Consider the following 56,041-nt stretch of genomic DNA (forward strand, 5'->3'; position numbering starts at 1 on the left):
CAAAACGGAACGCTCCTTGGCGCTGTGGATCTGGGATCCAACAGCTTTCGCCTCGAAATTGGCCGCTTCGATCACGGCCGGATTCACCGCACCGAGTACATCAAGGAGACGGTGCGCCAGGGCAATGGCCTTGACGGTAATCGCAACCTCACCCCGCAAGCCATGCAGCGCGGCTGGGACTGCCTGGCCCGCTTTGGCGAGCGTCTGGCCGGTTTCAAAAAGTCGCAGGTCCGCGCCGTAGCGACCCAAACATTGCGCGAAGCGCGCAATCGTGACGAGTTTCTGGAGCGCGCCCACAAGGTTCTTGGATTTCCCATTGACGTCATCTCCGGCCGTGAAGAAGCCCGCCTCATTTACCAGGGCGTGGCGCATATGCTGCCGCAGTCGGATGAGCGGCGTCTGGTTGTCGATATCGGGGGCGGCTCGACCGAGCTGATTCTGGGCGAGCACCTGGAGGCCCGGGCCATGGAGTCCTATCGTGTGGGCAGCGTCGCCTGGTCGATGAAGTATTTTCCCGATGGGCAATTCAGCGTGCGCGCTTTCGAGGCGGCGGAAATTGCCGCCAAGGCGGTTCTCGACGAAGCGGTCAATGCCTATCGCTCCGGCGCCTGGGAGGTCGCTTATGGCTCCTCGGGCACGATCGGTGCGATCAGCGACGTGCTGACTGCCGCGGGATGGCCTGCCGGCCTGGTGACACGCGAAGGACTCGACTGGCTGCTGGACCGCCTGCTCAAGGCCCAAAGCGCGGACCGGCTCAAAATGGACGGCATGAAAGATGACCGCCGCGCGGTCATCGGGGGCGGCGTCAGTGTTTTAAGGGCTGTTTTTGACCTGCTGGGCATCGCGCAGATGCATGCCGCCCAAGGGGCTTTGCGTCACGGCGCGCTCTACGACCTGCTGAACCGCGAGCAGGATGTGACCGATTTGCGCGCCACCGCAGTGCAACGCCTGAGCAGCAAGTTTGGAACCGACGCCGCACAGGCTGAGCGGGTTGGCAAGGTGGCGAAGGACCTTTTTCGCATGGCACGTGTCGGCACGCCCGCAACCGAGCTCGAGCGCTTCCAGCGCAAGCTCGATTGGGCGGCCCAGTTGCACGAGATTGGTTGCCAGATTTCGCACAGCGACTATCACAAGCATGGCGCCTACATCCTCGACAACGCCGATGCGCCGGGTTTTACCCTGCCGGAACTGCACCGCCTGGGCCTGCTGGTGCTGGGACACCGCGGCAAGCTGCGCAAGCTTGACGTTGATTTTGAGGACCAGGTCTTTGTTCAGCAGCTGCTGGCCCTGCGCCTGGCCGTCATCCTGTGCCACGCCCGCCGCGACCCGGACCTCAAAGGCCTGCAGCTTGAAAGCGGCCCCGCGCACAGCCACCGTTTCGTGCTGACATGCAGGTCGGGCTGGGCGCAGGCTTTTCCGCAATCCGCCCACTTGCTGCGCGAGGAAGTGATTGCCTGGCAGAAGACGCCCTGGTCGCTGGTGCTTTCGGGACTCTGAATTTGCAGTTGATTTGCCTTCAATTAACGGTATAAACTGTATATATCGTTAATCGAGAGGATCAACTTCATGGCAACTGCAAAAAAATCCACCACTTCGCCCAGTGCCAAGGCTGCTGTACCCGCTCCCTCGGCAAAAAAAACTGCCGCCAAAGCCCCGCCCGCCAAGCCACGCGCCACCCCAAAGCCGCAAGCCAAAGCGCCGCTTGCCAAGGCTGAAAAACCCGCCAAAGCCAAAAGACCCAAGCTGGTTCGGGACAGCTTCACCATTCCAAAAACCGAATATGTGGTGCTCGACGAGCTCAAACAGCGCGCGGCCAAGCTGGCCCGCCCGACCAAAAAAAGTGAAGTGCTGCGTGCCGGTATCAAAGCGCTCGCGGCCCTGTCCGATGCCGCATTTCTGACAGCGCTGGATAACGTTCCCGCGATCAAGACCGGCCGGCCCAGCCTGGCCAAGTAAGGTCCCGGGGGAAGCCCGCCGTTTCTAGTGTGGTGTTGCACGCTTGCAGGTACAAATAAAACCGATGGATTTTTGTCCAGGGCTAGGCGCAAACCACAGCCATAGTTCCACTATGGCGCGGATTTGCAACGCCGCCATGGGCAAAAAGACGCGGTTTTATGTGCCTGATAGCGTGCAACACCACACTAGCTTCAAAGCACTTCCGGCGACTGCACGGTCACCACGACAGTCTGCTCATGGCCGTCGCGGTCCCGGCTGCGCAGCCACCAGACTGCGCCCTTTTTCACCGGGCATTCGCTTTCCTGCAGGCCCAGCAGCTGAGCAATCGTTTGACCCAAAGTGGGCTGGTGTCCGATCAGGAGAACGGGGGATTTGCCCAGGGGCCATTGCGCCAGTTCCAGCACTTGGGCCGGCGATGCACCGGGCCCCAGCTCCGGCCGGATTTTGTATTTACGCCCCAGCGCCAGCGCCGTCTGTTCGCAGCGGCGCGCCGGGCTGACCAGAATGCGGGCGCCCTCGGGCAGTTGCCGGTCCAGCCAGGCTGCCATACGGGCGGCCTGTTTTTCGCCCCGGGCGGTCAGCGAACGATCCAGATCGCTGCTGACCTGGGCATCACCTTGGGGCCCATCTTCAGCCTCTGCATGACGCCACAAGATCAGGTCCATCAAAGCTCTACTTTCCCCGTGTTTCACGCCCATTCTGGCGTGCCGAGTAACGGGCCATCAGCGCCGCCTGGGCCCCATGCCTGGGGCCCTTCGCCTGCAGATCAACCCGGGTGTAGGTGCCATCCGCCTGCAAATCCCAAGCATCGCAGCTGTCATGCAGATAGGCGACCAGACACTCGTCAATGATGCGCTGGCGGATGACAGGGTCCGTGACGGGCCAGGCCAGTTCCACCCGGCGCAGCATGTTGCGGTTCATCCAGTCAGCACTGGACAGGTAAAGCGTTTCCTCATCGGCGCAGCGGAAGTAAAAGACCCGGGAATGCTCCAGAAAGCGCCCAATGATGGAGCGCACCCGGATGTTGTCCGTGACGCCCGGCACCTGCGCCGGCAACATGCAGGCACCGCGCACAATCAGGTCGATTTTCACGCCACGCTGGCCGGCCCGGATCAAGGCCAGGATCAGGGCCTCGTCGGTCAGCGCATTCATCTTGGCCACCAGACGCGTGTCCTTGCCCAGTGCGGCAGCTTCACCCAACTGGTCAATTTTTTCAATCAGCTTGCGGTGCAGTTGAAATGGCGCCAGCAGGAGGTAATGCAGCCTGGGCAGACGGCTGTGGCTGGCCAGATGCACAAAGACGCTGTCGATATCGGCCGTGAGCAGTGGGTCGCTGGTCAGGTAGCTCAGGTCGGTGTACAGGCGGGCGGTGCGCGGGTTGTAGTTGCCGGTTGACAGGTGGGCGTAGCGCTTGAGGTGGCGGCCTTCCCGGCGCGTCACCAGCAGCATCTTGGCGTGGGTCTTCAGGCCCATCACACCGTACACCACCTGCGCGCCAATGGACTCCAGCATCTCGGCCCAGTTGATGTTGGCTTCCTCGTCAAAGCGGGCCTTGAGCTCCACCACCACCGTCACCTCCTTGCCGCGCCGCACCGCTTCACGCAACAAGCCCATCAGCTCGGAATCGGCGCCGGTGCGGTAAATGGTCTGCTTGATAGCCAGCACCTGCGGGTCATGGACAGCTTCACGCAGGAAAGCCAACACCCCGTCAAAACTCTCAAACGGCTGGTGGATGGCCACATCCCCCTGCTGGAGCTGCTCAAAAAATGATTGCCCCGGCACCAGCTGGGTGGGATAACACGCCGCGTAGGCCGGAAACAGAAGCCGGGGATCGTTGACGAGGTCCACCAGCTGGGTCAGCCGCACCAGATTGACCGGGCCATGGACCCGGTACAGCGACGGCGTCGGCAGATTGAACTGCTTGAGCAAAAATCCGGAAAGGTAGTCCGAGCAGGCGGCAGATACTTCCAGACGGACGGCCTGACCGTAGTGGCGCTGCTCCAGGCCCTGGCGCAGTGCGGTACGCAGGTTTTGCACATCGTCTTCATCCACCGCCAGGTCGGAATGCCGTGTCACGCGGAACTGGGAGAATTGCGAGACTTCGCGCCCCGCAAACAGCTCCGCCAGATGCGCGCGGATCACGCTGGACAGGGACACAAACAGGCTTTTCTTGTTCGAGCCTTTGTCAGGCATGTGAATCAGCCGTGGCAGAACGCGCGGCACCTTGACAATTGCAATGTCGTTTTCACGGCCAAACGCATCGCGCCCACCCAGGCGGACAATGAAGTTCAGCGACTTGTTGGCCACCTGCGGGAAAGGGTGCGAAGGGTCCAGCCCCACCGGGATCAGCAGCGGGCGCACCTCGCGCTCAAAGTAGTCCTTGACCCAGCGCCGCTGGGCCGGGTTGCGCTCACCGTGCGACAGGATCTTGATGCCTTGCTTTTCGAACTCGGGCATCAGCTCATCGTTGTACAGCGAGTACTGGCGCGCCACCATGCCGTGCGCCGCGGCCGCAAGCGCTGTGTACGACTGCGCGGTGTACAGGCCTTTTTGCTCGTTGTTCTGAGCCGCTGTCAGATGGGGTGCGGCGCGCACTTCAAAGAACTCATCCAGGTTGGACGAGACAATGCAGAGAAAGCGCAAGCGCTCCAGCAAGGGAACATCCGGGCGCTTCGCCCAGTCCAGCACCCGCTCATTGAAGGCAAGAATACTGTGGTCGCGGTCCAGCAGCTGGATGGCTGGCATCGCCACAGCGGAGGACGGGAGCGGCTCGGCAGTCAAAAAGGACATTCGGGGCGAAAACATTTGTAATCAAAGTTACAGCCGAGTGTTCACTGGCTTCATGACAAAGGCGTGACAGTGGTTTTGGCCGATATGACAGCCGGCTGCACCTGCCTCGAAGCCGCCGCCTGACGGGCGGGCACCAGATAACTTTCAAATAACTGGGCGGCATGCTGCCAGCTGAAGTCCAGGGCGCGGGCCCGGGCCTCATGCCGGGGCACGGCCAGAGCGCCGTAGCAGGCTTGCTGCAAATCCGTGTGCATGACACCGCCGTGACAGCTGCCATCGGGTTTTCCCAGCACTTCAAGCGGGCCGTCCACGGGATAAGCGGCGACAGGTGTTCCCGTTGCCATGGCTTCCAGCATCACCAGGCCGAAAGTTTCAGATTTGCTGGGAAACACAAAAACATCTGCCGCCGCATAGACTTTGGCCAACTCGTCCCTGGGCAACACCCCCAGCCAGCGAACTTGCGGATAGCGCTCCTTCAACGAAGCTTCCAGCGGCCCGACACCGCAAACCACCTTGGTGCCGGGAATGTCCAGCCGCAGATAGGCCTCGATGTTCTTCTCGTAGGAAACGCGCCCGACAAACAGGGACATCGGGCGGACAAGCATGCCCATCCGGGCCTGCAGACGCGATGCAGGTGTAGTTTCAAATTTGAAAAGCTGCGTGTCCACGCCATGCGTCCAGCCGCGCAATTGGCGAAAGCCGCGCTGCTCCAGCATGTGCAGCACCCCGTGGGTCGGCACCATCACGCCGGACGAGGGCTTGTGAAAGTGGCGAAACAGCGCATAACCCCAGGACAGCGGGATTCTCAAAGCGGCATGAAGGATTTCCGGGAACTTGGTGTGAAACGCGGTCGTGAAGTTCAAGCCGCGCTTGAGGCAGTAGCTGCGCGCCGCCCAGCCCAGCGGCCCTTCCGTGGCGATGTGGACCGCTTCGGGCTGCAGGGCGTCGAGTTTTTCAGTCAACTGGCGCTTGGGGCGAATGGCCAGCTCAATGCCGGCATAGCCCGGACAAGGCCGGGTTTTGAACAGGCCGGGATGAAACACCTCCACCTGGTGCCCCAGGGCCTGCAGCTCACGCACCAGCTCCACCAGCGTGGTCACCACGCCGTTCACCTGCGGCTGCCAGGCGTCCGTGATCAAGGCGATTTTCATGCGGTCACCGGCGCGCTGACATGGCCGCGGCCCTGGGTTTCATGGGTCGGCGCCCAGTGCAGCAGCTCCAGCCGGCCGTCGAAGTGCTCGACCAGGGCGGTGCGGCTTTCAACCCAGTCACCGTCATTGCAGTACAGCGTGCCATTGATCTCGCGCATTTCGGCGCGGTGAATATGGCCGCACACCACCCCCTGGTAGCCCCGGCGGCGGGCTTCGCTGGCCACCGCCACTTCAAAGTCGGTCACGTAGTTCAGCGCTTTTTTGACCTTTTGCTTGAGATAGGCTGACAGCGACCAGTAAGGCAGGCCCATGCGTGCGCGCAAGCTGTTCAGATAGCGGTTGAGCTTGAGCGTGAATTCATACAGGTTGTCGCCCACATAGGCGAGCCATTTGGCACATTGCACCACCGCATCGAAGTAGTCGCCGTGGATGATCCACAGCTTGCGGCCATCGGCGGTGTTGTGGACGGCCTCGTCAATCACCTCGATGCCGCCGAACTGGTTGCCAATAAATTCACGCGCAAACTCATCATGGTTGCCCGGCACATAAATGATGCGGCAGCCTTTGCGGGCACGCCGCAGCAGCTTTTGAACCACATCGTTATGCGACTGCGGCCAGTACCATTTGCGCCGCAACTGCCAGCCATCCACGATGTCCCCCACCAGGTACAGGTAATCACTGGGATGGGCCTTCAGAAAGTCCAGCAGTGCCGAGGCCTGGCAGCCCGGGGTGCCCAGGTGCAGATCCGAAATGAAAATCGTGCGGTAGCGCTTGCGCAGCGATTCATCATCGTGCGCATCATCGGGCTGGGCAAAACCGTTGCCCAGCGTGCCCATGGCTTCAAACAGGGTTCGCATCAGGCCTGCCTTGCATGGCCGGCAGACGGGGGCTTGCCTGAAAAATGCTTCAGGTAGCGTGGTGGCAGGTCGGCAATGCGCATCATCATCGGCAAGTCGGCCGAGTTGAAATCCGGGTCCCACGCCGGGGCGCCCAACACCTTCGCACCCAGGCGCAGGTAGCCCTTGATCAGGGCCGGCGGCTCCACATCCAGTGTGTCGTCGAGCTGCTCGACCGGCAGCGCCAGCCGTGGCGTCACGTGGTATTCAATCGGCGCCATGTGCGTTTGCCGGACCTGCCGCCAGATGCTGGCCGCAATGTGGCCGCTGGAGACCCCGTCGTGCTGCATCGGAATGCTGGCGCAGCCGATCATGGTGTCGAGCTGGTTGCGCGCCATGAACTCGGCCAGCGCGCCCCACAGGGCCAGAATCACACCGCCATGCCGGTGATCGGCATGCACGCAGCTGCGGCCCAGCTCGACCATGCGATCGCGCAGGCTGCGCAGGCGGGTCAGGTCGAACTCGGTGTCGCTGTAGGTGCTGCCCACGCGCTTGGCCTGGGTCGGCGTCAGCACCCGGTAGGTGCCTATGACCTCGCTGCTGTCGGCATCGCGCACCAGCAGGTGCTCGCAGTAGTCGTCAAACAGGTCGATGTCATGGCCCGGCAAGGTGTTGGGCAGCGTCGCCCCCATCTCGCTGGCGAAGACCTGGTACCTCAGACGCTGCGCCTGCCGGACCTCATCCTGATGGCGGGCCCAGCCGACCTGGATTTTCCCCACGGCAGGTTTTTGAACAAGGGCTGGACTGACAACATGACCGCTTTGATGAAGTGACCCCCGTGGCATGGCGACTGGCGACAATGCAAAGGTGGGGTTGGGCAGTTCTTTCATGGCTAACTCCTTGTTATCTGGGTGTCTCAAAAAATGAAAACCGCTTGCTTGAAATTCGGCTGTAAAAAAGCCCCGGGAAAGGGGCTTGGGGGGCTTTGACTCTCAATCACCAGTGGCCTGCGAAACCGCGGCCCCATGTCGGCCACCCGGCAACCCGTCCAGCCAGGGCCGGGCACCCGCCTTGAAACGCAAGCCCCCGGGGCTACTGACCATGGCCTGCGCGGTGCATCGCAGGATGCGCAGACGCTGTTTGTCGAGCTCATGGATGCCGGGGTTGGAGGCCTCGCTGACGTCTCTACCCTGTTTTCCCTGCTCACCGGCCTGGTTCAACTTCAGTCTCATCGGGTGCTCCATCGTTCTGGTCATGGCGTGATTCTGAAAGCCGGGGGTGACGCGTTCGTGTCAGTTCAGTGGCAGTTGTGTGACAGCGCCCGCCGGGTCTGGGCTGCCAGACGACCAGGCGGGTCGTCGCCTTCCATGAGAGGCAACCCCACGGACGGGCCTGAAACGGCGAGCAGGGCCTGGCCAACCCGGTTGAGACTTTTCGCTATCAAATCAGGAGCTACTTGCGCACGTTTATCCGGGGCTGGAGCCTGAAAAGGCATCAAGATTTTCAGCGCCTGCCGGGAAGCTTGGGAAGCTCCACAGGAAGCGGCTCTAAGCGCCGGCCACACGCTCTCCCCGCTCGTTGATGACCTGCTCGCCATCCTCCTTGGCGAATGCGCCGCGTTGCGGCAAGGGCAGGATGTCCAGAACGGCCTCTGACGGACGGCACAAGCGCGTGCCCAGCGGCGTCACCACCACCGGCCGGTTGATCAGGATGGGTGTGCCAGCATGGCATCGATCAGTTGATCGTCGGTGAGCAAGGGGTTGTCCAGCTGCAGCTCGTCATAAGGCGTGCCCTTGCGTCTGAGCAGCTCCCTGACCGGAATCCCCATTTGGGCAAGCAGCTCGAGCAGCTTTTGTCGGCTGGGCGGCATCTTCAGGTACTCGATGACTTCAGGCTCTTCCCCGCTATTGCGGATCAGGCCGAGCACATTGCGCGACGTGCCGCAACCGGGGTTGTGATAAATCGTGATGTTGGGCATGCAGGCTGGTCCTTGTTGATGCAGGTGGGTGCGATGAAGCTTAGATGCGGGTGGGCTTATTGGCGTTGCGTTGATATTGCATCAATTCAATAATTCAATTATATTTGAAACATGGAAATAAAAACCCTCGACGAAGCTTCCGCCATCAAGGCCCTGGCCGCGCTCGCGCAAGCGCAGCGGCTGCGCGCCTTCCGGGCACTGGTGGTGGCCGGGCCGGATGGCCTGACGCCCGGCACTCTTGGCCTGCAGCTGGACGTAGCGCCCAGCGCGCTGTCGTTCCACCTGAAAGAGCTGGCTTATTCGGGCCTGGTCAGCAGTGAGCCGCGTGGCCGCCACCTGATTTACCGCGCCAATTTTGAGCAGATGAGCGCCCTTTTGAGCTACATGACCGAGCACTGCTGCCAGGGCCAGGCCTGTGAGGTCAGTGCCGAGGCGGCCTGCATCAACTGCTAACCGCTAGCTATTAACCCCAAGCCCCCAGGAGAACCCGATGAAACGCTTTCATGTACACGTTCACGTAGAAAACCTTGAGCAGAACATCGCCTTTTACTCGGCGATGTTCAACCAGAGCCCGGCGCGTCTTGAAGCCGACTACGCCAAATGGATGCTGACCGACCCGCCGGTCAACTTTGCCATCTCCACCCGCGGCGATGCACCGGGCGTGGACCACCTGGGCATCCAGGTCGAATCTGCCGAGGAACTGGCCGCGCTCAAGGACAACGCCACGAAGGCCGACATGGCCCTGCTGGACGACGGCGAGACCACCTGCTGCTACTCGCGCAGCGACAAATACTGGGTGACCGACCCGCAAGGTATTGCCTGGGAGCAGTTCCACACGCTGGACAGCATCCCGGTGTTCAGTGAAAAGAAACTTGAATCAAATCAGGCTGTAGCCCAGGCATGCTGTGCATCAGCAGCTCCTGAAAACATAGCAAAAGTGCAATTCGTCAAATCCCGCCCGGCGCCTTCAACCGCCTCGGGCCTTGCAGGCAGCGCCGGCAAAGCCTGCTGCTGATCACTCAACCTAGAAACCGCAGTTGACCGCTCATTGACCGCTGGCTGAACCTCATGAACACGTACCTACCAACTCACGTACACGTTCACCTTTTGGGTGACAGCGCTACGCACCCGATTGAGCCGCCCTGGCGCGCGCTGGCGGCGTTGCTCCTCCTTGCAGGCATCAGCCTGCTGCCTCGTCACGCCTTGCCAGCCCACCCCATGCCGACCCACTCGGGCGCGTCCAACTGCGGTTTCTAGGTTCAAGAAACCAAACAACCACAAGGAGCAAGCTGTGAGCAAGCAGCCGATCAATGTTCTTTTCCTCTGCACCCACAATTCAGCGCGCAGCATTCTGGCTGAAGCCCTGCTCAACCATATCGGGCAGGGGCGTTTCAAAGCGTACTCGGCCGGTAGCAGCCCACGCGCGAACCAGCAGCCCAACCCGCTGGGACTGAAAGTCCTGCAAGCCGCAGGCATTTCGATAGAAGGCCTGCGCAGCAAAAGCTGGGACGATTTTGCAAAACCGGACGCCCCCCAGATGGACCTGATCGTTACGGTCTGCGACAACGCCGCCGGCGAGACCTGTCCTTACTGGCCCGGCCACCCCGCCACCGTGCACTGGGGCTACGCCGATCCGTCGGCCATTGACGGCACCGAGGAACAAAAACTCGAAGCCTTTCGCCAGACGCTTCATGCGATTCATCGTCGCCTGGAGCTGCTGGTCAACCTGCCCCCCGAAAGCCTCGACAAGCTGATGCTGCAAACCAGCGCCCGCAATCTGGCCAAAACCGCCTGATCCCTGGCCCTCGCCTTCTCTTTTTCCGGCCTTCACATGAAAAAAATCCTCGCCAATGGGCTTCTGCCCGGCGCGCTGCTGGTCAGCGTGGCCACCTTTCTTTACGCGCGGCAAACCGGCGGCAACATGGAACTGGCCATTCTGCTCAGCAGCCTGGGCGCCTTGCTGCTGGCCATGCTGCTTGAGCGCCGCATGCCCCATCAACCCCAGTGGAACACCCCACGTGGCGACAGCCTTACCGACTGGCTGAGCTTCGGCCTGCTGGCCGGTGTCGTGCAGCCGCTGCTCAAATGGCTATCGCCACTCATCGTCATCGGCGTCTATGGCCTGATCGAGCCGGCTGCAGTGCTGTTTCCGGTCGATGCGCCCTTCGCCCTGCAGGTGCTACTGGTCACCCTGCTGGCGGAATTTGGCAAATACTGGGCCCATCGCTGGCACCACACCCAGCCGGCCCTGTGGTGGCTGCATGCCCTGCACCACGGCAGTGAGCGCCTTTACTCGGTCAACAACTTTCGCGTCCATCCGCTGGAATACGTCCTCAAACATGGCTTGAGCATGCTGCCGCTGATGCTGATGGGCGTGCCCGCCGATGTGTTGCTCGGCTACATCGCCCTGACCCAGCCCGTGCTGATGCTGCAGCATGTCAATCTGCCGCTGCGCCATGGCTGGCTCAACTACCTGCTCAGCACCAACGAGCTGCACCGCTGGCACCATTCAAGCCGGCAGGAAGAAGGCAACAACAACTACGGCAGCGCCCTGATGGTCTGGGATCTGGTGTTTGGCACCTTCCATTACCCGCGCCATGCTTCAGGCCCACAAGCCATCGGCCTGTATGCCGGCAGCCAATACCCGGCGCGCCAGCCCTACTGGGCCCAGGTGCTGTCCATGTTCAGCCCGGCGTGTTGCAAAGCATGAGCACCAACACTTTGCGCACACCCCCCTGGCGGGTTCTGCTCGCCGAGTTTCTGGGCACCGCCGCCCTGCTCTGCGCCGTGATCGGCTCCGGCATCATGGCCGAGCGCCTGGCGGGCGGCAACGCCGCCATTGCCTTGCTGGCCAACACGCTGGCCACGGTGTTCGCGCTGTATGTGCTGATTGAAACGCTGGGCCCCGTCAGTGGCGCGCATTTCAACCCGCTGGTCACTCTAGCCTTATGGTCAAAAGGCACTCTAGCCCATGAAAAACGGGCGCAATCAGCTATATTTTTTATAGCATCCCAGTTGCTGGGTGCTGTGGCAGGTGCCTGGCTGGCGCATGCCATGTTTGATCTGCAGCTGCTGCAGTTCAGCACCAAGGTCCGCACGGGCCCGGGCCAGTGGATCGCCGAAGCCGTGGCCACGGCCGGGCTGGTGCTGGTGATCCTGCGCGCTCCGGCCGGCAAGGCGTCTGCCTTGGTGGCCTGCTACATCGGCGCGGCCTACTGGTTCACCGCCAGCACCTCATTTGCCAACCCGGCCGCCGTACTCGGGCGCATGCTGTCCGACAGTTTTGCCGGCATTGCACCAGCGAATGCCCCGGCGTTTGTAGTGGCCCAGACTGTGGGTGCCGGCGTTGGTGTGTTACTGGACCGCTGGCTGGGTCCCCGCCATGAGCGATGCTGAGAACTGGGAAGTCGAGCTCCAGGGAATGGTAAAACCCAAGTCCGCTGTGTGCGAGCTTTTTGCGTCTGGGGCCGATACTCACAGGGACAAAAGGCCACGGGATAGATGCATGCCAAGGCCAATTCTCAGTCGCATCCCTTGAACTTGCGCCGCTGACAGTCACGCGCCATCTGCTGTGCTTGGGCGACTTGCTGCGATGACATCAGGCTTGAAACGGAGTCGCGCCTTTTCACTGCAGCTGCAAAGCCCGCCTCGGCACCAAGGCTGAACCACATGTGCGCACGAACATGGTCCTGCACGACGCCATTCCCATCGGCATACATCAGACCGAGGCTGTACTGCGCTTTCACATCCCCCTGCGCTGCGGCCAGGCGAAACCACTTGAGCGCTTCCGCGTAATCCTGCGCGACGCCTTCCTGATCGCGATACATCACACCGAGGTTGAACTGCGCCAACGCATACCCCTGCGCCGCAGCCAGTCGAAACCATTTGAGCGCTTCTGCATCATCCTGTTCGACACCTAGCCGATCGCGATACATCATGCCGAGGTTGGACTGCGCAGCCGTCTCCCCCTGCGCTGCGGCCAGCTGAAACCATTTGAGCGCTTCCGCGTAATCCTGCGCGACGCCTTGCCCTTTGAAATACATCACGCCGAGGTTGTATTGCGCATCCGCGTGCCCCTGCGCTACGGCCAGTCGAAACCATTTGAGCGCTTCCGCGTAATCCTGCGCGACACCGTGCCCTTGGAAATACATCACGCCAAGGTTGGACTGCGCTTTCGCATCCCCCTGCGCTACGGCCAGTCGAAACCATTTGAGCGCTTCTACATAATCCTGCGCAACGCCTTGCCCGTTGGCATACATCAGGCCGAGGTTGAGCTGCGCTTTCGCATCCCCCTGCGCTGCGGCCCGTCGATACCACTTGAGCGCTTCCGCGTAATCCTGCGCGACACCGTGCCCTTGGAAATACATCCCGCCGAGGTTGTACTGCCCAGTCGCATCCCCCTGCGCTGCGGCCAGCCGATACCACTTGAGCGCTTCGGCGTAATCCTGCGCGACGCCTTGCCCATTGGCATACATCGCGCCGAGGTTGGATTGCGCAATCGGATATCCCTGCTCTGCAAGGGAGCGAGTTATTTTCAGTGCCTTTGCATAATCACCGCGACCATAAGCTGCAGCCGCATCTTCAACTGGACCTGCCCACGCCGTACCAACGCCCAGCAGCAGGAGAGTCATCACCGTAAGAAGCAGTCGTTTCATGGGTCACCTCCTTGGAGTGCACGTTCCGAGCTTGGCTCCGTGCTCCGGAAAGTAAAGCCTGTCTCGGACCTTGAGTTGCACAATAAGCTGTAGATGGCAGCGGAATCTCGTTTGTCCAGGAAGGCGTTAACAGCCCTTGGCCAACGGCAATGACGACTGCCAAGTCCAAGTAATACAGGGGCTATAAAACACAGATAGTAAAGGGGTTGCGGAAGCCCGTCATCCCCTAAGTTGAGGTGAAGGCTGCGGCCGGGAGCGCCCTTGGGCGCGCCGCCGCCGGACGCAGCCTTTTACTCATAAGTCCGTAATTTGGGCGACGTTTTTGCATGGCTTCGACACGGTCAGCCAAGTCGCGCTTCCGCGCAACGCACCATGCCTGGCGCACCACAAGAAATGGGCGCCACAGGGGTGCCCATTTCCGTACCTAATTGGCTCGTCAGGCCGAACCGGTCTGAATACACCCGGTGGTTGGGCTCAGACCGGCACTCAATCCAGCCACTTGTGCTGAAACCGGGCCTGCCCCATGGCCGGGTCCAGCTGGTAGTTGGCAAAGCCCACACGCTCGTACAAGCGGATGGCGCTGGCATTGCCGGCCAGCACCTCCAGCGTGAGCTTGCAAGCCCCGCGCTCGCGGGCGATCTGCTCCACCAGCGCCAGCATCTGCTCGCCGACCCGCTGGCCGCGGTGGCTGGCCAGCACCACCACGTCGTGCACATTGACCAAGGGGCGGCAGGCAAAGGTGGAGAAACCTTCAATGCAATTGATCAGCCCCACAGGCTGGGCACCGTCGAAGGCCAGCACGCTAAAGGCCTGCGGCCGGGCGGCCAGCGCACTCGCCAGGTGGGTCTTGGCAAACTCGCTCAACGGCTCGCCGCCGCCGGCCGGGTCGCGGGCATAGGCATCGAGCAGGCTGACCAGCGCCGCCGCGTGCAGCGAATTGCCGTAGTCGGCCCGGCAGATGTGAAGTGATGGGGAGGTCGATGCGGAGACAGTTGTCATCAAATAATCCATTAAACGGGCGCCATTATGACGGCGTCTTGCCGCGCCTTGCCGACTTGGGTTTGGGCTTGGGCTTGTCCTGGCGGTGAATAACGGACAGGAAAAACCGGGACGCGTCACTGGCAGGCCGGTCCTTGCGTGTGATGGAGCCAAACGATTCCATCTTGTGCCGGATATGGCAGGGCAAGACCTTGAGCAGGCCGTGCCGGGCATAGCTGTCGGCAATCGATCGGGGCATCACCGCGATCATGTCGGTCTTGTCGATCAGATCGGTGGTGGTCAGTATGGAGGCCGTTTCGATCAGGCCCTTGGGCGCTGGCACCTGCAGCATGCGGAACTCCTGGTCCAGCACCTCGCGCATCGGGCTGCCCACCGGCTGCAAAATCCACGGGTAGCGCAGCAGGCTGGAAAAAGCCACCGAGGCCTGCCGGCATAAGGGGTGGTGCACGCCCACCACTACCGCCAGCGCTTCGTTTTCCAGCGGGGTAAAGCTGTAGTCCTGCCGGTGCTCGTCGCGGATGCGGCCAATCGCCACGTCCAGCGCGCCCTCGCGCAGCAGTTCCAGCAGGCGGTCGCTGGTGTCCATGGTGATGTCGACCGACAGCAGGGGATAGGCCTGCTTGAGCGCAATGATGGCGCTGGTCAGCAGCGTCGGCGACGGCGCCATGATGGTACCTACTGAGAGCCGCCCGGAGCTGCCCAGCTGCAATTCGGCCAGCTCGCGCGTCATCGACTCCACCGAGCCGCGCATGCCGCGAAAGTAGCCCAGCACGCTGTTGCCTGCGGCCGTCAGGCGCTGGCCGCGCCCCACCCGCTCAAACAGGCGTTGGCCGAGCGCCGATTCCAGCTCCTGGATCATCTTGGTGGCCGCCGGCTGCGTCATGCCCAGCTCGGCAGACGCCTTGCGCAAGGTGCCATGCTCCCCCACGGCCAGCATCAGGGCCACCTGCCGCATGCGCAGGCGGTTGAGCAATTGGGGGATCGGGTTGGGGGTGTTCATGGTGGAGCTCAGCGTGGGTGCGGACATTCGGTGTGTGAATTTCCGGGAATTCAAATGATAACTACTGATTATCAAACAATCATGCATTTTCAATTTACGTTAACAGTCCGGATCCTTACCATCAAGCCATTCCCGAGTTCACCCCTGAGTTCATAAAAGCTGGAGACAAACCCATGAAACTATTGCCTACCCTGATGCTGGCCGCCTGCGCGCTGGCCTGCCAGACCCATGTTGCCGCACAGGATTGGCCGGCCAAACCGGTGCGCATTCTGGTCGGCTCGGCCCCCGGCGGCGGGACCGACGCCATGGCCCGTGCCGTGGCGGACCGGCTGGGCCCCCTGCTCAAGCAGCCCGTGGTGGTGGAAAACCGTCCGGGCGTATCCAACACGCTGGCCGCCGACGTGACGGCCAAAGCCACCGACGGCCACACCATGGTGATGGGCGTTTCCACCGCGCACGCGATTGCGCCGCACCTGCTCAAGCTCGGCTACGACAACAACAAGGACCTGGTGCCGGTGGTGTTTGTCGGCGCCGTGCCCAATGTGCTGGTGGTCAACAACGCGCTGCCGGTGGATTCGGTGCAGTCCCTGATCAAGCTGGCCAAGAGCCAGCCCGGCAAGCTCAATTACGCCACCAGCGGCGCCGGCAGCACCCAGCACATCGCGGCCGAGCTGTTCAAAGACCAGGCCGGCGTGTTCATCACGCACATCCCTTACCGCGGCAGCGGCCCGGCTCTGGTCGACCTGGTCGGCGGCCAGGTGCAGCTGAGCTTTGACACCATGCCCTCGGTGATTGGCCAGATCAAAAACGGCCGCATCAAGGCATTGGCCGTGGCTGCTGCCCGCCGCAACCCCCAGTTGCCCGATGTCCCCACCATGGCCGAAGCCGGCCTCAAGGGCGTGGAAATGAGCGCCTGGTACGGCATCTACATGCCGGCTTCCACACCGAAAGCCGTGCAGGAGCGCGTTTACACCGAAGTCACCAAAGTGCTGGCCATGCCAGAGACGCAAACCCGCCTGAGCGCCATCGGCGCCGACCTCACGCCCATGACGCCGGCCCAGTTCGCGCAGTTTCACACGGCTGAAAACAAACGCTATAGCGACCTGATCGCCAAGAAAAACATCAAACTGGATTGATTCCCATGAGCAAGCAGCAGACACCAGTCATTGCCCTGACACTGGGCGACGCAGCAGGCATAGGCCCGGAGCTGATCGCCCGGTTGCTGAGCCAGCCCGGCATTACGGCCAGTGCCAACATCGTACTGGTGGGCGACCCCTGGCTCTGGCAGGACGGTCAGGCCATTGCCAAACTCACCGTGCCCACGCAGGCCGTTGCCAGCCTGGCCGAGGTGCGAAAACGCCCCGACCAGCGCCTGCCCGCCTTTCTTGCCGTGGACACTATTCGCCCGGAACAGGTGCAGCGCAGCCAGGCGCAGGCCGCTTGCGGCAGTGCGGTGCTGCAGGTGCTTGACCTGTGCATGGACGGCGCCAAGCGCGACGAGGTCGATGCCATCTGTTTTGCGCCACTGAACAAACAGGCGATGAAGCTGGGCGGCCTGAAGCACGAAGACGAGCTGCACCACTTTGCCGAATACCTGGGCGTCACCGGCTACTTCTGCGAGTTCAACACGCTTGGCGACTTGTGGACCTCGCGCGTGTCCTCGCACATTCCGCTCAAGGATGCCGCCGCCGCCCTGTCCAAAGAGCGCATCGTGGACGCGGCACGGCTGATCTACCAGTCGCTGCAGGCCAGCGGTACCGCCAGCCCCACAGTGGCGATCGCGGCCTTCAACCCGCATGGCGGTGACGGAGGCATGTGCGGGCGCGAGGAGATCGACATCATCGAGCCGGCCGTGCGCGAACTGCGCGCCAGCGGTGTTCCGGTCGATGGCCCCTTCCCTGCCGACACGATTTTCCTCAAGGCGCGAGACGGCCAGTACCAGGCCATCGTCACCATGTACCACGACCAGGGCCAGATCGCGATCAAGCTCATGGGTTTTTCCAAAGGCGTCACGGTACAGGGCGGCCTGCCACTGCCCATCACCACGCCGGCCCACGGCACGGCCTATGACATTGCCGGCCAGGGCCTGGCCGACGTCAACGCCACCCTCAACGCATTTCGCATCGCTTGCCGCATGGGTGCGGCACGCCTTCATTCTTAAAAGGACGACACCATGAAAATCAAATCAGTTCGCGCACGCGTGTTCGAGTGGAAAGGCAAGACCGTTCCACCCCAAGGCAACTTCTGCTCCAACGCCATGGACTTGCTCTACTCCAAAAAAGAGACCATGAGCACCTTTCGCTTTCACAGCTGGACGGTGGTGGAAATTGAAACCGACGACGGCATCATCGGCCTGGGCAACGTGGCGCTGGCGCCCGCCATCGCCAAAGCCATCATCGACCAGTACCTCACGCCGCTGGTGCTGGGCCAGGACCCCTGGGACTACGAATACCTGTGGCAGCGCATGTACCGCGCCACCCACGCCTGGGGCCGCAAGGGCGTGACCATGGCGGCGATCTCGGCAATTGACCTGGCGATCTGGGACATCCTGGGCAAGTCGGTGGGCAAGCCGGTGTTCAAGCTGCTGGGCGGGCGTACCAAGGAAAAGATTCCCTGCTATTACTCCAAGCTCTACCGCACCGACCTGAAGGAAATGCAGGCCGAGGCCGAGAAGTTTTTGAACCAGGGCTTCACCGCCTTCAAGATGCGCTTTGGCTACGGCCCGGCCCACCTGCAAAAGGGCGTGACGGAGAACCTGAAGTCGGTGGAGGCCATCCGCGAAGTCATCGGCTACGACAAGGACCTGATGCTCGAGTGCTACATGGGCTGGAACCTGGAATACGCCAAGCGCATTTGCCCCAAGCTGGAGAAGTTCGAACCGCGCTGGCTTGAAGAACCCGTGATCGCCGACGACATCGATGGTTACGCCGAGCTGAATCAGCTCACCAGCATCCCGATCTCGGGCGGCGAGCACGAGTTTTCGCTCTACGGTTTCAAACAGCTGCTCGATAAAAAGGCGGTGTCGGTGGTGCAGTACGACACCAACCGTGTCGGTGGCATCACGGCGGCGCACAAGATCAATGCCCTGTGCGAGGCCTACAGCGTGCCGGTGATCCCGCACGCGGGCCAGATGCACAACTACCACCTGACCATGAGCACGCTGGCCTCGCCGATGAGCGAGTACTTTCCGATGTTTGACGTGGAAGTCGGCAACGAGCTCTTCTATTACATCTTTGACGGCGAACCCGTGGCCGAAAACGGCTTTGTGCAGCTCGACGACAACAAACCCGGCCTGGGCTTGAGCCTCAAGACCGAGTTCCTCAAAGACTTCAACATCATTGAGTGAGCAGCATGGCAGCCAGGTACAAGGGCGTATTTCCGGTGGTGCCCACCACCTTCAACGACGCGGGCGAGCTCGACCTCGAAAGCCAGAAGCGCTGCGTCGATTTCATGATCGACGCGGGCTCGACCGGCCTGTGCATTCTGGCGAATTTTTCCGAGCAGTTTTTGCTGTCGGATGACGAACGCGAAACGCTTACGCAAACCATCCTGAAGCACGTGGCGGGCCGGGTGCCGGTGATCGTCACCACCACGCACTTTGGCACGCGGGTCTGCACCGAGCGCAGCCGCCGCGCACAGGATGCCGGCGCGGCCATGGTGATGGTGATGCCGCCCTACCACGGCGCCACCCTGCGAGCGAGCGAGGAGAAGATTTACGAGTTCTACGCCGCGCTGTCAAACGCCATCGACATCCCCATCATGATCCAGGATGCCCCCATGAGCGGCACGACGCTGCCTGCGGCCTTCCTGGCGCGCATGGCCAAGGAGATCAAGCAGGTTTCCTATTTCAAGATCGAAACCGCCGGTGCGGCTTCCAAGCTGCGCGAGCTGATTCGCCTGGGCGGCGACGCGATTGAAGGCCCGTGGGACGGCGAAGAAGCCATCACCCTGCTGCCCGACCTGGACGCTGGCGCCACAGGCGCCATGACCGGCGGAGGCTACCCCGACGGCATACGCCGCATCGTTGATGCCTATGCCGCAGGCCGCCGTGAAGAAGCGGTAGCGGAGTACACACGCTGGCTACCACTGATCAATTACGAAAACCGCCAGGGCGGCATCCTCACCGCCAAGGCGCTGATGAAGGAAGGAGGAATCATCGCCTGCGAAGCCCCGCGCCACCCGTTTCCCGCCATGCACCCCGAGGTGCGCAAAGGCCTGATCGAAACCGCCCAGCGGCTTGACCCCATGGTCTTGCGCTGGGGTAAATAGTTTTTTCATTAACCCTTTAAAAAATCTTGAATCTGGAGACAACTCATGAAAACCCGTTCCTTTCTCAAACTCGCTTTTTCCGCAGCAGTGCTTGCATCAGCCCTGAGCGCCAACGCCCAAACCACCAAAATCCGCTTTGCCCATGCCGGGCCGGAAACGGCGTCACAGCATCTGGCCGCGCTGGAATTTGCCAAACTCGTCAAGGACCGCAGCAAGGGGCAATTAGAGGTTCAGGTCTACCCGGGCAGCCAGCTGGGTAATGACTCGACCGTTTTGGGCGCTGTGCGCGGCGGCACCATCGACATGATGATGGCCGGCAGCGGCAACTTCTCGGGCATGGCCTCGCATTTCGAGGTGCTCGACATTCCATTTTTGTTCCGTAACCCGGCCCACGCCTATGCCACGGTGGACGGTGCTGTCGGCCAGGGCCTGATGAAAGAGCTGGAAGGCAACGGCCTGAAGCAACTGGCGTTTTGGGAAGTGGGCTTTCGCTCCATCACCACCAAGAATCGCCCGGTCAGAACGCCTGCGGACGTGAAAGGTCTGAAGATCCGCACCATGGGCAACCCGGTGCATATCCAGGCCTGGAAGCTGCTGGGCACCAACCCGATTCCCATGCCTTTGGGCGAGCTGTACCAGGCACTGGAATCTGGCGCGGTGGACGCGCAGGAGCATCCGGTGGACATCACTTATGCGGCCAAGTTCTATGAAGTGCAAAAGCACCTCACGCTGACCAAACACGCCTTTACGGCAATGCCGGTGGTCATCAACAAGGCAAAGTTTGACGGTTTCACCCCGGATCAGAAAAAGGCCTTGCTGTCCGCGGCCAGCGACTCCAAGCTTTTCCAGCGCAACCTGAATCAAAAGAACGAGGCAGGAATCATCGCGGACATGCGCAAGCAAGGCATGACGGTGATCGACACGTTTGATCCCGCGCCTTTCAAGGCACTGGTGGGCGAAGAAGTGCGCAAGTCTTACGTCGCCAAGAACGGCCCGGAGCTGCTGGTCGCGGTGGACGCCATCAAGTAAGCAGTGCGCCTGGAACCCATCATGAAACTTCATTTTCTTGAGCGCGCCATCGAGTGGTTTCTCATCTCGCTGCTGGGTGTGATGATCGTGCTGGTGTTCGGTAACGTCGTCCTGCGCTACGTTTTCAACTCAGGCATCGTTTTTTCTGAAGAGGTGTCGCGCTTTGTCTTCATGTGGCTCACGCTGATAGGCGCTCTGCTGGTCATGAAAGAGAATGCCCACCTGGGCATGTCCAGCCTGGTGGACCGCCTGGGCGAGAAGGGCCAGCGCGTTTGCCGCTTTCTGGCAGACGCGCTGACGATGGCCTGCTGCGCGCTGCTGGCCCATGGCACCTGGAAACAGGTCGTCCTTGGCATGGACAACCGTTCGCCGGTGACCGATGTGCCTTTGGGACTGGTGTACCTCTGCCTGCTGATCAGCAGTGTGGGCATGGCTTGCGTGCTGGCCTGGTCGCTGTGGCGGCAGGTCACCGGGCAGATGTCCCGCGAAGAGCTGGTGTCACAGGGCAGCAGTGCCGGCGAATAACAATCAAAGACAAATCATGACAATCGCCATATTCCTGGCTGCCCTGCTGGGCGCCATGGCCCTCGGCATGCCCATCGCATTCGCCCTGCTGGCCTGCGGTGTAGCGCTGATGCTGCATCTCAACACTTTCGACACCCAGATCCTCGCGCAGAACCTGCTCGAAGGGGTCAACAACTACCCGCTGATGGCGGTGCCTTTCTTCATGCTGGCCGGTGAGCTGATGAACGCCGGCGGCCTGTCGCGGCGCATCGTTCACGTGGCCGACTCGCTGATCGGCCACGTGCGCGGCGGCCTGGGCTATGTCGCCATCATCGCCTGCGTGGTCGTGGCCAGCATCTCCGGCTCGGCCGTGGCCGACACCGCCGCCGTGGCCGCCCTGCTGATACCGATGATGCGCAACGCGGGCTACAACGTGCCGCGCGCAGCGGGCCTGATCGCGGCCGGCGGCATCATTGCGCCGGTGGTCCCGCCGTCCATCGCGTTCGTGATATTCGGCGTCGCGGCCCAGATCTCGATCACCAAGCTGTTCCTGGCCGGAATATTTCCCGGCCTCATGATGGCGATCGCCCTGGCCGTGACCTGGGGACTATGCGCCCGCAAGGAGGCCCTGGTCACGCGCCGCAAGTTCGACCTGCGCCAGCTCCTTCGGGCGCTGGTCGATGGGGTCTGGGCCCTGGCCTTGCCGCTGGTCATCATAGGCGGGATGAAGGTCGGCGTGTTTACGCCCACCGAAGCGGCCGTGGTCGCCGTGGTTTATTCGCTGCTGGTGGGCTTGCTGGTCTACCGCGAGCTCAAGCTTTCATGGTTGCCTGAGCTGATGCTCGCCGCGGCCAAGACCTCCAGCACGGTGATGTTCCTCGTGGCCTGCGCGCTGGTGTCGGCCTGGCTCATCACCATCGCGGATATTCCGGCACAGGCCACGGCGCTGCTGACGCCCTTCATGGAGAACCCAAAGCTCTTGATGTTCATGATCATGATCCTGGTCATCGTGGTCGGCACCGCGCTGGACCTGATGCCCACCGTGCTGATCCTCACGCCCATCCTGATGCCCGTGATCCGTCAGGCCGGCATAGACCCCGTCTATTTCGGCGTGATGTTCATCATGAACAACGCGATTGGCCTGCTGACGCCGCCGGTAGGCACGGTGCTCAACGTCGTGGCCGGGGTGGCCAAAACCAACCTGGACAACGTGATCAAGGGGGTTTGGCCCTTCCTTCTGGCACAGACGGCATTGCTGTTCCTGTTTGTGCTGTTCCCGCAGCTGGTGATGGTGCCAGCGGCCTGGTTCCGCTGAAGCGCACCGGCCTCCATTCCAAGCTTACAACCCAGGAAAAACATGTCTCTTCAGGAAACACTCTTGCTGGTGCAGAAATGCGCCCACACCTTCAGCTTCTACGACCTGGCCACCGGCCAGGCTGAAAAGCACATCGTGCTGCCCAACTTTCCGCACGAGTTCACGGTAGACCCGGTGCGCCGGCGCGCCTATGTGGGCCACTACGGCATCGAGACCGCCAGCCACCTGGGCGACGCGGGCGGGCACTCCGTCTTCGTGATCGATCTGGACCGACGTGAACATGTGGCCACGCTCAACATCTGGCCTTTCTATCGCCCGCATGGCCTGACGGTGGACGCCGAAGGCCGCCTGTACGTGATGTCGGAGGCGCACAACACGCTGCTGCGTTTCTCGGACCCGGTCAACCGCCATGTGCCCGACCTGGCCGTGCCCTCAGGCGGCTACAAGACTCATTTGTTCGCATTGACGAAGGATGCGCAGACAGCCTATGCCCTCAACCTGCTGTCGAACACGGTCACCAAAATCAAACCGAATGACCCGACCTTCACACCGGTGGCCATGGTGCCGGGCCCGGTGCCTGAGGGCAATGTGCTGTCGGCGGATGAGTCGCTGCTGTATGTGGCCAACCGGGGCGACGACACCATCGTCGCCGTCGACACGACCAGCATGAAAGTCGTCGCGTCGGGCAAGACGCGGCGCGACCCGAACCGGGTCTACCGCTTCCGCAGCGCGCAGGGCCAGGACCTGCTGCTGACCACCAATTCCGGCGAGCATTCGCTGTCGGTGTTCGGCACCGATCTGCAAGAGCAGCGCTGCTTTGCCCTGCCCAGCAATCCGCTGGCGCTGTCCTTCCATCCGGTGGACCGTGCGGTCTACATCTCGTTCCAGGACGAGACGGTACGTCGCCTCAACCTCGACAGTTTCGAGTTCGAGCAAGCGATCAAGACCCTGCGCGAACCCGATTCTTCCTACGTGTGGCAACACTGAGGTTCACCCAAACCCTGCCCGAGTACCTTCAGTGAATCCTTCGCCCACCCCCCCAAATGTCCTGTCCGTGGTGGACGCGCACCATCATCTGTGGGACTTGTCGCGCGGCCGCTACCCGTGGCTGCAGCAAGCGTACAACCCGCAGGAATTCTTTCTGGGCGACTATGCTGCGTTGTGCCGGGACTTCTTGCCCGCAGACTACCGCGCGGCAAGCGCGGGTGTTCAAGTGTTGGCAACGGTACACGTCGAGGCCGAGCGTGACCGTAGCGAGCAGGTGCTTGAGACCGCCTGGCTGCATGAGATGAGCGCCTCGCATGGTTTTCCCAATGCCGTGGTGGCGCATGCCTGGTTCGACAGGCCCGATACGGAGGAGTGTCTGCTCAGCCATCTGCGCTATCCGCTGGTACGGGGTATCCGCAGCAAGCCGGTGACATCGGCAACGCCAGGGCAAACCGTGGCGGGGCAGCCAGGCAGCATGCAGGACGAGGCCTGGCTGCGCGGCTTTTCGCTGCTGCAAAAATACGGGTTGAGCTGGGACATGCGCGTACCCGCCTGGCACTTGCCCGAAGCGGCCCAGGTCGCGGCCATGTTTCCGCTGGTGCCCATGGTGCTCAACCACCACGGCTTTGCCTGGGACCGCAGTGAAGAAGGCCTCCGGCGCTGGCGTGGCTGGATGGGAACACTCGCACGCCAGCCGAATGTGCATGTGAAGCTCTCCGAATTCGGCCTGCGCGACCAACCCTGGAACTGGGAGGAGAACGCCCGCATCGTGCGCGACACGCTGGCCATCTTCGGCTGGCAGCGCTGCATGTTCGCCAGCAACTTTCCGGTGGCGCGCCTGCGTATCGGCTTTCAACCCCTGGTAGAGGCTATCTGGCGTATGCTGGATGGTCTCACCCACGATCAGCAACAGGCCGTGATGAGCGGCAATGCACTGCGCTTTTACCGCATTGATCTTCCACCCACTTCAGACGTGAATATATGACCACCTTCAACAACCTTATCAACGGCCAATGGCTGGCGGCCAGCAGCACCAGCGCCAACCTCAACCCGTCGGACCTGTCCGATGTGATTGGCCAGTATGCCCAGGCCGATGCGGCAACACTCGATGCCGCTGTACAGGCTGCGCAGGCGGCTTTTCCCGCCTGGTCCTCCGCCGGCATTCAGGCCCGTTCGGATGCACTCGACAAGATAGGCACCGAAATCCTGGCCCGCAAGGAAGAGCTGGGCACGCTGCTGTCCCGCGAAGAAGGCAAGACCAAGCCGGAAGGCATTGGCGAAGCCACCCGCGCCGGCCATATCTTCAAGTTCTTTGCCGGCGAGTGCCTGCGCCTGTCGGGCGAAACCCTGCCCTCCGTGCGCCCGAATATCGGCGTGGAAATCACCCGCGAGCCGGTAGGCGTGGTGGGCCTGATCACGCCCTGGAATTTCCCGATCGCGATTCCGGCCTGGAAGATTGCGCCGGCGCTGGCCTTTGGCAACTGCGTGGTGTTAAAGCCGGCCGATCTGGTGCCGGGCAGCGCCTGGGCCCTGGCCGAGATCATCTCGCGCTCTGGTATTCCGGCCGGCGTTTTCAACCTGGTCATGGGGCCGGGCCGGGTCATCGGTGATGCGCTGGTCAATCACCCGGGCATCAATGCCATCAGCTTCACCGGCTCGGTCGGGGTGGGTGGGCGCATTGCGCTGGCCTGCGCCAAAAACCTGAAGAAGGTGCAGCTCGAAATGGGCGGCAAAAACCCGCAAGTCATTCTGGACGATGCGGACCTGGCCCGGGCGGTGGAACTGAGCACACAAAGCGCGTTTTACTCCACCGGCCAGCGCTGCACCGCGTCCAGCCGGTTGATCGTGACCGAAGGCATCTACCCGGCCTTTGTCAAAGCCCTGCAGGAGCGCATGGCCCGCATCAAGGTCGGTGATGCGCTGACCGCCGGCACCGACATCGGCCCGGTGTCCTCACAAGCGCAACTCGAGCAGGACCTGAGCTACCTTGAAATCGGCAAGGCCGAGGGTGCGACGCTGGCCATGGGCGGCGAACGCGTCAAGTGCCACACCGGCAGCAGCGCCGAAGGCTACTTCATGGCCCCGGCGCTGTTCAGCGAGAGCACCGCCACCATGCGTATCAACCGCGAAGAAATCTTTGGCCCGGTGGCCAGCATCATCCGCGTCAAGGACTACGAAGCCGCGCTGGCCACCGCCAACGACACGCCGTTTGGCCTGTCCGCCGGCATTGCCACCACCAGCCTGAAATACGCCACACATTTCAAACGGCACAGCCAGGCCGGCATGGTCATGGTGAACCTGCCCACCGCCGGGGTCGACTACCACGTGCCATTTGGTGGGCGCAAGGGCTCCAGCTACGGACCGCGCGAACAGGGCAAGTATGCGCAGGAGTTTTTCACGACGGTCAAAACCGCCTACACGCTGGCTTGAAGGTCATGCAGTTGCGAAACCGGGTAGAGACATTTGCTATTTAATTGATAGCTTGTTGCAACCGTATCCAGACGGCTGCGGCCATAAAAGGCTATAAAAAATCAGTGTTATCCGCATCCGAAGTTTGCGGATCAATGCTCACCGTAAAAGCGGGGCCAGATCCCCGCCAATACGGCCCACGTGGCGAATTTCGCCGTCGCGCCCAGCGTCTGCCGTGGCAATGTCGATGCTGTTCTTGTGCACGTCCAAACCCACGTACAGGGTGATAGAGTTACGCATGGCTCGTCTCCTTGCAACTTCACAACGACCCCAGCGCCCATCGCTGCGGTGCATTGTTGTAGCTCGGCACGCCTCAGGCGCGCAATCTACGTTGTTGCAGGAGTCGGGCCGTCCGAATTCATGAAGCCATTTTGTCTAGACGGCATGGCTCAGCCAAACTGCGTTGAGAAGGCTCCAGATATGAACCATCCATTGCGATGCAGATGCGGAACTTTGAAAGGCTACGTCAGCCACCCGGAGAAAGTGAGCCGAGGCGTGTGCTACTGCAGAGACTGTCAAGCCTTTGCGCACTTCCTGGGCACGACCGGCGACATTCTGGACGAGATGGGAGGAACGGACGTTGTCGCAACCCTACCCAAGTACGTCACTTTCACTCAAGGCGTTGACGCCCTCGCTTGCATGTCCCTCACAGAGACCGGAATGCTGCGTTGGTATGCGAGTTGCTGCAACACGCCTATCGGCAACACCCCGCGTGACTTCAAGGTTTCTCACGTCGGCCTCATTCACACTTGCTTGGAAGATCCCCCGAGAACCTTGGAGAGTTCTTTCGGCCCCGTCCGCATGCGGGTGAACACAAAGCACGCCAAAGGCAAGCCAAAGTTAATGCCGATAAGCACAACCGCATCAGTTCTTCGGTTCATGAGTTCACTGATCCGCGCTCGCCTGGATGGCAGCTACAAGAGCACACCGTTCTTTGACCCGGATCGGGGAACCCCTTTCGTACCGCCAAAGGTGCTCACCAGCAGTGAGCGAGAGCGAGTGATGAATGCCATCTAACACGTTAGACCGCTAACACTTTTCATTTCCGCGCACGGAGATAGAACATGAAGCCCTTCACTACCATCGCAGTTGCTCTCTTCTCGCTAATCGCGTTGCTTCAGCTGCTGCGCGTTCTGCTGGGCTGGGAGGTGGTTGTCAACGGGGTGCATATTCCACTCTGGGTGAGCGGGGTCGCGTTTGCCGTCACAGCAGGGCTTGCGGCAATGGTGTGGCGGGAAAATCGCCCGTAAAACATCAACCTAAACTTACCTCTGTTCAAGCAAACTTCAGAGTCACTCCCGCGCTAAGACGCAGTGCCAGTCGAACAGGCCAAGGCAGTTCTTCGGAAGATGAACTTTGACAGGCGCTTCAAACTGGAGAATGTTTAACACTTCAGTCAAGTAGCGCCTACGGCGTCAGCTTGACCCCAACGTCAAAGAGCTCGGATATTCGAGGGCGCGCGGTACCCTTCCAATACGCTTTAATCCGGATTCAGGCAATGTTTGATGCGCATCCCGCACTCAGAAAAGGCGGATGCCTTCGGGTTGCGCTAACCGCGCGCCCTTTATTTTGCTATTAATTTAATAGCTCCTTGTGCCCGTTTTTAAAGGGCCAGAAGCCTATTTACCTCAAGAAAACGGATCAGGCACGCACGGTATCGGCCACGCGCTCGGCGCAAGCTTGGGCCTGCTGGGCGTCGCGCGCCTCAACCATCACCCGCAGCAGCGGCTCGGTGCCGCTGGCGCGGATCAGCACGCGGCCGCTGTCGCCCAACTCGGCCTCTACGGTTTTGGTCACAGCGGCCAGCTGCGCGCTGCTTTTCCAGTCTTGCCCGGGCTTGAGCCGTACATTGATCAGAGTCTGGGGAAACAGCACCACATCGCCAAGCAACTGCGCAATCGTCTTGCCGCTGCGCACGCAAGCCTGCAGCACCTGCAGCGCGCTGATCAGGCCGTCGCCGGTGGTGTGTTTGTCCAGCGCCAGCAGGTGGCCCGAACCTTCGCCGCCCAGCAGCCAGCCGCGCTTGTCGAGTTCTTCGAGCACATAGCGGTCACCCACCTTGGCGCGCACAAACTCGACGCCCTTGCGTTGTAGGGCCACCTCCACGGCCATGTTGGTCATCAACGTGCCGACCGTGCCGGGCACTTTTTCGCCGCGCGCCAGCCGCTCGCTGACCATCAGGAACAGCACCTCATCGCCGTTGAACAGGCGGCCCGTGGCGTCCACCAGCTGCAGCCGGTCGGCGTCACCGTCCAGCGCGATGCCGTAGTCGGCATGGTTGGCCTTGACGGCACGGATCAAGGCTTCGGGGTGCGTGGCGCCCACCTCGTGGTTGATGTTCATGCCGTCGGGCGCGCAGCCGATGGCGATGACTTCGGCGCCCAGTTCGTGAAAGACCTTGGGCGCAATGTGATAGGCCGCACCATGCGCGCCATCGACCACGATCTTGAGCCCCTTGAGGGTCAGGTCATTGGCAAAGGTGCTCTTGCAGAACTCGATGTAGCGGCCCGCCGCGTCATCCAGCCGGCGTGTCTTGCCCAGGGTAGCCGAGTCGGCCCATACCGGGGGTTCCTCGAGCGCAGCTTCGACGTCCCGCTCCCAGGCGTCGGACAGCTTGGTGCCCTGGGCGCTGAAAAACTTGATGCCGTTGTCCGGGTAGGCATTGTGGCTGGCGCTGATGACCACGCCCAGGCTGGCGCGCTGCGCCCGCGTGAGGTAGGCCACACCCGGTGTCGGCAGGGGCCCGAGCAGCACCACGTCGACGCCGGCCGAGTTGAAACCCGACTCCAGTGCGCTTTCCAGCATGTAGCCCGAAATGCGTGTGTCTTTGCCAATCAGGACCGTGGGGCGCGCCTCGGTTTTCTTGAGCACACGGCCCACGGCGTGCGCCAGGCGCAGCACAAAGTCAGGCGTGATGGGCGGCTGCCCCACGGTGCCCCGAATGCCATCTGTTCCGAAATACTGTCTGGTCATTGCCATCTTTTCCGCGGGGCTTGCCCGGCTTGTTATGAGCTGCTTATTTTAGAGGGCCGCGCTGCTTGCGGCCGTCCAGACCTTGAGCGCCTGCACGGTCTCGCGCACATCGTGCACGCGCACGATGCGGGCGCCGCGGTCCACCGCCAGCAAGGCCGCCGACACACTGGGCACCATCCGGTCCACGGTGTCCAGCTGGGCCACGGCCGCCAGCGAGGTGCTGCTCACCGCCGCGAGCGATGACTTGCGCGACCAGCCGGCCAGCAGGGGGTAGCCGGCGGCCAGCAAGGCCTGCTGGTGCGCCAGCAATGCAAAGTTCTGCGCCACCGTTTTACCAAAGCCTATGCCCGGGTCCAGCACGATGCGGTCTTTGCCAACACCCAGCGCCCGCAAGTCGCGCGCAGACTGCTCAAGGAAGGACAGCACCTGGGCCACCACATCGCCCTCCATGGGAGCGGCTTGCATGGTTTGAGGCTCCCGGTGCATGTGCATCAGGCAAACCCCGCAGCTGGGGTGGCGAGCCACCACTTGCCGGGCTCCCGGATGGCCCGATGGACCAGGCTGGGCAGGCTGACGCAAGGCCCAGATGTCGTTGATGATGTCGGCGCCCAGGTCCAGCACGGCCTGCATGACCTCTGGCTTGTAGGTGTCCACGGAAACCGGCACGCCGAGCTGCACCGCATGGCGCAGCACCGGCAACACGCGGGCCAGCTCTTCCTCCAGCGGCACGGGCGGCGCGCCGGGGCGCGTCGATTCCCCACCAATGTCCAGCATGTCGGCGCCATCCTTGAGCAGCTGTTCGCAATGCCCGAGCACCGCCGACAGGCTGCCGTCCTGCGTGAAATACTTGCCGCCATCCGAAAACGAGTCCGGCGTCGCATTGACAATGCCCATGACGCGCGGCTGCGACAAGTCAATCTGAAAGCGTGAGGTTTGCCAGATCACAGAATGCCCATTGAGAAAATCAAAATCTGTCTGGAAAAAAGAAAACCGGGGACCAGCCCCGGTTGTCATGGATCATGGATTCAGTAGACGGGCTGATCCGGCTCATGCCACGGTATGCGCCGGCTCGGTGCTGACAGCCGGTGTGCCGCCGCTGGGGCCGCCGCCATCCACGGAAGAACTGCGCGGCGCCCAGTCCTTGGGCGGACGCGGCTCTTTGCCGGCCATGATGTCGTCGAGCTGGTCACCGTCAATGGTTTCCCACTCCAGCAGCGCCTTGGCCATGGCGTGCATCTTGTCCTTGTTGTCTTCAATCAGCTTGCGCGCCTGGGCGTATTGCTGGTCGATGATGCGGCGCACTTCGTTGTCGACCTTTTGCAGGGTCGACTCGCTCATGTTGTTGGTCTTGGTCACCGAACGGCCCAGGAACACTTCGCCTTCGTTCTCGGCGTAGACCATGGGGCCCAGCGCATCGGTCATGCCGTAACGCGTCACCATGTCGCGAGCCAGTGCCGTGGCGCGCTCGAAGTCGTTGCTGGCGCCGGTGGTCATCTGGTGCATGAAGACTTCTTCGGCAATGCGGCCGCCAAACAGCATGCTGATCTGGCTGAGCATGTACTCGCGATCGTAGCTGTAGCGGTCTTGCGCCGGCAGGCTCATGGTCACGCCCAGGGCGCGGCCACGCGGAATGATGGTCACTTTGTGCACCGGGTCGCACTTGGGCAGCATCTTGCCGATGAGTGCGTGGCCAGACTCGTGGTAAGCCGTGTTCCTGCGCTCTTCTTCGGGCATCACCATGCTCTTGCGCTCGGGGCCCATGAGGATTTTGTCCTTGGCTTTTTCAAAGTCCTGCATCTCCACCACGCGGGCGCTGCGGCGGGCGGCCATCAAGGCGGCTTCGTTGCACAGGTTGGCCAGGTCGGCGCCTGACATGCCGGGGGTGCCGCGCGCAATCACGCTGGCATTGACGTCCTGGCCGAGCGGCACCTTGCGCATGTGCACGTTGAGAATCTGCTCGCGGCCCCGGATGTCGGGCAGCGTCACATACACCTGGCGGTCAAAACGGCCGGGGCGCAGCAAGGCGGCATCCAGGATGTCGGGCCGGTTGGTGGCAGCCACCACAATCACGCCGGCATTGGTTTCAAAGCCGTCCATCTCGACCAGCATCTGATTGAGGGTTTGTTCACGCTCGTCATTGCCGCCGCCCAGGCCCGCGCCGCGCTGGCGGCCGACCGCGTCGATTTCATCGATGAAGATGATGCAGGGGGCGTTTTTCTTGGCGTTTTCGAACATGTCGCGCACGCGGGCGGCGCCCACACCGACAAACATTTCAACGAAATCGGAACCCGAGATCGAGAAGAACGGCACCTTGGCTTCGCCGGCAATGCCTTTGGCGAGCAGGGTCTTGCCGGTGCCCGGAGGGCCTACCAGCAGCAGGCCGCGCGGAATGCGTCCGCCCAGCTTCTGGAATTTTTGCGGGTCCTTGAGGAAGTCCACGACTTCCTTGACTTCTTCCTTGGCCTCGTCGCAGCCGGCCACATCGGCAAAGGTCACGGGATTGGTGGACTCGTCGAGCATGCGCGCCTTGCTCTTGCCAAAGCTGAACGCCCCGCCCTTGCCGCCGCCCTGCATCTGGCGCATGAAGTAAATCCAGACACCGATCAGCAGCAGCATGGGACCCCAGCTGACCAGCAGGGTCATGAGGAGGGAGCCTTCTTCGCGGGGTTTGACATCAAACTTCACGTCGTTGGCAATCAGGTCGCCAACCAGGCCGCGGTCCAGGTACGTCGCCGTGGTGCGGATCTTGCGGTCATCGATGGTCACGGCTGCAATCTCGGTGCCGCCCTGGCCTTCCGAAATCGTGGCGGTCTTGATGCGCTTGCCGCGGACCTCTTCGAGAAAATCGGAATACCCCAGGTAGTTCGAGCCGGCGCCGGTGCGCGTATCGAACTGCTTGAAGACGGTGAACAGCACCATTGCAATCACCAGCCAGATTGCAATTTTTGAAAACCACTGATTGTTCAAGGACTACTCCGATGTAAGCACAAAAGGCACATACGGTTGATTTTAGGTCTTTCAAGGGCTAAAACCGCATAAATAGGCGGCACACCCCTTGCTTTAGGACGGGTTTAGGTGATTTTTGACCATTTCAAACCACCTCGGGCACCGATTTCCCATTCTTTTTAAGACCAATACCCACCAGAAAGGTTTCCGACGAGTTGGGGCGCGAGGCCTTGGGCTTGATGGGTTTGACCACCTTGAAAGTGTCCTTGAACAGCTTGACCAGCGGGCTGTAGCTGCTGCCATGAAACACCTTGACCAGCAGCGCACCATCGGCTTTCAGGTGGCTTTGGGCAAAGTCCACGGCCAGTTCCACCAGGTGGGTGATGCGCGCCGCGTCGGCGGACTCAATGCCCGACAGATTGGGCGCCATGTCTGAAATAACCACATCAACCTTGACGAAGCCCTTGTCGGAGCTCAAAGTCTGCTCCAGTTTTTGCAGCACTTGCGGCTCCCGGAAGTCGCCCTGGATGAAGACCACGCCCTCCACAGGTTCCATCGGCAAAATGTCCAGCGCCACGATACGGCCGTTGAGCTCGCCCGCGGCCGCCCCGGAAGGTGACAGCTTGCGGCGCGCGTACTGGCTCCAGGCGCCGGGCGTGCTGCCCAGATCCACCACGCAATGGCCGGGCTTGATCAGGCCCAGCGTTTCGTCAATCTCCTTGAGCTTGTAGGCCGCCCTTGCCCGATAGCCCTCTTTCTGGGCCAGCTTGACATAGGTATCGTTAACGTGGTCGTTTAACCACGCTTTATTGACCTTTTTGCTTTTAGTATTTACTTTCATGCGTCTATTGTCCTCTCACCGATAATCAGGCATGGCTCAAATACAACTTACCCCCGCCCAGCGCAAAGAACACCGTGCCAATGCACACCACCTCAATGCCGTGGTGATGATTGGTTCGGACGGCCTGACGGCTGCCGTCAAAAAGGAAACCGACGCTGCGCTGAACTCGCACGGGCTGATCAAGATCCGGGTGCTGTCCGACGACCGCGCCGGTCGGGAAACCATTTTCCAGACCCTGGCCGACGAGCTCAATGCCGCGCCCATCCAGCACATCGGCAAGCTGCTGGTGCTGTGGCGCCCCATGCCGGAAAAAGTAAAAAAGGTCAACGAAGACCGCATGCCCGGCCCGCGCGATGTGAAAGTGCTGAAAAACAGCACGCGCTACGGTCAGCGGCCCGAAGTCAAAATCCTGCGCGTGCTCGGCAACCAGCGCCTGACGCCGGGCGGCACGGTCAAGCGCGCCAAGCCCAAGCAGCGCAGCATCAAGAAAAGCGCGCAAGACTGAGGGACAGGGACTGGCCACCGGCTTGTGCCTCTTTTGTCCTCTTCTTGGTGCGCCCCGGGGTACTTTCCCATGGGTCCCCTTTAGATTCGCTCTTATAGCCCACAGCTTTCTGCCATGACCAATCCACTGCTCGACTTTTCCGACCTTCCGCTGTTTGACCGCATCCTGCCCGAGCATGTCGGCCCCGCCGTCGACGAGTTGCTGCTCAAGGCCGATGCCGCGCTGGAGCAGGTCACGGCCCCCGGTTTTCCGGCGCGCTGGACCGATATGGCCGCGGTGCTGGATGTGGCCACCGAGAACCTGGGCCGTGCCTGGGGCGCGGTGAGCCACCTCAACAGCGTGGCCGACACCCCCGAGCTGCGTGCCGCCTACAACGCCGCCCTGCCCAAAGTCACCGAGTTTTACACCCGTCTGGGTGCCGACGAGCGGCTGTACGCCAAGTACAAGGCCATTGATGTCGCCACCCTCAATGCCGAGCAGTGCCAGGCCCACAAAAATGCCATGCGCAACTTTGTGCTGTCGGGCGCCGAACTGGTGGGCGCCGCCAAGGAGCGTTTTGCCCAGATCCAGGAACGCCAGGCCGAACTGAGCCAGAAATTCAGCGAAAACGCGCTGGACGCCACCGATGCCTTTGCCTATTACGCCCGGGCCGACGAGCTGGCGGGCGTGCCCGAAGACGTGCGCCAGACGGCCCGCGCCCAGGCCGAGGCCGAAGGCAAAGACGGCTACAAGCTCACCCTGAAAATGCCCAGCTACCTGCCCGTCATGCAGTTTGCCGACAGCAGCGCGCTGCGCGAAACCCTGTACCAGGCCTACAACACCCGCGCCAGCGACCAGGCGAGCGCCGAATTCAGCCAGTACGACAACAGCGCCGTCATGCGCGAAACCCTCGCGCTGCGGCTCGAAGAAGCGCAGCTGCTCGGCTACCGCAACTTCGGTGAAGTCTCGGTGGTGGCCAAAATGGCCGAATCGCCCGAGCAGGTCATTGGCTTTTTGCGCGACCTGGCCCGCCGCGCCCGCCCCCATGCCGAACAAGACGTCGCCGACCTGCACGCCTTTGCCGCTGACGCACTGAAGCTGCAAAACCCCCAGCCCTGGGACTACGCCTACATCGGCGAAAAGCTCAAGGAAGCCCGCTACGCCTTCAGCGAGCAGGAGGTCAAGCAATACTTCACCGCGCCCAAGGTGCTGGCGGGTCTTTTCAAAATCGTGGAAACCCTGTTTGAAGTGGCCATCCGCAAAGACTCGGCACCTGTCTGGAAACCCGGCGTGGAGTTTTACCGGATCGAACGTACCGGTCAGCTCGTCGGCCAGTTTTACCTGGACCCGGCCGCCCGCACCGGCAAGCGTGGCGGCGCCTGGATGGACGACGTGCGTGCCCGCTGGCTGCGCCCCGACACCGGCAAGCTGCAAACCCCGGTGGCGCACCTGGTCTGCAACTTTGCAGAGGGCGTGGGCGGCAAACCGCCGCTGCTGACGCACGACGACGTGACCACGCTGTTTCACGAGTTCGGCCACGGCCTGCACCACATGCTCACGCAGGTCAATGAGCGCGATGTCTCGGGCATCAGCGGCGTCGAATGGGATGCCGTCGAGCTGCCCAGCCAATTCATGGAAAACTTCTGCTGGGAATGGGATGTGCTCAAGCACATGACAGCCCATGTGGACACCGGCGAGCCCCTGCCGCGCGCCCTGTTCGACAAAATGCTGGCCGCCAAAAACTTCCAGAGCGGCATGCAGACGCTGCGCCAGATCGAACTCTCGCTGTTTGACATGCTGCTGCACACGCAGCACCAGCCCGAAGAAGACCTGATGGCCCTGCTGGCCGAGGTGCGCAAAGAGGTCGCCGTGATCACGCCGCCCGCCTACAGCCGCACGGCGCATACATTCAGTCACATTTTTTCTGGCGGTTATGCGGCCGGCTATTACAGCTACAAATGGGCCGAGGTTCTCTCTGCCGACGCCTATGCCGCCTTCGAAGAATCAGCCCGGCCCGTCATCCCGGGCGCAGGTGCAGACACGGGTGACGGGCTGGCGTCCAGCACCGTTTCGGTGGAAACTGGCCGAAAATACCGCCAGGAAATTCTGGAAACCGGCGGCAGCCGCCCTGCCATGGAATCGTTCAAGGCCTTCCGGGGCCGTGAGCCTTCGATTGATGCGCTGCTGCGCCACCAGGGCATGGCTTGAAGACCGTTTGAAGACTGACTGGACCGACTGGAGAGATTGATGACATCGAACGTGATTGAATTTCTGGCCCCCAAAGCTGCCGCGCTTGCAGCCGTGGTGCTGACAGGCAGCCTGTGGGCGCCACTGACCCAGGCCCAGCAGGTCTACCGCATCGTCGGCCCGGACGGCAAGATCACTTTCTCGGACCAGCCACCACCGCCATCGAGCAATGCCAAGGTCAGCAGCGCGACGGCCAGTGCGTCGAAAGGAGTGGCCACGGCCAACCTGCCTTTTGAGTTGCGGCAGGTCGCCAACCAGTACCCGGTCACGCTTTACACCGGCGACAACTGCAGCCCCTGCGCTTCGGCGCGCACCATGCTGAGCAACCGCGGCATTCCTTTTGCCGAAAGAACCGTCAATACCCCCGAAGACGCCCAGGCCCTGCAGCGCATGAGCGGCGACACCTCACTGCCCTTTGCGACCATTGGCAGCCAGCAGCTCAAGGGGTTTTCGGACGCCGAATGGACGCAGTTCCTCGACGCGGCGGGCTACCCCAAAACCTCGGTGCTGCCCGCCAGCTACCGCCAGGCGCCGGCCACACCGCTGGTGACGGTAAGCACCGCACCTGCGGCCAATGGCAGCAATCCGGCACAAGCCAGTGCTCCCGCACGCCCGGCCCGGCCGGCCCCTGCGCCGCAACCGTCTGCCGAGAACCCCGCAGGCATCCGGTTTTAAGTACGTTGAGCCGATTGGCGTGGTGCCCGGGGCCCGCGCGGGGCCCCGGGCTTAAAACACCAGGGTCTTGACGCCGCCCGGCGCCCCCAGCAGGCACACGCTGGCCTTCTGGAAGGCAAACACCCCCACCGTCACCACGCCCGGCCACTGGTTCACCTGGGATTCAAACGCCAGCGGGTCGGCGATCTTCAGACCCGTCACGTCCAGAATGTGCTGGCCGTTGTCGGTCAGCAGGGGCACACCGTTTTTGAGCCGCAGGGTCGCGCTGCCGCCCATTGCGGCAAACTGGCGCGCAATGCGCTTGGCGGCCATGGGAATCACCTCCACGGGCAGGGGAAAATTGCCCAGCGTTTGCACCAGCTTGGACTCATCGGCAATGCAGACAAATTTGCGAGACTGCGCCGCCACGATTTTTTCGCGCGTGAGCGCCGCGCCGCCACCCTTGATCATGTAGCCGGCATGGTCGATCTCGTCGGCGCCGTCGATATAGACCGCCAGTTCATCGACCTCGGTGGCGTCGAACACCTTGATGCCCAGCGCCTGCAGGCGCTCGGTGGAGGCCACCGAGCTGGAGACGGCGCCGGCAATCTGCGCCTTCATGCCGGCCAGGGCGTCAATGAATTTGTTGACGGTGGAGCCGGTGCCCACCCCCACGATGGTGCCGGGCTGGACATAGTGCAGGGCCGCTTGGCCTACCAGTGTTTTGAGTTCGTCTTGGGTCATGTTCTGGGTCATTGCGGTGATGGGCTGGGTTTTTGCGACAATTGAAGGCTCCTGGCTTGCGGGCAACCCCCAAGCCGCACAGCCCTCTGCCTGAATTATCCAATGCCCCTGCTCCCCTACGCCCTGGCCCGCCCCTTTTTATTTGGTCTGGACCCTGAAACCGCCCACGAACTGACCATGGCCTCGCTGGCACGCATCCAGCGCACGCCGCTTGAACTGGCCTATTGCTCGGGCCGGGTGAGCGACCCGATCGAGCTGGCCGGACTGAAGTTTCCCAACCGGGTCGGCCTGGCCGCCGGGCTGGACAAAAACGCGCGCTGCATCGATGGCCTGGCCGCCATGGGTTTTGGCTTTGTCGAGGTGGGCACCGTCACGCCCAAGGCCCAGCCGGGCAACCCCAAGCCGCGCATGTTCCGCCTGCCCGAAGCCAACGCGCTGATCAACCGCCTGGGCTTCAACAACGACGGGCTGGACGCCTTCATTGCCAATGTGCAGCAATCCAGATTTCGCCAGCAGAACCCGAAAAACCCCTTGCTGCTGGGCCTGAACATCGGCAAAAACGCCGCCACCCCGATTGAGAACGCGGTCGACGACTACCTGGTCTGCCTCGACGGCGTCTACCCGCACGCCGACTACGTCACCGTCAATATCTCCAGCCCCAACACCAAAAACCTGCGGGCGCTGCAAAGCGACGAAGCCCTGGACGGTTTGCTCGGCGCCCTGGCCGAGCGCCGCGAAGCGCTGGCCCGCCTGCACGGCAAACATGTGCCCCTCTTCGTCAAGATCGCCCCCGACCTGGATGAAGCGCAGGTTGACGTGATTGCCGCGACCCTCAAACGCCATGGCATGGACGGCGTGGTCGCCACCAACACCACGCTGAACCGCGAGGCCGTCAAACACCTGCGCCACGCCGAAGAAGCCGGCGGCCTGAGCGGCGCCCCCGTGCTTGAAGCCAGCAACCGCGTGATTGCCCAGTTGCGTGCGGCCCTGGGCACGGGCTTTCCCATCATCGGCGTGGGCGGCGTGATGAGCGGTGCCGACGCGGTCTCCAAAATCCGCGCCGGCGCTGACGTGGTGCAGATCTACACCGGCCTGATCTACAAAGGCCCGGAGCTTGTCGCCGAGGCTGCCAATTCCATTAAACAGAGCAAAAACAGCCGTTAGCCCTTAAGAAGTATGCACAAGCAGCTATTGTTTTCGTAGCAAATCGCCGACATGCTCGCCAATTGCCAGCGCACTGGTCAGCCCCGGCGACTCGATGCCGAACAGGTTGACCAGCCCCGGCACGCCGTGCTCGGCCGGACCCTGGATCAAAAAGTCCTTGGCCGGCTCATGAGGGGGCCCAATCTTGGGGCGCAGGCCCGCGTAGCCGGGAATCAGGGCGCCGTCCTGCAGCACCGGCCAGTACTTGCGCACCTCGGCGTAAAACGCGTCGCCGCGCGCCGGGTCCACCACCAGATCGTCGGGGGAGTCCACCCACTGCACGTCGGGACCGAATTTGGCCTGGCCGCCCAGATCAATTGTCAGGTGTACGCCAAGCCCGGCGGCCTCGGGCACCGGGTAAATCAGGCGCTGAAATGGCGAGCGGCCTGAGAGCGTGAAGTAATTGCCTTTGGCGTAATAACTTGCCGGCACAAAGCGCGCGGACAGCCCCGCAAAACGCTGGGCCAGCGCCGGCGCGTACAGACCCGCCGCGTTGACCACGCTGCGCGCCTGCAGCTCGGTGCCGTCTTTTGCTATCAAATGAATAGCTGCTGGCGAACATTCAGCATGGGCCAGGGGCGAATTGAGCACCACCATCCCGCCGGCGTTCTCGAGGTCGCCCTGCAGCGCCAGCATCAGGGCATGGCTGTCCACAATGCCGGTGCTGGGTGACTGCACGGCGGCCACGCAGTCCAGCTGCGGCTCCAGCGCCCTCGCCTGCTCGCGCGTGAGCAGCAGCAGATCGTGCACGCCATTGGCGGCAGCCTTGGCGATGATGGTCTGCAACTGCGCCACCTGCGCCTGGCTGGTCGCCACAATCAGTTTGCCGCAGCGGCGGTGCGCAATGCCGCGCTCGCCGCAGTAGGCGTACAGCAGCGCCTTGCCCTGCACGCACAGCCTGGCCTTGAGCGAGCCTTGCGGGTAGTAAATGCCGGCGTGGATGACCTCGCTGTTGCGCGAGCTGGTGCCCGTGCCAATCGCGTCTGCCGCCTCCAGCACCATCACCTCGCGGCCCTGCAAAGCCAGCGCACGCGCCACGGCCAGCCCCACCACACCCGCACCCACCACCACGCAATCGACCTGGTCCACGCTCATATGTCTGCTCTTGCTTCCATCAAACCTGCTCGAAGCCCTCAATCACATTGACGGCGTTCACGCCCAACTCGGCCGCCGCGTAGCCGCCCTCCAGCACAAACACGGTCGACAGGCCCAGCCTGCCCAGGCGCTCGCCCAGGCGGGAAAAGTCGCCGGACTGCAGCGCAAACTTCGAGATCGGGTCATCGGCAAAGGTGTCCAGCCCCAGCGAGACCACCAGCGCCTCAGCACCGTACTGCGCGATGCGCCGGCAGGCCGTTTCAAGCGCCTCAAACCAGTGCGGCACTGTGCAGCCGGCCGGTAGCGGCAGGTTCAGGTTGAAGCCCGCGCCGGCGCCTTCACCGGTTTCGTCGGCATGCCCCAGGTAAAAAGGATATTCCGTGCGCGGGTCGCCATGCACGCTGACAAACAGCACGTCGGCGCGTTCGTAAAAAATGCTTTGCGTGCCGTTGCCGTGGTGGTAGTCCACGTCCAGCACGGCCACCCGGGCGGCGCCCGCGTCGCGCAGTGCCTGCGCGGCCACGGCCGCATTGTTCAAAAAGCAGTAGCCGCCCATGAAGTCGGCCCCGGCATGGTGGCCGGGCGGGCGGCTGCAGCAAAACACGGCGCGCTGGCCCTCGCCCAGCAGGGCCGCGGCGCTGGCAGCGGCATCGGCCCCGGCTTTGGCGGCGGCCCAGGTGCCGGCCACCATGGGCGAGCCGTTGTCCATGGAGTAAAGCCCCAGCCGGGCGATGAAGTTGGCCGGTTCGATATCGCTGCGCAAGGTGCGCACCGGCCAGACCGAGGGAAAAGGCTGGCGCTGCTCATTGCCAGGCTCCAGCGCCGCCCAGTCGCGCCAGGCCTGCTGCAGAAACGCCAGGTAGCGCGCCGTGTGGACCTTGCCCAGCACCGCACGGCTGTCCACCTGCGGCGAACGCAGCACATGGCCGCGCTCGGTCAGACGGGTCTTGACGAAATCGGCCCGGGCCGGGGTTTCAAAGCAAGGCACGCGGTCGCCGCGAAAAAATTCAAAGGCCGGGGCATGGGACTGGTGACTGTCGCTGAAGAAGGTAATCATGGTCAGAGTCGGCGTGAAGGCGCCCCCGAAACATGGGGCGATGAAGGCTACAAAACTTGAAACGTACGCGGATCGGTCTTGAGCAGGCGCTCCACCAGCGAGCGCAGGCTGGCCTTGAGCGGTTCGAACCCGGCCGTCATGGCGAAGGTCTGCTCATTCATGTACAGCTTGCGGTTGATCTCGAGCTGGATACTGTGGCGCTGTTGCGCCGGATCGCCATAACGCCTGACCAGCTCCACCCCTTTGTACGGGTGGTTGTAGGCCACGCTGTAGCCCAAACCGCTCAGATGCTCGCACATCAGACGCGACAGTGCGGTGCTGGCGGTGGTGCCTTCGCGGTCACCCACCACAAAGTCGGCATGCTCTTCGCCCGGAAACTCGGTGGCGTTACTCGACGCCACGGCCGGCATGGAGTGGCAGTTGATATGCAGGCTGTAGCCGTGCTGGCGGTGCGCCGCTTCAATGGCCTGCGCTACCGCCGCGTGGTAGGGCTGCCAGCATTGCGCAATGCGCGCCTGCACCTCGGCCACGGTCAGTTTGCGCTGGTAAATCTCCACGCCGTCGTCGGTGGTGCGCCAGATCAGGCCCTTGCCCAGGCGTACCTTGGACAGCACCTTGGGATCGGTGGCCACCGGCTCTGGCCACGGCGTATCGAACAGCGTGACATCAATCTCTGTGGTGTCGCGGTTGGCGTCCAGGTAGCTGCGCGGAAAGTGCGCCTCGATCCAGTGCACCCCCAGGGCCGGGGCAAAGTCGTAAAGCTTTTCGACATGCGTGTCTTCGGCGCTGCGCAGCGTGCTCAGGTCGCAGGCGTAGGCAAAGTCGGCGGGGTAAGTGGTTCCGCTGTGCGGAGAGTCGAGCACCAGGGGGGTGCGCCCGGGCAGATGGGTAATGAGCTGCATGACTGGACTTTAGCAGTTGGCCGGGGGCCACCCGTCGATTGAATGTGAACGGTGGTCAACGAGTTTTTGGCAAATTTACATTTGTTCTCTACACACTCCGCGTCTGCGCTGCTACCATGGTCTTTCAGAGTGCTCTAAATTAAACGTTGTTTTTGAAGAAAAAAAGAGCCATTCAATGGCGTTCTTCAAACACTCAAGGAGCTGCCGTGAACGCATTCAACCGTGCTTTTTCCGGTGTTTTTCTGGCTGTGGCGGTTCTGGCCACCGGTGTGGTCCAGGCCCAAAGCAGCTCATCCTCCACATCCAGCTCGGCAAGCGGCAGTGGCAGCCCGTCCTGGTATGCCCATAGCGGGGGCTACATCGGCTTCAATGCCGGCCGCTCCCGGTATTCCCTGAGCCCTGGCGCCGGTGGGTTCCCCGCCGAAAGCCAGGACAACATTTACAGCATTTACGGCGGCGGCTACTTCAGCGACAACTTCGGCCTGGAACTGGGTTACACCGACTTTGGCCGGATCCATCGGGCCGGCGGCACCACCAAGGCGCATGGCCTGAACCTGAGCCTGGTCGGCAGGCTGCCGCTGGCGGAGTCCTTCCAGCTGACAGGCCGCCTGGGCTCGACCTACGGCCGCACCGAAGTCACGGCCAGTTCCACGTCGGGCTTTAGCAACGGCACGAAAAGCGGCTTTGGCCTGTCTTATGGCCTGGGGGTCAGCTACGACTTCAGCACCAACTGGTCCGCCGTGCTGCAGTGGGACCGCTACAAGCTTGACTTTGCCAACACCGGGCGCGATCCCGTCACGTCCACAACCGTGGGTCTGAAATACCGCTTCTGAACCGTCAAGCCACTGAACGGTCTTTCAGGAAACCCAAAGCCAAAAAGCCCGTCATGCCTGCTGGTGTGACGGGCTTTTTGGTGATTTTTGTGGGGTCGACACCCAAATCCGCTACCAAATCAATAGCTGTTGGTGCCTATTCAGCAAGGGCTACAGGTCAAAATGGCTGAAACCTCAAGGCCCAGGCCGGTGCGGCGCCAGCATTTCTTCGAGCAGCCAGGTGCCGGCCTGCCCCAGCGGCCGCTGGCGCGACCATACGGCATCGACCGGCACGCGGCGGGGCCAGCCCCGGGCATCGAGCTCGTGCAGGGTGTCCACGGCAAAGCGTGTGACCATCCAGCGCGGTATGGCGGCCCAGCCGAAGCCGAGCACCGCCATTTCCAGCAGCATCAGGTAGCTGGGCGCTGACCAGGCGCGGCGCGATGCAGGGGCGCCAGCCTCCCCGACCCCTTCAAGGTAGGTTCCCAGCCGCAGCGCCCGAAAGTCCGCCAGCACCTCGGGCGTGATGTCGCACATGCCCGCCAGGGGATGGGTTTTGGCGACAAACAGCGTGATCTCGGACTGCTCGGCAATCGTGGCCGAGCCAATGTCGGGCGGGTACGCGCTTTGCGCGGCCACCACGCCAATCTGCGCGCGGCCGCTTTGCACCAGCGACACCAGATCGCCGTGTTCGGCAATCAGGCATTCGAACTGCAGGTCGGGAAAGCGCTGCTCAAAGGCCTTGAGCATGTCTTCAAAGTGGTCGGACTGGTAGGTGTCTGACCAGACCACGCTTAGCCTGGCCTCCAGGCCGCTACCGAGCTGGCTGGCCGAGCGGTCCAGCCGGTCGCTGGCGGCCAGGATTTCCTGCACCTTGCCCAGCATCACGCGCCCATGCCCGGTCAGCGTGGGCTTGCGGCTGCTGCGGTCAAACAGGCTCAGCCCCAGGTCAAGCTCCAGATTGGCAATCGCCGTGCTGACGCTGGACTGGCTTTTGCCCAGCTTGCGGGCCGCCGCCGAGAACGAGCCCAGCGTGGCGGCTTCCGCAAAGGCGAGCAGGGATTCCGGGGAGTGGCGCACGATATATCTATTTTTTAGATGATTACTGGTTTTTAAGTATCCACAATAACGATGAAAATTACAACCATGGCGCTTTTATCGGACCCATCCGGGCCCCAGCTGTATTTCAACGAGTAGTCCATTCATGAGCCTTCAAAAATCCGTCAAGGAACGTTTCTTCCACGCCCTCGTGTTCGAGGTGCTGGCCATTGCCTTGTGCGCCCCGCTGGGCGCCTGGCTGCTGGGTTATCCGCTGGTGCACATGGGCTTGCTGACCTTGATGATTTCACTGATTGCCATGAGCTGGAACATGGCCTTCAACGCCCTGTTTGACCGGGCGCAACAGCGCTGGGGCTTCAAGCGCAACCTGAAAGTCCGGGCGGTTCATTCGCTGCTGTTTGAACTGGGCCTGATCATGGCCGTGGTGCCGCTGGCCGCCTGGTGGCTGGGCATTGGCCTGTGGGAAGCCTTTGTGCTGGACATCGGCATCGCGCTGTTTTTTCTGCCCTATACCTTCGTCTTCAATTGGACCTACGACCACTTGCGCGCGGTGGTGATCGCCCGCAAAAACCGCTTGTCTGCAGCCTGAAGGCGGCCTGAAAACCCGTCCCGGGGCGGCGGTGCATGGCCCTTGATCAGCGCCGCGTGCCCCTTTGGCCCTTCTGTCTTCACGTCACTTCATCTGCACCGAACCGCTGACATTGACCAGCACCGTGCTTTTGCCCGCTTCCACGGAAATCGGAGCGTCCGACATCTCGGCCTTGGCCTGCATGGCCATCATGCGGGGACGGGGCGTATGGCCCTGGTCATTGGCGTTGACGGCCACTTCGCGCAGCGTGTAGCTGCCAAAGCCGAAGTTTTTGGCGATCTCCGACGCCTTGGCCTTGAAGCGCTCGATGGCCTGGGCTTGCGCCTCGCCTTCGACCTTGGCGCGCTGCTCGCGGCTCAGGGCAAAACCCACATGGCCCAGCGTCAGGGTCTGAATCTTGCCGGCCGTGCTGGTGATGCGTGCAAAATCCTTGCCTTCGAGCACCAGCTCGGTCGAGCCCTGCCAGCCGTTGATCTTGCCGTCTTTGCCATAGCGCGGGTAAAGGCTGAAGTTGCCGGTCCGCACGTCCAGCTGGCCGGGCAGCGCGGCTTTTTTGGCCTCTGCCAGCGCCGTGTCCAGCGCCTGCTTGAGCTGGGTCTGCACTGTGTTGGCATCGCTGCCGTCACGCGTGGTGTTCATGGTGATTGACAGCAGGTCCTGCTGCACTTCCACCGAGCCGCTGGCCGACAGCTGGGCCACGTTTTGCAGCGGTTCGCGCTGCATGGTCTGGGCAAAAACCCCGGTTGCCCCCGCAAACACTGCGCAGGCAGCTATTATTTTTGTAGTATTTTTCAAGTTTGACCTTTCAGGTTTTAAGAAATTTGAGGGGTTCGAAGCGCCCGCGCACCACGGCGTCAGGGTTCACACCCCACCAGTCTTTTGCCACCGTGGCGTAGATCTGGCGGAAATCGGTGCTGTAGCCGGCGTTTTGCGTGCTGTCCAGTCGCGTCAGGTCGGGCGCCTGGCCATACAGCCCGCCGCGCACCGCACCGCCGGCCACAAAATGAGGCGCCACCGTCCCATGGTCCGTGCCGTTGGAGTTGTTCTGGCGTGCGCGGCGGCCAAACTCTGAGAAGGTCATGACCAGGGTGCGGTCCCAGGCGCCCAGCTCGGTCAGCGCGCTTTTCAAGGCGGCCAGGCCTTCCGCCAGTTGCCTGAGCAGGTTGGCGTGGGTGCCCGGCTGGTTCTGGTGCGTGTCAAAGCTGCCCAGCGTGAGCGTGATCACCGGCACGCCGCCCTTGCCCTTCTGGGACGCCACCACCTGCGCGGCGGCCTTGACGCCGTTGCCAAAAGCGCCCGCCGGGAACTCGGTGCTGAAGTTGTAGGGCTCACCGCGCAAGCCCTGGGCCGCCTGGCTGATGTCGCTTTCCACCCGCAGCAAATGCTGCAGCGCCGGGTTGCGCACCGCCACGGCGCTGCTCATGTCCTGCGCAAAGCGCGACTGGTTCACAAAGGCCTCGGGGTTGTTCAGGGCCACGGCACGGGCGCCCAGCAGCGGGCCAAAGTCATTGCCGCCAATCAGAACGCCTTCGGCGGTGAAGCCCGCCCGGGCGGCGTAACCGGCCCTCATGCCGCGCGTGGCCCAGCCCTCTTCCAGGTACTCGTCGGACCTGGACGCAGTTTCCCAGATCTCGATCGAACGAAAGTGCGACAGATTGGGCTGCGGGTAGCCCACGCCCTGCACAATCGCCAGCTCGCTTTTTTCCCAGAGCGGCAGCAGCGCCTTGAGCTCCGGGTGCAAGCCGGCCTGCGAATCAATTCTGATCACCTCGTCACGCTTGATGCCAATCGTGTTGCGCAGTTGGTAGTAGCTGGGGTCGGTATAGGGCACCACGGTGTTCAAGCCGTCGTTGCCGCCTTTGAGCTCGACCAGCACCAGGATGCGGTCGGCCGCCGCAGCGGCACGCTGGCCGGCGGCTTGCGCCCAGCCCGGGGCGTGGGCTGACAGCAGGGCAGCGCCCGTGGTGCTTGCAAACAGGTGGATGAAATCGCGTCGTTGCATGATGGTTGACCTATCTGCTTATTGGCTTATTTGAGCTGGTAGGCCGGATCAAGCGTGAGGGTGCGCAGATACGCCACTCCCACCGTGCCGACGGCTATGGTTTGCGTGGGTGGCACCGCCAGCAAGGTCTGGGTCAAACGGCTTTTGAGCTCGTCCGAAGGCTCCCGGTCGGTGTAGCCGCCGTACTGCGCCAGCCAGCGGTCCGGATCAAAGGTGATGCGGGCCATGCCCTCGGCCACGCGCATGATGCCGTCACGGCCCAGCAGGCGCAGCGCCTGCCGGTTGCTGCCGCGCCCTGCCCCGTCGGCCTTGCCGGCGCCCAGCTCGGCCTGCAGCTGCTGGATTGGCTGTGCGGGCCGCATGGCATCCGGGGCGGGCGCTTCAATCCTGCGTCCGCCCGGGCCCATGGCCAGTGGCGCCATCTTCGACTCGTTCTTGAGTTCCACCGCCCTAAACAGCTGCTCGGTAAAGCGCTTGCGCTCCAGCAAGGTGGTGGCGTTGATCCAGTCGTTCTGGCCCGGCCAGCCTTTCACATTGGGCGGCACCAGCAGGTTCTGGCCCAGTTGCGCCGCCTTGAGCGCAAAGGGCATCACATCGGTGTAGCTGAAGTCGAACTGCCGCACCGTGCCCACCACCAGGTCCACCGGCGATTTGATCAGGCTGCCGCGGTTGCTCTCGGCCCAGAACGCATCGCCAAGCAGCAGTTCGCGCACGGCGGTGCTGATGTCGTAGCCGCTTTGGCGGAAACGCTGCGCGATGCGCTCGACCTGCGCCGCATCGGGCACGGGCGAGACCAGCTCCTTCCAGAGCTTGCTGACGATGAAGCGGGCGGCCGCCGGCTGATCGAGCATCAGGTCCAGCACGGCATCGCCGTCAAAGTTGCCGCTGCGCCCCAGCACGGTTTTGCTGCCCGTGTCATGAAAGGCCGGCCGGAACCTGAAACTGAAATCTTCGCGCTCCACACTCCAGCCGGTAAAGGCCCGGGCCGACTCGCGGATGTCCTGCTCGGTGTAGCCGCCGCCCTGGCTGGCTTCGCCCAGGGTGAACAGCTCCATCACCTCGCGGGCGAAGTTTTCATTGGGGGCTTCCTTGCGGCTGTTGGCGCCGTCCAGGTACACCAGCATGGCCGGGTCTTTGGCCACCGCGTGCAGCAAGACGCGAAAGTTGCCCAGTGCGTTGGCGCGCAGCAGCTGGTGCTGGCGCCACATGGCCTGCGAGCTGATCACCTTTTGCTGGGAGGTGGCAAAGTGGTTGTGCCAGAACAGCGTCATGCGCTCGGCCAGCGGCGTGGGCGTCTCTATCATCTCGCGCACCCACCAGGTCTTGAGCTCCAGCCCCTCGCGCTGCTGCTGCTGGCGCATGGCCTGCTGCTCGTCCTTGCTTTTGAGCAGCCTGTAGGGAATGGGTGGCGGCTGCAAGGCAAAGGCCGGCACCGAGTACAGCGGCTTCGCCGCCTGCGCTTTGCGGATCAGCTCAGACACCGCCTGCCGCGTGTCCTGGCCGGTCAGCGCGTCGACCTCGGCCTGATCCGGTGCAAAACCGGTGCGCACCAGCAAGTGCCGCGCCTGCAGCGCCGACAGCTGGGCCGGCACCCCGCCCACCGCCGCCTGCAGGCCGGTGGCCCCGGCCAGCAGCACACAACAAGCAATGATTTTGATGGTTTTCATGAGCTTGCACCGCCTTTTTGTTCTTAAGAGCCTGTTTACGATTTATTTGGGGTCGCGTTGGGACGCAATCGGGATGAGTTGGCTGCCAACATCGCGCCGCATGGGCTCATGCCCATGCAAGGGATTTGGCTGTCAAATCGCCCGACCGCACAGCCGGTCGGCTGTGCGTCGTGCGGCTGCCCCAATGGGGATGCAAACGCGTCCGCGTTTGCGTCGCCCCAACCCGAAGGGCAGGTGCCTTTTCGGGCGGTCTGCGGCGTTGCACTGCTTGCCAATAGCCGGGCTATTGGCGGCGCACTGCGTCTTGCATTCCATCCCGAAAAGACACCTGCGCGACCCCAAATAAATCGTAAACAGGCTCTAACAACGTCTTGAGCCTAAGCGGGGTTCACATTACCCTCATGTACGGCTTGCATATTGCCGCAACTTTTGTAACAGTGTGTCAAAGTAACTCCAATAGCCGGTTTGTCACCTTTTCAGCCCTCAAAATGTGCTTGTTACAAATTACGTGATGACTATGACCCAAGCTACACCTACTGGCCGCGCCGACAAAATCCTGATTCTTGACGACGATGCCCGCATTCGCGACCTGCTTCGCCGCTACCTTGCCCAAGAGGGTTTCGAAGTCATTCTGGCGGAAGACAGCAAGGCGCTGAACCGCATCATGCTGCGCGACGCCGTCGACCTGATCGTGCTGGACCTGATGATGCCCGGGGAAGACGGGCTGTCCATTTGCCGGCGCCTGCGCGCCGCCAACGACCGCACCCCCATCATCATGCTCACGGCCAAGGGGGAAGACGTTGACCGCATTGTCGGTCTGGAGGTCGGCGCCGACGACTACCTGGCCAAGCCTTTCAATCCGCGCGAGCTGCTGGCCCGCGTCCATGCCGTGCTGCGCCGCCGCCCCACGGTCGAGGTGCCCGGTGCGCCGTCCAGCGACCAGGAATTGATCACCTTCGGTCCGTTTTCCTTTGACCTGGGCCTGCGCACCCTGCACAAGAACGGCGAAGAGCTCCCGCTGACCACCGGTGAATTTGCCATGCTCAAGACCTTGGTGCGGCATCCGCGCCAGCCACTGTCGCGCGAAAAACTGGCCCAGCTGGCGCGCGGCCGCGAGTTCGAGCCGTTTGACCGCAGCCTGGATGTGCAGGTGTCGCGCCTGCGCAAGCTCATCGAGGTGGACGCCGCGGTGCCCCGCTACATCCAGACGGTCTGGGGCATTGGCTATGTCTTTGTGCCGGACGGAACGAATTAACGGCCCTACGCTCCCTGATCCGTTGAGAACCCGGGTTTGCAGCTTTGCGCCATGCACGGCTGGCAGGCCGGGCTGCATGTCGGCTTCCCCTAGTGCGGTGTTGCACGCTATCTGGCACATAAAAAAATGCGTCTTTTCGGCCATGGCGGCGTTGCAAATCCGCGCGATACCTACGGGTATCGCTGTGGTTTGCGCCTTGCCCTGACCAAAAGTCCATCATTTTTATTTGTGCCATCAAGCATGCAACACCACACTAGCGATCGCCACGCGTCAAAATCAGTCACCTAACTCCGGTTTACACACTTGCGCATGGAAGCCACCAACCCCGCCAACCTGGAAACCACCCCGGCCCCGCTGGATATGCGGCCACGCCGGGGCTTCAGCCTGTTCTGGCGCACGTTTTTCTTTCTGTCCCTGCTGCTGTTCGGCTCCATCGTGGCCTGGCTGCAGACCTTTCGCGCGCTGGAGTCCGAGCCCCGCGCCATCCAGAGCGCCCAGCAACTCGCCTCGCTGGTCAACCTGAGCCGTGCCGGGTTGCGCTACTCCGACGCGATTGCGCGCGTCTCGCTGATCAAGACGCTGGCAGACCAGGAAGGGGTGCGCATCACGCCGCGCGAGCCCGGCGACACCTATGTGGATTTCGATACCGACCCGCTGAGCGGGCGCATCAGCGAGGAGCTCAACAAGCGCATGGGCAGCGGCACCGTGGTGGCCAAATCCGTCAACGGCAGGGAAGGCCTGTGGATTGGATTCAAGATTGAAAACGATGCCTACTGGCTGCTGACCGACGCCTCACGCGTGGGCCCGTCCAAAAGCAGCACTTGGCTCATCTGGCTGAGCATCGCCGCCGCCCTGTCGCTGGCGGGCGCGGCCTTTATTGCCCGGCTGATCAACCAGCCGCTCAAGCAGCTGTCGTTTGCGGCCAGCCGCATGCGTGACGGCGATTTTGACGCCAGCCTGCTCGACGAGAAAGTCGCCACCAGCGAGATCCGCGAAGTCAACATCGGCTTTAACCGCATGGCCGAGCAACTGTCCAAGATCGAGCAGGACCGGGTCATCATGCTGGCCGGCATCTCGCACGACTTGCGCACGCCTCTGGCGCGCCTGCGGCTGGAAACCGAAATGAGCGTGGCCGACGAAGACGCCCGGGCCCACATGGCGGCCGACATCACCCAGCTCGACGCCATCATCGACAAGTTTCTGGATTACGCACGGCCGGATCCGGCGCAGCTTGAGTCCGTGTCACTCAACGCGGTGATCGATGCCGCTGTGTACTCGGTCTCGGATTACGAGGACATGCGCGTGACCGTCAACATCCCGGACAGCATGGCGGTACTGGCCGACGAGGTGGAGCTGTCGCGCGTGATTGCCAACCTGCTTGAAAACGCACGCCGTTATGGCAAGACGCCGGAGACCGGTATTGCCCTGGTCGATATTGCGGCCAAAAGCCGCGACCAATGGGTGTTGATCAAGGTGCGCGACCACGGCATGGGGGTGGCGCCAGAGACCCTGAGCAAGCTGACACGCCCGTTTTTCAGGGGCGATGCCGCGCGCACCGCCGCCACGGGCGCCGGACTGGGCCTGGCCATTGTTGAAAAAACGATTTTGCGCATGGGCGGCATTTTTGCGCTGGCCAACACCGCCTCGGGCGGGCTGGCCGCCCATATCAAGCTGCGTCGAAGCTGAAAAGCCCCCACACTTGTCACTGCGTGTACTGCGCTGCCCCCCGAGGGGGCTGAACTTGCTCGGGGCGGCCCTTCGCGGCGTTCGCTGGCCCCCACGTTCGCTCACAACGCGCGAGCTCTCTGCCCCCCCGAGGGGGCTAATTTTCCTAGGGGCGGCCCGGCGGAAAATTGCACGCACGGCAAGGCGTTTTATTCAAAATATGTAGTCAAATCGGCCTCCAGTCCTTATTAAATGGGCGCAAGATGCTCCTAAAACAATAGCGCCACGGCGCGCGCCTCGATGCTCAGCCCCTGCCCCACCGGGCCCAGCTTTTCGGCGGTCTTGGCCTTGACGTTCACGCGGTCCGCGTCCAGACCCAGCGTGTTTGCAATGCGCTGGCGCATGGCTGCGATATGCGGTGCCAGCTTGGGCGCCTGCGCAATCACCGTGCTGTCGATGTTGCCAATCTGCAAGCCCCGCTGCGCCAGCAGACGCCCGGTCTCGGCCAGCAGGGCCACGGAATCTGCGCCCTTGAAGCGCGCATCGGTGTCCGGAAAGTGCGAGCCAATGTCGCCCAGGCCCGCAGCGCCAAGCAGCGCATCGATGATGGCATGCAGCAGCACATCGGCGTCGGAGTGGCCCAGCAAGCCGACGGTGTGCGCTACCTCCACGCCACCGATGATGAGCTTGCGCCCCGGCACCAGTGCGTGGGTGTCCCAGCCTTCACCGATGCGAAATGGAGGCCGATTAGCTGAAGTCATGAGGCAAAACTTTCGTGGAAGATTTCGTGGGAAGGATTGGCGGGCTCATTTTGCAAAGCGCTCAAAACTCCTGGCGGCCCGGCTCTGCAAAATGGCCTCCGCCAGGGCAAAGTCCTCGGGGTAAGTCACCTTGAAGTTCTGCGCACTGCCAGGCACCAGTTTGGGTGACAGCCCCATGGCCTCGATGGCGCTGGATTCATCGGTGACGCCATCGCCGGCTTGTTCAAGCGCCGCGATCAGCGCACCGATGCGAAACATCTGCGGCGTCTGTGCCAGCCATTTGTCGCTGCGGTCAATGGTGGCGGCCACCCGGCCGCCCGCTTCGCTTTTCAGGGTGTCAGGCAGTTTCTGCGCCAGCAGGCCCCCCACTTCGTCGTGCTGGCAGGCTTCGATAAGGGCCAGAATTTGCGCAGGCGTGATCAGGCAACGCGCCGCATCGTGCACCAGCACCCAGTCGGTCAATGCGGCGCCATCGGGCCGGTGATTCACCATGGCCTTCAAGCCATTGAGCACGGTCGCTGCACGCGTGTTGCCGCCGCCCGCCAGCAGCATTTCGCCTTCTGCGTTGTAGTCGGGGAAAACGTTCAGAAAAACATCGTCCGCCGGCGCAATCACCACCCAGAGCGCCGCCAGCCTGTCTTTAACCGCCCGGAAAGCTTGCACCGTGTGCCTGACCATGGGCTGGCCCAGCAGCGTCTGGTATTGCTTGGCCATGGGCGTTTGCGCACGGCTACCCTGCCCCGCACAGGGAATCAGGACAAAAAAACGGGGCGAGCTTGAGGGGAGATCCCCTGAAATCAGGGATTTGGCGCGGTCTGTCGTCATGAGGTCATCATAGATTCTAAAATCAGGGTCTGGCTGCTTGACGCACCCCATACACCCCATTCCGCCCGGTTTGGGGTGCTTGTCTTTTGCTTCTTGCCTTTCACTTGATTTTGCCGGCTGATTTTTGACTGCTTTACCGATCGCTGATTGATGGACTTACCCAAACTCGTTCCCGGCAAGCGCTACACCCTGCCGCAGCCCGCGGGCTCTGCCGACGCCCTGCTGCTCGCCCACCTGGGCCTGCGGGAAAAATCCGCCGGCAGGCTCACCGCCATCATCACGTCGGACGCCGCCACCGCCCAGCGTCTGATCGACGAGATTGCGTTTTTTGCGCCCGATCTGCGCTGCGCGCTGTTTCCCGACTGGGAAACCCTGCCCTACGACACCTTCTCGCCGCACCAGGACCTGATCAGCGAGCGGCTGGCCACCTTGTGGCGGATCTCGCAGCGCGACAAGGAAACCGGCGCCGACCTCGTCATCGTGCCCGCGACCACCGCGCTGTACCGGCTGGCGCCCCCCAGTTTTCTGGCGGGCTACACCTTTCATTTCAAGGTCAAGCAAAAGCTCGACGAAGCGCGGCTCAAGGCCCAGCTCACGCTGGCCGGGTACAGCCACGTGACGCAGGTGGTGAGCCCCGGCGAATACGCCGTGCGCGGCGGCCTGATTGACCTGTTCCCCATGGGCTCGGCCGTGCCTTACCGCGTCGACCTGTTTGACGACGAGATCGACAGCATCCGCACCTTCGACCCCGACAGCCAGCGCAGCCTGTACCCGGTGCCCGAAGTGCGCCTGCTGCCGGGCCGTGAATTCCCCATGGACGACGACGCGCGCGCCAAATTCCGCAACCGCTGGCGCGAACTGCTCGATGGCGATCCGACCAAGAGCCGCATCTACAAGGACATGGGCAACGGTGTGGCCACCGCCGGCATCGAGTACTACCTGCCGCTGTTTTTTGAAGACACCGCCACCGTGTTCGACTACCTGGGCAGCGATGCAACTGTCGTGTTGCACGGCGACCTGGAACCGGCTTTCCAGCGCTTCTGGCAAGACACCAAAGACCGTTACCGGCTGGTTCGCAATGCGCCCGACCGGCCTGCCCTGCCGCCAGAATCGCTGTTTCTGGGCACCGAACAGTTTTACGCCCGCGCCAACGACTACGCCCAGCTGGCGTTGAAAGCGGGGAGCCCTCTCCCTCTCCCAGGGGGAGAGGGGATTAAGGGGAATTTACTCCCTCTCCCCCTGGGAGAGGGCAGGGGTGAGGGCTCCCCGTACGTCGAATTCAACTCACTACCGCCAATGGCCGCCGTTCGTGGCGCCGAAGACCCTTTGGCCCGGCTCAAGGCGCACATCCACAACACGCCACACCGCGTGCTGGTGCTGGCCGAAAGCGAGGGCCGGCGCGAAAGCCTGCTCGACTTTCTGCACGCCAGCAATGTCAGCCCGCCCGCGTTTGACTCGCTCGAAGACTTCCAGGTCAGCGACGAAAAACTGGGCATTGCCACAGCGGCCCTGGATGTGGGCTTTAGCTGGCTCGAAGCCGGCATCGACTTCGTCACCGAAACCGAGCTGTTTGCCGCCGGTGCCGTCACGCGCCGGCGCAACAAAAAACAGGAACAGGTCAGCGATGTCGAAGCGCTGATCAAGGATCTCTCGGAGCTCAATGTCGGTGACCCCGTGGTCCATAGCGCCCACGGCATTGGCCGCTACAGGGGCCTGATCAATATGGACCTGGGCCAGGAAAAAAACCCCGACGGCACGCCCGCGCTTCAGGAATTTTTGCACCTTGAATACGCCGACAAGGCCACGCTGTATGTGCCCGTCAGCCAGTTGCATCTGATCAGCCGCTACACCGGCGTCAGCGCCGAAGAAGCGCCACTGCACCGGCTGGGCAGCGGCCAGTGGGAAAAGGCCAAGCGCAAGGCCGCCGAGCAGGTGCGCGATTCGGCCGCCGAGCTGCTCAACATCTATGCCCGCCGCGCGGCACGCGAGGGCCATGCTTTCCGCTATTCACCCCACGACTACGAAGCTTTCGCCAACGATTTCGGCTTTGAGGAAACCGCCGACCAGCGCGCCGCCATTCATGCCGTGATTCAGGACATGATCAGCCCGCGCCCCATGGACCGGCTGGTCTGCGGCGACGTGGGCTTTGGCAAAACCGAAGTCGCCCTGCGCGCCGCCTTCATCGCGATTACCGGTGGCAAACAGGTCGCCTTGCTGGCGCCCACCACGCTGCTGGCCGAGCAGCACTACCAGACGCTGGTCGACCGCTTTGCCAAATGGCCGGTGAAAGTGGCCGAGATGAGCCGCTTCCGCTCGACCAGGGAAATCACCACCGCCATCAAGGGCCTGGCCGATGGCAGCGTGGACATTGTGGTGGGCACGCACAAGCTGCTGAGCCAGGACGTGAAGTTCCAGCGCCTGGGCCTGCTCATCATCGATGAAGAGCATCGCTTTGGCGTGCGTCACAAGGAAACCATGAAGGCCATGCGCGCCGAGGTGGACGTGCTCACGCTGACGGCCACGCCGATTCCGCGCACGCTGGGCATGGCGCTGGAAGGCCTGCGCGACCTCAGCGTGATTGCCACCGCGCCGCAGCGGCGCCTGGCCATCAAGACCTTTGTGCGCAGTGAAAACAACGGCGTCATCCGTGAGGCCGTGCTGCGCGAACTCAAGCGTGGCGGCCAGGTGTACTTCCTGCACAACGAGGTGGACACCATCGAGAACCGCCGCCAGAAGCTCGAGGAAATCCTGCCCGAGGCGCGCATTACCGTGGCCCATGGTCAGATGCCCGAGCGCGAGCTGGAGCGGGTGATGAAAGACTTCGTGGCGCAGCGCTACAACCTGTTGCTGTGCTCCACCATCATTGAAACCGGCATTGACGTGCCGACGGCCAACACCATTGTGATGAGCCGTGCCGACAAGTTTGGCCTGGCCCAGCTGCACCAGCTGCGCGGCCGGGTCGGACGCTCGCACCACCAGGCCTATGCCTACTTGATGGTGCCCGACATCGAGGGCCTGACCAAACAGGCCAGCCAGCGGCTCGAAGCCATCCAGCAGATGGAAGAGCTTGGTTCGGGCTTTTACCTCGCCATGCATGACCTGGAGATTCGCGGCACGGGCGAGGTGTTGGGCGAAAACCAGTCCGGCAACATGCTCGAAGTGGGGTTTCAGCTCTACAACGAAATGCTCTCGGAGGCCGTGCGCAGCCTCAAAGCCGGCAAGGAGCCTGACCTGCTGGCGCCGCTGTCGGTCACCACCGAGATCAACCTGCATGCCCCGGCCCTGCTGCCGTCCGACTACTGCGGCGATGTGCACCTGCGCCTGAGTTTTTACAAAAAACTGGCCACAGCCAAGAACACCGATCAGATCGATGCGCTGCTGGAAGAAATCGTCGACCGCTTCGGCAAGCTGCCCGCGCAGGCACAAACGCTGGTCGACGTGCACCGCCTGCGCGTGATTGCCAAGCCTTACGGCGTGCTCAAGGTCGATGCGGCGCCGGGCATGATCAACATCACCTTCAAGAAAGACCCGCCCATCGATTCGATGGCCATCATGCAGCTGATCCAGAAAAACCGGCACATCAAGCTGGCCGGCAATGACAAGCTGCGCATTGAGCGCGAGCTGGAAAACCCCAAGGACCGCGCGCAGTTGGTGCGCGATGTGCTGCGCAGTCTGGGGCAACCCAAACCCGTGACATATGCCGAGGCATAGGCTAAACTAAAGCCTATCCGCACTCATGGGAGAAGATCATGCATCACGTCGCTGAAAAAACTGCTGAATACCCAGTGGAGGCCCCAGCGCGTCATGTGCGCCTGTTTCGCAACGGGGCCAACCAGGCCGTGCGTATTCCCAAAGAGTTCGAATTGCCCGGTAAAGAGGCGATCATGCACCGCGAAGGCGACCGGCTCATTATTGAAGCCGTCACAGTCAAACCCGCCAAAGGCACGCTGGCTGCGCTGGTTGCGGCGCTGGAGGCCATGCAACATCTGGAGCCGGTGCTTGAACCGTTTCCCGACGTCGATGAAGGCATGTTGCCCCTGGATGACATCAATTTATGACCGGCTCAATCCTGACGCCACTCCTGCTCGACACCAACATCATCTCCGACATGATGCGCGACCTGCAAGGCCCAGCGGCAAGGCGTGCCATGGCAGCCGACCCATCAAGCGCGAGCCGACCGTTGTACACCAGTGCGGTGGTTCAGTGCGAGCTGGAGTACGGCCTTGCACGGCGCAAGAACGCTCGCCTGGAGGTGGCTTACCAGGGCGTCATGGCCACGGTTGAGGTGCTGCCAATCACCAGCGACGTCGCCGAGCACTACG

Annotated in this window: 54 protein-coding genes and 1 pseudogene (1 of these 55 cut by a window edge); 30 read left to right on the plus strand and 25 right to left on the minus strand. The window is 62.4% G+C overall.

The features are described from left to right. Positions 1-1,497, plus strand: a 1,497-nt coding sequence (gene ppx / locus V6M61_RS08875; protein ID WP_332776204.1) for an exopolyphosphatase, incomplete at its 5' end; no start/stop codon positions are given. A 69-nt stretch (positions 1,498-1,566) separates the two neighbouring features. Next, entirely contained in the window at positions 1,567-1,956 is a 390-nt protein-coding gene (locus V6M61_RS08880; protein ID WP_332776205.1) for a hypothetical protein, read from the plus strand. Between the two features lie 191 nt (positions 1,957-2,147). Here V6M61_RS08880 and V6M61_RS08885 read toward each other — a convergent pair whose 3' ends face one another. The 7 genes and pseudogenes from V6M61_RS08885 to arsC form a co-directional block, all read right to left on the minus strand. Continuing rightward, positions 2,148-2,621 (minus strand): SixA phosphatase family protein, encoded by a 474-nt coding sequence (locus tag V6M61_RS08885; RefSeq protein WP_332776206.1) that lies wholly within the window; start codon positions 2,619-2,621, stop codon positions 2,148-2,150. Between the two features lie 7 nt (positions 2,622-2,628). Continuing rightward, positions 2,629-4,746 (minus strand): polyphosphate kinase 1, encoded by a 2,118-nt coding sequence (gene ppk1, locus V6M61_RS08890; RefSeq protein WP_332776207.1) that lies wholly within the window; start codon positions 4,744-4,746, stop codon positions 2,629-2,631. Between the two features lie 50 nt (positions 4,747-4,796). Next, complete coding sequence (locus V6M61_RS08895; protein WP_332776208.1) at positions 4,797-5,897, minus strand: glycosyltransferase family 4 protein; 1,101 nt, start codon at positions 5,895-5,897, stop codon at positions 4,797-4,799. Continuing rightward, positions 5,894-6,754 carry a UDP-2,3-diacylglucosamine diphosphatase gene (locus tag V6M61_RS08900; protein WP_332776209.1) on the minus strand — a complete coding sequence of 287 codons (861 nt, stop codon included), beginning with the start codon at positions 6,752-6,754 and terminating at the stop codon, positions 5,894-5,896. The genes V6M61_RS08895 and V6M61_RS08900 overlap by 4 nt, the downstream gene beginning before the upstream one ends. After that, complete coding sequence (locus V6M61_RS08905; protein WP_332776210.1) at positions 6,754-7,623, minus strand: GNAT family N-acetyltransferase; 870 nt, start codon at positions 7,621-7,623, stop codon at positions 6,754-6,756. Before V6M61_RS08905 ends, V6M61_RS08900 begins: the two co-directional genes overlap by 1 nt. 102 nt (positions 7,624-7,725) lie before the next feature. After that, positions 7,726-7,965, minus strand: coding sequence for a hypothetical protein (locus tag V6M61_RS08910; protein WP_332776211.1), 240 nt, complete (start codon positions 7,963-7,965; stop codon positions 7,726-7,728). A 315-nt stretch (positions 7,966-8,280) separates the two neighbouring features. Further along, a pseudogene (gene arsC / locus V6M61_RS08915) lies at positions 8,281-8,711 on the minus strand (arsenate reductase (glutaredoxin)). Positions 8,712-8,822: 111 nt separating this feature from the next. On the opposite strand from arsC, the gene V6M61_RS08920 reads away from it, so the two are divergent. From V6M61_RS08920 to V6M61_RS08940, 5 genes are all read left to right on the plus strand, one after another. Beyond that, a complete protein-coding gene (locus V6M61_RS08920) occupies positions 8,823-9,164 on the plus strand; it encodes an ArsR/SmtB family transcription factor (RefSeq protein ID WP_332776212.1) in 342 nt (113 codons plus the stop codon). A gap of 37 nt (positions 9,165-9,201) precedes the next feature. Then, a complete protein-coding gene (locus tag V6M61_RS08925; protein ID WP_332776213.1) occupies positions 9,202-9,726 on the plus strand; it encodes an ArsI/CadI family heavy metal resistance metalloenzyme in 525 nt (174 codons plus the stop codon). A gap of 276 nt (positions 9,727-10,002) precedes the next feature. Further along, positions 10,003-10,506 (plus strand): arsenate reductase ArsC, encoded by a 504-nt coding sequence (locus V6M61_RS08930; protein WP_332776214.1) that lies wholly within the window; start codon positions 10,003-10,005, stop codon positions 10,504-10,506. Positions 10,507-10,542: 36 nt separating this feature from the next. Continuing rightward, on the plus strand, positions 10,543-11,421 hold the full coding sequence (locus tag V6M61_RS08935) for a sterol desaturase family protein (protein WP_332776215.1): 879 nt from the start codon (positions 10,543-10,545) through the stop codon (positions 11,419-11,421). Then, on the plus strand, positions 11,418-12,107 hold the full coding sequence (locus tag V6M61_RS08940) for an MIP/aquaporin family protein (protein ID WP_332776216.1): 690 nt from the start codon (positions 11,418-11,420) through the stop codon (positions 12,105-12,107). The genes V6M61_RS08935 and V6M61_RS08940 overlap by 4 nt, the downstream gene beginning before the upstream one ends. Before the next feature lie 125 nt (positions 12,108-12,232). On the opposite strand, the gene V6M61_RS08945 is transcribed toward V6M61_RS08940, so the two are convergent. From V6M61_RS08945 to V6M61_RS08955, 3 genes are all read right to left on the minus strand, one after another. Further along, positions 12,233-13,366, minus strand: coding sequence for an SEL1-like repeat protein (locus V6M61_RS08945; protein ID WP_332776217.1), 1,134 nt, complete (start codon positions 13,364-13,366; stop codon positions 12,233-12,235). Between the two features lie 486 nt (positions 13,367-13,852). Further along, positions 13,853-14,365 carry a GNAT family N-acetyltransferase gene (locus V6M61_RS08950; protein ID WP_332776218.1) on the minus strand — a complete coding sequence of 171 codons (513 nt, stop codon included), beginning with the start codon at positions 14,363-14,365 and terminating at the stop codon, positions 13,853-13,855. Between the two features lie 25 nt (positions 14,366-14,390). Further along, complete coding sequence (locus V6M61_RS08955) at positions 14,391-15,365, minus strand: LysR family transcriptional regulator (RefSeq protein ID WP_332776219.1); 975 nt, start codon at positions 15,363-15,365, stop codon at positions 14,391-14,393. Between the two features lie 173 nt (positions 15,366-15,538). Between V6M61_RS08955 and V6M61_RS08960 the strand changes: the two genes are divergently transcribed. The 10 genes from V6M61_RS08960 to V6M61_RS09005 are packed head-to-tail and all read left to right on the plus strand — an operon-like array spanning position 15,539 to position 25,899. Continuing rightward, on the plus strand, positions 15,539-16,501 hold the full coding sequence (locus V6M61_RS08960; RefSeq protein WP_442957755.1) for a Bug family tripartite tricarboxylate transporter substrate binding protein: 963 nt from the start codon (positions 15,539-15,541) through the stop codon (positions 16,499-16,501). A 5-nt stretch (positions 16,502-16,506) separates the two neighbouring features. Further along, positions 16,507-17,526, plus strand: coding sequence for a 4-hydroxythreonine-4-phosphate dehydrogenase PdxA (locus tag V6M61_RS08965; protein WP_332776220.1), 1,020 nt, complete (start codon positions 16,507-16,509; stop codon positions 17,524-17,526). Between the two features lie 12 nt (positions 17,527-17,538). Next, complete coding sequence (locus tag V6M61_RS08970; protein WP_332776221.1) at positions 17,539-18,711, plus strand: L-rhamnonate dehydratase; 1,173 nt, start codon at positions 17,539-17,541, stop codon at positions 18,709-18,711. Positions 18,712-18,716: 5 nt separating this feature from the next. Then, positions 18,717-19,634, plus strand: coding sequence for a dihydrodipicolinate synthase family protein (locus V6M61_RS08975; protein WP_332776222.1), 918 nt, complete (start codon positions 18,717-18,719; stop codon positions 19,632-19,634). 45 nt (positions 19,635-19,679) lie between these two features. Next, on the plus strand, positions 19,680-20,663 hold the full coding sequence (locus V6M61_RS08980; protein ID WP_332776223.1) for a TRAP transporter substrate-binding protein: 984 nt from the start codon (positions 19,680-19,682) through the stop codon (positions 20,661-20,663). A 21-nt stretch (positions 20,664-20,684) separates the two neighbouring features. Next, positions 20,685-21,188, plus strand: a complete 504-nt coding sequence (locus V6M61_RS08985) for a TRAP transporter small permease (protein ID WP_332776224.1) — start codon at positions 20,685-20,687, stop codon at positions 21,186-21,188. Between the two features lie 16 nt (positions 21,189-21,204). Beyond that, on the plus strand, positions 21,205-22,482 hold the full coding sequence (locus tag V6M61_RS08990) for a TRAP transporter large permease (RefSeq protein WP_332776225.1): 1,278 nt from the start codon (positions 21,205-21,207) through the stop codon (positions 22,480-22,482). 42 nt (positions 22,483-22,524) lie between these two features. Next, complete coding sequence (locus tag V6M61_RS08995; RefSeq protein ID WP_332776226.1) at positions 22,525-23,469, plus strand: YncE family protein; 945 nt, start codon at positions 22,525-22,527, stop codon at positions 23,467-23,469. Between the two features lie 31 nt (positions 23,470-23,500). Next, positions 23,501-24,454 (plus strand): amidohydrolase family protein, encoded by a 954-nt coding sequence (locus tag V6M61_RS09000; protein WP_332776227.1) that lies wholly within the window; start codon positions 23,501-23,503, stop codon positions 24,452-24,454. Next, complete coding sequence (locus V6M61_RS09005; protein WP_332776228.1) at positions 24,451-25,899, plus strand: aldehyde dehydrogenase family protein; 1,449 nt, start codon at positions 24,451-24,453, stop codon at positions 25,897-25,899. Before V6M61_RS09000 ends, V6M61_RS09005 begins: the two co-directional genes overlap by 4 nt. 138 nt (positions 25,900-26,037) lie before the next feature. Here V6M61_RS09005 and V6M61_RS09010 read toward each other — a convergent pair whose 3' ends face one another. After that, entirely contained in the window at positions 26,038-26,178 is a 141-nt protein-coding gene (locus tag V6M61_RS09010; RefSeq protein WP_332776229.1) for a hypothetical protein, read from the minus strand. 180 nt (positions 26,179-26,358) lie between these two features. Between V6M61_RS09010 and V6M61_RS09015 the strand changes: the two genes are divergently transcribed. Then, positions 26,359-26,955: a DUF6151 family protein gene (locus tag V6M61_RS09015; protein ID WP_332776230.1), complete on the plus strand. Its 597-nt coding sequence runs from the start codon at positions 26,359-26,361 to the stop codon at positions 26,953-26,955. Between the two features lie 47 nt (positions 26,956-27,002). Further along, complete coding sequence (locus tag V6M61_RS09020) at positions 27,003-27,188, plus strand: hypothetical protein (protein ID WP_332776232.1); 186 nt, start codon at positions 27,003-27,005, stop codon at positions 27,186-27,188. 391 nt (positions 27,189-27,579) lie between these two features. Here the strand turns inward: V6M61_RS09020 and glmM are convergent, their stop codons facing one another. The 4 genes from glmM to V6M61_RS09040 all read right to left on the minus strand — a co-directional run bounded on the left by glmM (position 27,580) and on the right by V6M61_RS09040 (position 32,698). Continuing rightward, complete coding sequence (gene glmM / locus V6M61_RS09025) at positions 27,580-28,911, minus strand: phosphoglucosamine mutase (protein WP_332776233.1); 1,332 nt, start codon at positions 28,909-28,911, stop codon at positions 27,580-27,582. A 48-nt stretch (positions 28,912-28,959) separates the two neighbouring features. After that, complete coding sequence (gene folP, locus V6M61_RS09030; RefSeq protein ID WP_332776234.1) at positions 28,960-29,856, minus strand: dihydropteroate synthase; 897 nt, start codon at positions 29,854-29,856, stop codon at positions 28,960-28,962. A 102-nt stretch (positions 29,857-29,958) separates the two neighbouring features. After that, positions 29,959-31,878, minus strand: a complete 1,920-nt coding sequence (gene ftsH, locus V6M61_RS09035; protein WP_332776235.1) for an ATP-dependent zinc metalloprotease FtsH — start codon at positions 31,876-31,878, stop codon at positions 29,959-29,961. Positions 31,879-32,002: 124 nt separating this feature from the next. Continuing rightward, entirely contained in the window at positions 32,003-32,698 is a 696-nt protein-coding gene (locus V6M61_RS09040) for an RlmE family RNA methyltransferase (protein WP_332776236.1), read from the minus strand. 31 nt (positions 32,699-32,729) lie between these two features. Between V6M61_RS09040 and V6M61_RS09045 the strand changes: the two genes are divergently transcribed. From V6M61_RS09045 to V6M61_RS09055, 3 genes are all read left to right on the plus strand, one after another. Further along, the gene (locus V6M61_RS09045; protein WP_332776237.1) at positions 32,730-33,203 is read left to right on the plus strand and encodes a YhbY family RNA-binding protein; all 474 of its coding nucleotides are present in this window, start codon (positions 32,730-32,732) and stop codon (positions 33,201-33,203) included. A 114-nt stretch (positions 33,204-33,317) separates the two neighbouring features. Then, positions 33,318-35,390, plus strand: coding sequence for a M3 family metallopeptidase (locus V6M61_RS09050; protein WP_332776238.1), 2,073 nt, complete (start codon positions 33,318-33,320; stop codon positions 35,388-35,390). A 39-nt stretch (positions 35,391-35,429) separates the two neighbouring features. Then, positions 35,430-36,104: a glutaredoxin family protein gene (locus V6M61_RS09055; RefSeq protein WP_332776239.1), complete on the plus strand. Its 675-nt coding sequence runs from the start codon at positions 35,430-35,432 to the stop codon at positions 36,102-36,104. 51 nt (positions 36,105-36,155) lie between these two features. Here the strand turns inward: V6M61_RS09055 and rpiA are convergent, their stop codons facing one another. Beyond that, the gene (gene rpiA / locus V6M61_RS09060) at positions 36,156-36,827 is read right to left on the minus strand and encodes a ribose-5-phosphate isomerase RpiA (RefSeq protein ID WP_332776268.1); all 672 of its coding nucleotides are present in this window, start codon (positions 36,825-36,827) and stop codon (positions 36,156-36,158) included. A 102-nt stretch (positions 36,828-36,929) separates the two neighbouring features. Here rpiA and V6M61_RS09065 point away from each other — a divergent pair, with 102 nt between their 5' ends. Beyond that, positions 36,930-37,991 (plus strand): quinone-dependent dihydroorotate dehydrogenase, encoded by a 1,062-nt coding sequence (locus V6M61_RS09065; RefSeq protein ID WP_332776240.1) that lies wholly within the window; start codon positions 36,930-36,932, stop codon positions 37,989-37,991. Between the two features lie 24 nt (positions 37,992-38,015). On the opposite strand, the gene V6M61_RS09070 is transcribed toward V6M61_RS09065, so the two are convergent. Genes V6M61_RS09070 through V6M61_RS09080 form a run of 3 tightly spaced genes read right to left on the minus strand, consistent with a single transcriptional unit; the run spans position 38,016 to position 41,084 of the window. Next, positions 38,016-39,125 (minus strand): NAD(P)/FAD-dependent oxidoreductase, encoded by a 1,110-nt coding sequence (locus V6M61_RS09070; RefSeq protein WP_332776241.1) that lies wholly within the window; start codon positions 39,123-39,125, stop codon positions 38,016-38,018. Positions 39,126-39,144: 19 nt separating this feature from the next. Further along, positions 39,145-40,182: a histone deacetylase family protein gene (locus tag V6M61_RS09075; protein WP_332776242.1), complete on the minus strand. Its 1,038-nt coding sequence runs from the start codon at positions 40,180-40,182 to the stop codon at positions 39,145-39,147. 47 nt (positions 40,183-40,229) lie between these two features. Continuing rightward, positions 40,230-41,084, minus strand: coding sequence for an N-formylglutamate amidohydrolase (locus V6M61_RS09080; protein WP_332776243.1), 855 nt, complete (start codon positions 41,082-41,084; stop codon positions 40,230-40,232). A 206-nt stretch (positions 41,085-41,290) separates the two neighbouring features. Here V6M61_RS09080 and V6M61_RS09085 point away from each other — a divergent pair, with 206 nt between their 5' ends. Next, positions 41,291-41,917 (plus strand): outer membrane beta-barrel protein, encoded by a 627-nt coding sequence (locus V6M61_RS09085; RefSeq protein WP_332776244.1) that lies wholly within the window; start codon positions 41,291-41,293, stop codon positions 41,915-41,917. A 174-nt stretch (positions 41,918-42,091) separates the two neighbouring features. Here the strand turns inward: V6M61_RS09085 and V6M61_RS09090 are convergent, their stop codons facing one another. Continuing rightward, the gene (locus V6M61_RS09090) at positions 42,092-42,976 is read right to left on the minus strand and encodes a LysR family transcriptional regulator (protein ID WP_332776245.1); all 885 of its coding nucleotides are present in this window, start codon (positions 42,974-42,976) and stop codon (positions 42,092-42,094) included. Between the two features lie 124 nt (positions 42,977-43,100). Between V6M61_RS09090 and V6M61_RS09095 the strand changes: the two genes are divergently transcribed. Further along, entirely contained in the window at positions 43,101-43,544 is a 444-nt protein-coding gene (locus V6M61_RS09095; RefSeq protein ID WP_332776246.1) for a multidrug/biocide efflux PACE transporter, read from the plus strand. An 84-nt stretch (positions 43,545-43,628) separates the two neighbouring features. Here V6M61_RS09095 and V6M61_RS09100 read toward each other — a convergent pair whose 3' ends face one another. Genes V6M61_RS09100 through V6M61_RS09110 form a run of 3 tightly spaced genes read right to left on the minus strand, consistent with a single transcriptional unit; the run spans position 43,629 to position 47,213 of the window. Further along, positions 43,629-44,339 carry an SIMPL domain-containing protein gene (locus tag V6M61_RS09100; protein ID WP_332776247.1) on the minus strand — a complete coding sequence of 237 codons (711 nt, stop codon included), beginning with the start codon at positions 44,337-44,339 and terminating at the stop codon, positions 43,629-43,631. A 10-nt stretch (positions 44,340-44,349) separates the two neighbouring features. Then, positions 44,350-45,546, minus strand: coding sequence for a DUF1501 domain-containing protein (locus V6M61_RS09105; protein WP_332776248.1), 1,197 nt, complete (start codon positions 45,544-45,546; stop codon positions 44,350-44,352). A gap of 26 nt (positions 45,547-45,572) precedes the next feature. Beyond that, positions 45,573-47,213, minus strand: coding sequence for a DUF1800 domain-containing protein (locus V6M61_RS09110; protein WP_332776249.1), 1,641 nt, complete (start codon positions 47,211-47,213; stop codon positions 45,573-45,575). 517 nt (positions 47,214-47,730) lie between these two features. Here V6M61_RS09110 and ompR point away from each other — a divergent pair. Continuing rightward, entirely contained in the window at positions 47,731-48,468 is a 738-nt protein-coding gene (gene ompR, locus V6M61_RS09115; protein WP_332776269.1) for an osmolarity response regulator transcription factor OmpR, read from the plus strand. Between the two features lie 309 nt (positions 48,469-48,777). Beyond that, complete coding sequence (locus V6M61_RS09120; protein WP_332776250.1) at positions 48,778-50,154, plus strand: sensor histidine kinase; 1,377 nt, start codon at positions 48,778-48,780, stop codon at positions 50,152-50,154. A 248-nt stretch (positions 50,155-50,402) separates the two neighbouring features. Here V6M61_RS09120 and ispF read toward each other — a convergent pair whose 3' ends face one another. Together ispF and ispD are read right to left on the minus strand one after the other, a co-directional pair. Next, on the minus strand, positions 50,403-50,894 hold the full coding sequence (ispF, locus tag V6M61_RS09125; RefSeq protein WP_332776251.1) for a 2-C-methyl-D-erythritol 2,4-cyclodiphosphate synthase: 492 nt from the start codon (positions 50,892-50,894) through the stop codon (positions 50,403-50,405). A gap of 45 nt (positions 50,895-50,939) precedes the next feature. Next, positions 50,940-51,719, minus strand: coding sequence for a 2-C-methyl-D-erythritol 4-phosphate cytidylyltransferase (ispD, locus tag V6M61_RS09130; protein ID WP_332776252.1), 780 nt, complete (start codon positions 51,717-51,719; stop codon positions 50,940-50,942). Between the two features lie 150 nt (positions 51,720-51,869). Here ispD and mfd point away from each other — a divergent pair, with 150 nt between their 5' ends. The 3 genes in view from mfd to V6M61_RS09145 are tightly spaced (at most 38 nt apart) and all read left to right on the plus strand, a layout consistent with a single transcriptional unit that may run on beyond the window. Further along, the gene (gene mfd, locus V6M61_RS09135) at positions 51,870-55,430 is read left to right on the plus strand and encodes a transcription-repair coupling factor (RefSeq protein ID WP_332776253.1); all 3,561 of its coding nucleotides are present in this window, start codon (positions 51,870-51,872) and stop codon (positions 55,428-55,430) included. Between the two features lie 38 nt (positions 55,431-55,468). Continuing rightward, the gene (locus V6M61_RS09140) at positions 55,469-55,777 is read left to right on the plus strand and encodes an antitoxin (RefSeq protein WP_332776254.1); all 309 of its coding nucleotides are present in this window, start codon (positions 55,469-55,471) and stop codon (positions 55,775-55,777) included. Next, positions 55,774-56,041, plus strand: partial view of a PIN domain-containing protein gene (locus tag V6M61_RS09145; protein WP_332776255.1) — the 5' portion only. 176 nt of this gene lie beyond the right edge of the window; the window shows 268 of its 444 coding nt (coding positions 1-268); it begins with the start codon at positions 55,774-55,776; the stop codon falls past the right edge of the window. Before V6M61_RS09140 ends, V6M61_RS09145 begins: the two co-directional genes overlap by 4 nt.

The organism is Polaromonas sp., assembly GCF_036676035.1.
Taxonomy (GTDB): Bacteria; Pseudomonadota; Gammaproteobacteria; order Burkholderiales; family Burkholderiaceae_C; genus Polaromonas.

Excerpts from the sequence above, each read along its gene's own strand:
- V6M61_RS08880 (WP_332776205.1), top strand. The coding sequence starts at position 1,567 with ATGGCAACTGCAAAAAAATCCACCACTTCGCCCAGTGCCAAGGCTGCT.
- V6M61_RS08885 (WP_332776206.1), bottom strand. The coding sequence starts at position 2,621 with ATGGACCTGATCTTGTGGCGTCATGCAGAGGCTGAAGATGGGCCCCAA.
- ppk1 (WP_332776207.1), bottom strand. The coding sequence starts at position 4,746 with ATGTCCTTTTTGACTGCCGAGCCGCTCCCGTCCTCCGCTGTGGCGATG.
- V6M61_RS08895 (WP_332776208.1), bottom strand. The coding sequence starts at position 5,897 with ATGAAAATCGCCTTGATCACGGACGCCTGGCAGCCGCAGGTGAACGGC.
- V6M61_RS08900 (WP_332776209.1), bottom strand. The coding sequence starts at position 6,754 with ATGCGAACCCTGTTTGAAGCCATGGGCACGCTGGGCAACGGTTTTGCC.
- V6M61_RS08905 (WP_332776210.1), bottom strand. The coding sequence starts at position 7,623 with ATGAAAGAACTGCCCAACCCCACCTTTGCATTGTCGCCAGTCGCCATG.
- V6M61_RS08910 (WP_332776211.1), bottom strand. The coding sequence starts at position 7,965 with ATGAGACTGAAGTTGAACCAGGCCGGTGAGCAGGGAAAACAGGGTAGA.
- V6M61_RS08920 (WP_332776212.1), top strand. The coding sequence starts at position 8,823 with ATGGAAATAAAAACCCTCGACGAAGCTTCCGCCATCAAGGCCCTGGCC.
- V6M61_RS08925 (WP_332776213.1), top strand. The coding sequence starts at position 9,202 with ATGAAACGCTTTCATGTACACGTTCACGTAGAAAACCTTGAGCAGAAC.
- V6M61_RS08935 (WP_332776215.1), top strand. The coding sequence starts at position 10,543 with ATGAAAAAAATCCTCGCCAATGGGCTTCTGCCCGGCGCGCTGCTGGTC.
- V6M61_RS08940 (WP_332776216.1), top strand. The coding sequence starts at position 11,418 with ATGAGCACCAACACTTTGCGCACACCCCCCTGGCGGGTTCTGCTCGCC.
- V6M61_RS08945 (WP_332776217.1), bottom strand. The coding sequence starts at position 13,366 with ATGAAACGACTGCTTCTTACGGTGATGACTCTCCTGCTGCTGGGCGTT.
- V6M61_RS08950 (WP_332776218.1), bottom strand. The coding sequence starts at position 14,365 with ATGACAACTGTCTCCGCATCGACCTCCCCATCACTTCACATCTGCCGG.
- V6M61_RS08955 (WP_332776219.1), bottom strand. The coding sequence starts at position 15,365 with ATGAACACCCCCAACCCGATCCCCCAATTGCTCAACCGCCTGCGCATG.
- V6M61_RS08960 (WP_442957755.1), top strand. The coding sequence starts at position 15,539 with ATGAAACTATTGCCTACCCTGATGCTGGCCGCCTGCGCGCTGGCCTGC.
- V6M61_RS08965 (WP_332776220.1), top strand. The coding sequence starts at position 16,507 with ATGAGCAAGCAGCAGACACCAGTCATTGCCCTGACACTGGGCGACGCA.
- V6M61_RS08970 (WP_332776221.1), top strand. The coding sequence starts at position 17,539 with ATGAAAATCAAATCAGTTCGCGCACGCGTGTTCGAGTGGAAAGGCAAG.
- V6M61_RS08975 (WP_332776222.1), top strand. The coding sequence starts at position 18,717 with ATGGCAGCCAGGTACAAGGGCGTATTTCCGGTGGTGCCCACCACCTTC.
- V6M61_RS08980 (WP_332776223.1), top strand. The coding sequence starts at position 19,680 with ATGAAAACCCGTTCCTTTCTCAAACTCGCTTTTTCCGCAGCAGTGCTT.
- V6M61_RS08985 (WP_332776224.1), top strand. The coding sequence starts at position 20,685 with ATGAAACTTCATTTTCTTGAGCGCGCCATCGAGTGGTTTCTCATCTCG.
- V6M61_RS08990 (WP_332776225.1), top strand. The coding sequence starts at position 21,205 with ATGACAATCGCCATATTCCTGGCTGCCCTGCTGGGCGCCATGGCCCTC.
- V6M61_RS08995 (WP_332776226.1), top strand. The coding sequence starts at position 22,525 with ATGTCTCTTCAGGAAACACTCTTGCTGGTGCAGAAATGCGCCCACACC.
- V6M61_RS09005 (WP_332776228.1), top strand. The coding sequence starts at position 24,451 with ATGACCACCTTCAACAACCTTATCAACGGCCAATGGCTGGCGGCCAGC.
- V6M61_RS09010 (WP_332776229.1), bottom strand. The coding sequence starts at position 26,178 with ATGCGTAACTCTATCACCCTGTACGTGGGTTTGGACGTGCACAAGAAC.
- V6M61_RS09015 (WP_332776230.1), top strand. The coding sequence starts at position 26,359 with ATGAACCATCCATTGCGATGCAGATGCGGAACTTTGAAAGGCTACGTC.
- V6M61_RS09020 (WP_332776232.1), top strand. The coding sequence starts at position 27,003 with ATGAAGCCCTTCACTACCATCGCAGTTGCTCTCTTCTCGCTAATCGCG.
- glmM (WP_332776233.1), bottom strand. The coding sequence starts at position 28,911 with ATGACCAGACAGTATTTCGGAACAGATGGCATTCGGGGCACCGTGGGG.
- V6M61_RS09040 (WP_332776236.1), bottom strand. The coding sequence starts at position 32,698 with ATGAAAGTAAATACTAAAAGCAAAAAGGTCAATAAAGCGTGGTTAAAC.
- V6M61_RS09045 (WP_332776237.1), top strand. The coding sequence starts at position 32,730 with ATGGCTCAAATACAACTTACCCCCGCCCAGCGCAAAGAACACCGTGCC.
- V6M61_RS09050 (WP_332776238.1), top strand. The coding sequence starts at position 33,318 with ATGACCAATCCACTGCTCGACTTTTCCGACCTTCCGCTGTTTGACCGC.
- V6M61_RS09055 (WP_332776239.1), top strand. The coding sequence starts at position 35,430 with ATGACATCGAACGTGATTGAATTTCTGGCCCCCAAAGCTGCCGCGCTT.
- rpiA (WP_332776268.1), bottom strand. The coding sequence starts at position 36,827 with ATGACCCAAGACGAACTCAAAACACTGGTAGGCCAAGCGGCCCTGCAC.
- V6M61_RS09065 (WP_332776240.1), top strand. The coding sequence starts at position 36,930 with ATGCCCCTGCTCCCCTACGCCCTGGCCCGCCCCTTTTTATTTGGTCTG.
- V6M61_RS09070 (WP_332776241.1), bottom strand. The coding sequence starts at position 39,125 with ATGAGCGTGGACCAGGTCGATTGCGTGGTGGTGGGTGCGGGTGTGGTG.
- V6M61_RS09075 (WP_332776242.1), bottom strand. The coding sequence starts at position 40,182 with ATGATTACCTTCTTCAGCGACAGTCACCAGTCCCATGCCCCGGCCTTT.
- V6M61_RS09080 (WP_332776243.1), bottom strand. The coding sequence starts at position 41,084 with ATGCAGCTCATTACCCATCTGCCCGGGCGCACCCCCCTGGTGCTCGAC.
- V6M61_RS09095 (WP_332776246.1), top strand. The coding sequence starts at position 43,101 with ATGAGCCTTCAAAAATCCGTCAAGGAACGTTTCTTCCACGCCCTCGTG.
- V6M61_RS09105 (WP_332776248.1), bottom strand. The coding sequence starts at position 45,546 with ATGCAACGACGCGATTTCATCCACCTGTTTGCAAGCACCACGGGCGCT.
- V6M61_RS09110 (WP_332776249.1), bottom strand. The coding sequence starts at position 47,213 with ATGAAAACCATCAAAATCATTGCTTGTTGTGTGCTGCTGGCCGGGGCC.
- ompR (WP_332776269.1), top strand. The coding sequence starts at position 47,731 with ATGACCCAAGCTACACCTACTGGCCGCGCCGACAAAATCCTGATTCTT.
- V6M61_RS09120 (WP_332776250.1), top strand. The coding sequence starts at position 48,778 with ATGGAAGCCACCAACCCCGCCAACCTGGAAACCACCCCGGCCCCGCTG.
- ispF (WP_332776251.1), bottom strand. The coding sequence starts at position 50,894 with ATGACTTCAGCTAATCGGCCTCCATTTCGCATCGGTGAAGGCTGGGAC.
- ispD (WP_332776252.1), bottom strand. The coding sequence starts at position 51,719 with ATGACGACAGACCGCGCCAAATCCCTGATTTCAGGGGATCTCCCCTCA.
- mfd (WP_332776253.1), top strand. The coding sequence starts at position 51,870 with ATGGACTTACCCAAACTCGTTCCCGGCAAGCGCTACACCCTGCCGCAG.
- V6M61_RS09140 (WP_332776254.1), top strand. The coding sequence starts at position 55,469 with ATGCATCACGTCGCTGAAAAAACTGCTGAATACCCAGTGGAGGCCCCA.